The sequence below is a fragment of the Mesorhizobium sp. WSM4829 genome, assembly GCF_055811475.1.
Map to the genome: position 1 here is coordinate 1 of NZ_JBVVQJ010000044.1, position 53,258 is coordinate 53,258.

The 53,258-nt window shown below is 63.1% G+C and carries 59 protein-coding genes, 1 other RNA gene and 1 pseudogene; 23 read left to right on the plus strand and 38 right to left on the minus strand.

What is annotated here, in order from left to right; genetic code table 11:
- Positions 1 to 115 precede the first annotated feature (115 nt).
- The 6 genes from efp to AC0L17_RS29250 all read left to right on the plus strand — a co-directional run bounded on the left by efp (position 116) and on the right by AC0L17_RS29250 (position 5,239).
- Complete coding sequence (efp, locus tag AC0L17_RS29225) at positions 116 to 682, plus strand: elongation factor P (protein ID WP_023800001.1); 567 nt, start codon at positions 116 to 118, stop codon at positions 680 to 682.
- Positions 683 to 820: 138 nt separating this feature from the next.
- Entirely contained in the window at positions 821 to 1,618 is a 798-nt protein-coding gene (locus tag AC0L17_RS29230; RefSeq protein ID WP_473518324.1) for an inositol monophosphatase family protein, read from the plus strand.
- 114 nt (positions 1,619 to 1,732) lie between these two features.
- Complete coding sequence (gene trhA / locus AC0L17_RS29235) at positions 1,733 to 2,440, plus strand: PAQR family membrane homeostasis protein TrhA (RefSeq protein ID WP_473518325.1); 708 nt, start codon at positions 1,733 to 1,735, stop codon at positions 2,438 to 2,440.
- A gap of 112 nt (positions 2,441 to 2,552) precedes the next feature.
- Positions 2,553 to 3,578, plus strand: coding sequence for a MotA/TolQ/ExbB proton channel family protein (locus tag AC0L17_RS29240; protein WP_473518326.1), 1,026 nt, complete (start codon positions 2,553 to 2,555; stop codon positions 3,576 to 3,578).
- A gap of 1 nt (position 3,579) precedes the next feature.
- Positions 3,580 to 4,611, plus strand: a complete 1,032-nt coding sequence (locus AC0L17_RS29245; RefSeq protein ID WP_473518327.1) for a peptidoglycan -binding protein — start codon at positions 3,580 to 3,582, stop codon at positions 4,609 to 4,611.
- Between the two features lie 331 nt (positions 4,612 to 4,942).
- On the plus strand, positions 4,943 to 5,239 hold the full coding sequence (locus AC0L17_RS29250) for a hypothetical protein (RefSeq protein WP_473518328.1): 297 nt from the start codon (positions 4,943 to 4,945) through the stop codon (positions 5,237 to 5,239).
- A 133-nt stretch (positions 5,240 to 5,372) separates the two neighbouring features.
- On the opposite strand, the gene AC0L17_RS29255 is transcribed toward AC0L17_RS29250, so the two are convergent.
- On the minus strand, positions 5,373 to 5,726 hold the full coding sequence (locus AC0L17_RS29255; RefSeq protein WP_473518329.1) for a DUF1304 domain-containing protein: 354 nt from the start codon (positions 5,724 to 5,726) through the stop codon (positions 5,373 to 5,375).
- A 188-nt stretch (positions 5,727 to 5,914) separates the two neighbouring features.
- Between AC0L17_RS29255 and AC0L17_RS29260 the strand changes: the two genes are divergently transcribed.
- Positions 5,915 to 7,414 carry a carboxypeptidase M32 gene (locus AC0L17_RS29260; protein ID WP_473518330.1) on the plus strand — a complete coding sequence of 500 codons (1,500 nt, stop codon included), beginning with the start codon at positions 5,915 to 5,917 and terminating at the stop codon, positions 7,412 to 7,414.
- Between the two features lie 93 nt (positions 7,415 to 7,507).
- Here the strand turns inward: AC0L17_RS29260 and AC0L17_RS29265 are convergent, their stop codons facing one another.
- The gene (locus AC0L17_RS29265; protein WP_473518331.1) at positions 7,508 to 9,310 is read right to left on the minus strand and encodes an ABC transporter transmembrane domain-containing protein; all 1,803 of its coding nucleotides are present in this window, start codon (positions 9,308 to 9,310) and stop codon (positions 7,508 to 7,510) included.
- A gap of 35 nt (positions 9,311 to 9,345) precedes the next feature.
- Complete coding sequence (locus AC0L17_RS29270; RefSeq protein WP_139172593.1) at positions 9,346 to 9,534, minus strand: hypothetical protein; 189 nt, start codon at positions 9,532 to 9,534, stop codon at positions 9,346 to 9,348.
- On the opposite strand from AC0L17_RS29270, the gene rpmE reads away from it, so the two are divergent.
- The gene (gene rpmE / locus AC0L17_RS29275) at positions 9,517 to 9,738 is read left to right on the plus strand and encodes a 50S ribosomal protein L31 (RefSeq protein WP_006327661.1); all 222 of its coding nucleotides are present in this window, start codon (positions 9,517 to 9,519) and stop codon (positions 9,736 to 9,738) included. The genes AC0L17_RS29270 and rpmE overlap by 18 nt on opposite strands.
- Before the next feature lie 69 nt (positions 9,739 to 9,807).
- On the opposite strand, the gene AC0L17_RS29280 is transcribed toward rpmE, so the two are convergent.
- Positions 9,808 to 10,449 (minus strand): TetR family transcriptional regulator, encoded by a 642-nt coding sequence (locus AC0L17_RS29280; RefSeq protein WP_473518332.1) that lies wholly within the window; start codon positions 10,447 to 10,449, stop codon positions 9,808 to 9,810.
- Between the two features lie 112 nt (positions 10,450 to 10,561).
- Between AC0L17_RS29280 and AC0L17_RS29285 the strand changes: the two genes are divergently transcribed.
- Positions 10,562 to 11,395: an NAD(P)H-binding protein gene (locus tag AC0L17_RS29285; protein WP_473518333.1), complete on the plus strand. Its 834-nt coding sequence runs from the start codon at positions 10,562 to 10,564 to the stop codon at positions 11,393 to 11,395.
- Position 11,396: 1 nt separating this feature from the next.
- On the plus strand, positions 11,397 to 11,876 hold the full coding sequence (locus tag AC0L17_RS29290) for an anthrone oxygenase family protein (protein ID WP_473518334.1): 480 nt from the start codon (positions 11,397 to 11,399) through the stop codon (positions 11,874 to 11,876).
- Positions 11,877 to 11,905: 29 nt separating this feature from the next.
- Here AC0L17_RS29290 and AC0L17_RS29295 read toward each other — a convergent pair whose 3' ends face one another.
- The 3 genes from AC0L17_RS29295 to AC0L17_RS29305 all read right to left on the minus strand — a co-directional run bounded on the left by AC0L17_RS29295 (position 11,906) and on the right by AC0L17_RS29305 (position 13,636).
- Positions 11,906 to 12,232, minus strand: coding sequence for an Rdx family protein (locus AC0L17_RS29295; RefSeq protein ID WP_473518335.1), 327 nt, complete (start codon positions 12,230 to 12,232; stop codon positions 11,906 to 11,908).
- A 105-nt stretch (positions 12,233 to 12,337) separates the two neighbouring features.
- The gene (locus tag AC0L17_RS29300; protein ID WP_473518336.1) at positions 12,338 to 13,087 is read right to left on the minus strand and encodes a YebC/PmpR family DNA-binding transcriptional regulator; all 750 of its coding nucleotides are present in this window, start codon (positions 13,085 to 13,087) and stop codon (positions 12,338 to 12,340) included.
- 225 nt (positions 13,088 to 13,312) lie between these two features.
- A complete protein-coding gene (locus AC0L17_RS29305) occupies positions 13,313 to 13,636 on the minus strand; it encodes an ArsR/SmtB family transcription factor (protein ID WP_023800015.1) in 324 nt (107 codons plus the stop codon).
- A gap of 51 nt (positions 13,637 to 13,687) precedes the next feature.
- On the opposite strand from AC0L17_RS29305, the gene AC0L17_RS29310 reads away from it, so the two are divergent.
- The 3 genes from AC0L17_RS29310 to AC0L17_RS29320 are packed head-to-tail and all read left to right on the plus strand — an operon-like array spanning position 13,688 to position 15,047.
- Positions 13,688 to 14,170 carry an SRPBCC domain-containing protein gene (locus tag AC0L17_RS29310; RefSeq protein WP_473518337.1) on the plus strand — a complete coding sequence of 161 codons (483 nt, stop codon included), beginning with the start codon at positions 13,688 to 13,690 and terminating at the stop codon, positions 14,168 to 14,170.
- Positions 14,171 to 14,186: 16 nt separating this feature from the next.
- Positions 14,187 to 14,549: a VOC family protein gene (locus tag AC0L17_RS29315; RefSeq protein ID WP_473518338.1), complete on the plus strand. Its 363-nt coding sequence runs from the start codon at positions 14,187 to 14,189 to the stop codon at positions 14,547 to 14,549.
- 27 nt (positions 14,550 to 14,576) lie between these two features.
- Positions 14,577 to 15,047, plus strand: a complete 471-nt coding sequence (locus AC0L17_RS29320) for an SRPBCC family protein (RefSeq protein WP_473518339.1) — start codon at positions 14,577 to 14,579, stop codon at positions 15,045 to 15,047.
- 5 nt (positions 15,048 to 15,052) lie between these two features.
- Here AC0L17_RS29320 and AC0L17_RS29325 read toward each other — a convergent pair whose 3' ends face one another.
- From AC0L17_RS29325 to ssrS, 6 genes are all read right to left on the minus strand, one after another.
- Positions 15,053 to 15,340 carry a BrnA antitoxin family protein gene (locus tag AC0L17_RS29325; protein WP_192360018.1) on the minus strand — a complete coding sequence of 96 codons (288 nt, stop codon included), beginning with the start codon at positions 15,338 to 15,340 and terminating at the stop codon, positions 15,053 to 15,055.
- Positions 15,321 to 15,608, minus strand: a complete 288-nt coding sequence (locus AC0L17_RS29330; RefSeq protein WP_292409941.1) for a BrnT family toxin — start codon at positions 15,606 to 15,608, stop codon at positions 15,321 to 15,323. The genes AC0L17_RS29325 and AC0L17_RS29330 overlap by 20 nt, the downstream gene beginning before the upstream one ends.
- A 60-nt stretch (positions 15,609 to 15,668) precedes the next feature.
- Positions 15,669 to 16,436: a TerC family protein gene (locus AC0L17_RS29335; protein ID WP_473492175.1), complete on the minus strand. Its 768-nt coding sequence runs from the start codon at positions 16,434 to 16,436 to the stop codon at positions 15,669 to 15,671.
- A 72-nt stretch (positions 16,437 to 16,508) separates the two neighbouring features.
- A complete protein-coding gene (locus AC0L17_RS29340) occupies positions 16,509 to 17,333 on the minus strand; it encodes a TIGR00282 family metallophosphoesterase (protein WP_023800020.1) in 825 nt (274 codons plus the stop codon).
- A gap of 81 nt (positions 17,334 to 17,414) precedes the next feature.
- Positions 17,415 to 18,002: a 5-formyltetrahydrofolate cyclo-ligase gene (locus tag AC0L17_RS29345; RefSeq protein WP_023800021.1), complete on the minus strand. Its 588-nt coding sequence runs from the start codon at positions 18,000 to 18,002 to the stop codon at positions 17,415 to 17,417.
- A gap of 94 nt (positions 18,003 to 18,096) precedes the next feature.
- Positions 18,097 to 18,252: non-coding RNA, 6S RNA (gene ssrS, locus AC0L17_RS29350), on the minus strand.
- A gap of 181 nt (positions 18,253 to 18,433) precedes the next feature.
- On the opposite strand from ssrS, the gene AC0L17_RS29355 reads away from it, so the two are divergent.
- From AC0L17_RS29355 to msrB, 6 genes are all read left to right on the plus strand, one after another.
- Complete coding sequence (locus AC0L17_RS29355) at positions 18,434 to 19,273, plus strand: AAA family ATPase (protein ID WP_473518340.1); 840 nt, start codon at positions 18,434 to 18,436, stop codon at positions 19,271 to 19,273.
- 144 nt (positions 19,274 to 19,417) lie between these two features.
- The gene (locus AC0L17_RS29360) at positions 19,418 to 19,864 is read left to right on the plus strand and encodes a GNAT family N-acetyltransferase (RefSeq protein ID WP_473518341.1); all 447 of its coding nucleotides are present in this window, start codon (positions 19,418 to 19,420) and stop codon (positions 19,862 to 19,864) included.
- Between the two features lie 101 nt (positions 19,865 to 19,965).
- The gene (locus tag AC0L17_RS29365; protein ID WP_473518342.1) at positions 19,966 to 20,172 is read left to right on the plus strand and encodes a type II toxin-antitoxin system HicB family antitoxin; all 207 of its coding nucleotides are present in this window, start codon (positions 19,966 to 19,968) and stop codon (positions 20,170 to 20,172) included.
- Between the two features lie 3 nt (positions 20,173 to 20,175).
- Positions 20,176 to 21,366, plus strand: coding sequence for a vWA domain-containing protein (locus AC0L17_RS29370; RefSeq protein ID WP_473518343.1), 1,191 nt, complete (start codon positions 20,176 to 20,178; stop codon positions 21,364 to 21,366).
- The gene (locus tag AC0L17_RS29375) at positions 21,367 to 22,188 is read left to right on the plus strand and encodes an MBL fold metallo-hydrolase (protein ID WP_473518344.1); all 822 of its coding nucleotides are present in this window, start codon (positions 21,367 to 21,369) and stop codon (positions 22,186 to 22,188) included.
- A 108-nt stretch (positions 22,189 to 22,296) separates the two neighbouring features.
- Complete coding sequence (gene msrB / locus AC0L17_RS29380; protein ID WP_473513321.1) at positions 22,297 to 22,701, plus strand: peptide-methionine (R)-S-oxide reductase MsrB; 405 nt, start codon at positions 22,297 to 22,299, stop codon at positions 22,699 to 22,701.
- Positions 22,702 to 22,761: 60 nt separating this feature from the next.
- On the opposite strand, the gene AC0L17_RS29385 is transcribed toward msrB, so the two are convergent.
- Positions 22,762 to 23,106, minus strand: a complete 345-nt coding sequence (locus tag AC0L17_RS29385; RefSeq protein WP_027152869.1) for a hypothetical protein — start codon at positions 23,104 to 23,106, stop codon at positions 22,762 to 22,764.
- A 216-nt stretch (positions 23,107 to 23,322) separates the two neighbouring features.
- Between AC0L17_RS29385 and AC0L17_RS29390 the strand changes: the two genes are divergently transcribed.
- The gene (locus AC0L17_RS29390; RefSeq protein WP_473518345.1) at positions 23,323 to 23,832 is read left to right on the plus strand and encodes an arsenate reductase ArsC; all 510 of its coding nucleotides are present in this window, start codon (positions 23,323 to 23,325) and stop codon (positions 23,830 to 23,832) included.
- A gap of 22 nt (positions 23,833 to 23,854) precedes the next feature.
- Here AC0L17_RS29390 and AC0L17_RS29395 read toward each other — a convergent pair whose 3' ends face one another.
- The 12 genes and pseudogenes from AC0L17_RS29395 to AC0L17_RS29450 form a co-directional block, all read right to left on the minus strand.
- The gene (locus tag AC0L17_RS29395; protein WP_473518346.1) at positions 23,855 to 24,310 is read right to left on the minus strand and encodes a hypothetical protein; all 456 of its coding nucleotides are present in this window, start codon (positions 24,308 to 24,310) and stop codon (positions 23,855 to 23,857) included.
- Positions 24,311 to 24,358: 48 nt separating this feature from the next.
- The gene (locus tag AC0L17_RS29400) at positions 24,359 to 24,619 is read right to left on the minus strand and encodes a DUF2312 domain-containing protein (RefSeq protein ID WP_023800031.1); all 261 of its coding nucleotides are present in this window, start codon (positions 24,617 to 24,619) and stop codon (positions 24,359 to 24,361) included.
- A gap of 160 nt (positions 24,620 to 24,779) precedes the next feature.
- Positions 24,780 to 28,238 (minus strand): pyruvate carboxylase, encoded by a 3,459-nt coding sequence (gene pyc, locus AC0L17_RS29405; protein ID WP_473518347.1) that lies wholly within the window; start codon positions 28,236 to 28,238, stop codon positions 24,780 to 24,782.
- Between the two features lie 235 nt (positions 28,239 to 28,473).
- Positions 28,474 to 29,592: a branched-chain amino acid ABC transporter substrate-binding protein gene (locus AC0L17_RS29410; protein ID WP_287327129.1), complete on the minus strand. Its 1,119-nt coding sequence runs from the start codon at positions 29,590 to 29,592 to the stop codon at positions 28,474 to 28,476.
- A 138-nt stretch (positions 29,593 to 29,730) separates the two neighbouring features.
- Positions 29,731 to 30,078: a DUF6867 family protein gene (locus tag AC0L17_RS29415; RefSeq protein ID WP_287327130.1), complete on the minus strand. Its 348-nt coding sequence runs from the start codon at positions 30,076 to 30,078 to the stop codon at positions 29,731 to 29,733.
- A 17-nt stretch (positions 30,079 to 30,095) separates the two neighbouring features.
- Positions 30,096 to 30,824 carry an ABC transporter ATP-binding protein gene (locus tag AC0L17_RS29420; RefSeq protein WP_027152864.1) on the minus strand — a complete coding sequence of 243 codons (729 nt, stop codon included), beginning with the start codon at positions 30,822 to 30,824 and terminating at the stop codon, positions 30,096 to 30,098.
- Complete coding sequence (locus tag AC0L17_RS29425) at positions 30,824 to 31,978, minus strand: ABC transporter ATP-binding protein (RefSeq protein WP_473518348.1); 1,155 nt, start codon at positions 31,976 to 31,978, stop codon at positions 30,824 to 30,826. Before AC0L17_RS29425 ends, AC0L17_RS29420 begins: the two co-directional genes overlap by 1 nt.
- Positions 31,978 to 33,471 (minus strand): annotated as a pseudogene (livM, locus tag AC0L17_RS29430) (high-affinity branched-chain amino acid ABC transporter permease LivM); the annotation flags it as partial. The pseudogene livM and the gene AC0L17_RS29425, both read right to left, overlap by 1 nt.
- A gap of 106 nt (positions 33,472 to 33,577) precedes the next feature.
- Positions 33,578 to 34,480 (minus strand): branched-chain amino acid ABC transporter permease, encoded by a 903-nt coding sequence (locus AC0L17_RS29435; RefSeq protein ID WP_023800038.1) that lies wholly within the window; start codon positions 34,478 to 34,480, stop codon positions 33,578 to 33,580.
- Between the two features lie 336 nt (positions 34,481 to 34,816).
- Positions 34,817 to 35,818: a 4-hydroxyproline epimerase gene (locus tag AC0L17_RS29440; RefSeq protein ID WP_473518349.1), complete on the minus strand. Its 1,002-nt coding sequence runs from the start codon at positions 35,816 to 35,818 to the stop codon at positions 34,817 to 34,819.
- A gap of 12 nt (positions 35,819 to 35,830) precedes the next feature.
- Complete coding sequence (locus AC0L17_RS29445; protein ID WP_473518350.1) at positions 35,831 to 37,168, minus strand: NAD(P)/FAD-dependent oxidoreductase; 1,338 nt, start codon at positions 37,166 to 37,168, stop codon at positions 35,831 to 35,833.
- A 48-nt stretch (positions 37,169 to 37,216) separates the two neighbouring features.
- On the minus strand, positions 37,217 to 38,110 hold the full coding sequence (locus AC0L17_RS29450; protein ID WP_473518351.1) for a dihydrodipicolinate synthase family protein: 894 nt from the start codon (positions 38,108 to 38,110) through the stop codon (positions 37,217 to 37,219).
- Positions 38,111 to 38,178: 68 nt separating this feature from the next.
- Between AC0L17_RS29450 and AC0L17_RS29455 the strand changes: the two genes are divergently transcribed.
- On the plus strand, positions 38,179 to 38,871 hold the full coding sequence (locus AC0L17_RS29455; RefSeq protein WP_473518352.1) for a GntR family transcriptional regulator: 693 nt from the start codon (positions 38,179 to 38,181) through the stop codon (positions 38,869 to 38,871).
- A gap of 67 nt (positions 38,872 to 38,938) precedes the next feature.
- On the opposite strand, the gene AC0L17_RS29460 is transcribed toward AC0L17_RS29455, so the two are convergent.
- The 3 genes from AC0L17_RS29460 to AC0L17_RS29470 form a co-directional block, all read right to left on the minus strand.
- Positions 38,939 to 39,253: a hypothetical protein gene (locus AC0L17_RS29460; RefSeq protein WP_473518353.1), complete on the minus strand. Its 315-nt coding sequence runs from the start codon at positions 39,251 to 39,253 to the stop codon at positions 38,939 to 38,941.
- 286 nt (positions 39,254 to 39,539) lie between these two features.
- Positions 39,540 to 39,839, minus strand: coding sequence for a hypothetical protein (locus AC0L17_RS29465; protein WP_473513298.1), 300 nt, complete (start codon positions 39,837 to 39,839; stop codon positions 39,540 to 39,542).
- A 331-nt stretch (positions 39,840 to 40,170) separates the two neighbouring features.
- Positions 40,171 to 41,667 carry a CoA-acylating methylmalonate-semialdehyde dehydrogenase gene (locus AC0L17_RS29470; protein WP_091600217.1) on the minus strand — a complete coding sequence of 499 codons (1,497 nt, stop codon included), beginning with the start codon at positions 41,665 to 41,667 and terminating at the stop codon, positions 40,171 to 40,173.
- A gap of 377 nt (positions 41,668 to 42,044) precedes the next feature.
- Here AC0L17_RS29470 and AC0L17_RS29475 point away from each other — a divergent pair, with 377 nt between their 5' ends.
- Positions 42,045 to 42,926 (plus strand): LysR family transcriptional regulator, encoded by an 882-nt coding sequence (locus AC0L17_RS29475; RefSeq protein ID WP_473518354.1) that lies wholly within the window; start codon positions 42,045 to 42,047, stop codon positions 42,924 to 42,926.
- Between the two features lie 68 nt (positions 42,927 to 42,994).
- Here AC0L17_RS29475 and AC0L17_RS29480 read toward each other — a convergent pair whose 3' ends face one another.
- The 8 genes from AC0L17_RS29480 to rsfS form a co-directional block, all read right to left on the minus strand.
- On the minus strand, positions 42,995 to 44,278 hold the full coding sequence (locus tag AC0L17_RS29480) for a D-amino acid dehydrogenase (protein ID WP_473518355.1): 1,284 nt from the start codon (positions 44,276 to 44,278) through the stop codon (positions 42,995 to 42,997).
- Between the two features lie 150 nt (positions 44,279 to 44,428).
- The gene (alr, locus tag AC0L17_RS29485) at positions 44,429 to 45,580 is read right to left on the minus strand and encodes an alanine racemase (protein ID WP_473518356.1); all 1,152 of its coding nucleotides are present in this window, start codon (positions 45,578 to 45,580) and stop codon (positions 44,429 to 44,431) included.
- Positions 45,581 to 45,666: 86 nt separating this feature from the next.
- Entirely contained in the window at positions 45,667 to 46,188 is a 522-nt protein-coding gene (locus AC0L17_RS29490) for an RNA pyrophosphohydrolase (RefSeq protein ID WP_473518357.1), read from the minus strand.
- Positions 46,189 to 46,190: 2 nt separating this feature from the next.
- The gene (locus AC0L17_RS29495) at positions 46,191 to 47,402 is read right to left on the minus strand and encodes a divergent polysaccharide deacetylase family protein (protein ID WP_473518358.1); all 1,212 of its coding nucleotides are present in this window, start codon (positions 47,400 to 47,402) and stop codon (positions 46,191 to 46,193) included.
- A gap of 130 nt (positions 47,403 to 47,532) precedes the next feature.
- Positions 47,533 to 48,858 (minus strand): S41 family peptidase, encoded by a 1,326-nt coding sequence (locus AC0L17_RS29500; protein ID WP_473513284.1) that lies wholly within the window; start codon positions 48,856 to 48,858, stop codon positions 47,533 to 47,535.
- A 1-nt stretch (position 48,859) separates the two neighbouring features.
- Positions 48,860 to 50,281: a murein hydrolase activator EnvC family protein gene (locus tag AC0L17_RS29505; protein WP_473518359.1), complete on the minus strand. Its 1,422-nt coding sequence runs from the start codon at positions 50,279 to 50,281 to the stop codon at positions 48,860 to 48,862.
- 146 nt (positions 50,282 to 50,427) lie between these two features.
- Complete coding sequence (gene rlmH / locus AC0L17_RS29510; protein ID WP_473518360.1) at positions 50,428 to 50,910, minus strand: 23S rRNA (pseudouridine(1915)-N(3))-methyltransferase RlmH; 483 nt, start codon at positions 50,908 to 50,910, stop codon at positions 50,428 to 50,430.
- Positions 50,911 to 50,991: 81 nt separating this feature from the next.
- Complete coding sequence (rsfS, locus tag AC0L17_RS29515) at positions 50,992 to 51,369, minus strand: ribosome silencing factor (protein ID WP_023800052.1); 378 nt, start codon at positions 51,367 to 51,369, stop codon at positions 50,992 to 50,994.
- 240 nt (positions 51,370 to 51,609) lie between these two features.
- On the opposite strand from rsfS, the gene AC0L17_RS29520 reads away from it, so the two are divergent.
- Entirely contained in the window at positions 51,610 to 52,464 is an 855-nt protein-coding gene (locus tag AC0L17_RS29520) for a mechanosensitive ion channel family protein (RefSeq protein WP_473518361.1), read from the plus strand.
- A gap of 21 nt (positions 52,465 to 52,485) precedes the next feature.
- Here AC0L17_RS29520 and AC0L17_RS29525 read toward each other — a convergent pair.
- The coding region (locus tag AC0L17_RS29525) for an MFS transporter (protein WP_473518362.1) at positions 52,486 to 53,258 on the minus strand (773 nt) is incomplete at its 5' end.

Genomic DNA, 53,258 nt, shown 5'->3' on the forward strand with positions numbered 1-53,258 from the left:
CTCCCCCTCTTGCCCACTCCCCCTCTTGCCCAATCCCTTGCCTCTCCTGGCGATTTGTGGTCTTGGAGGCGCCAAATCGCTTTCGTCGCGAAATCTCATTCCGGATCACATCATCATGGCCAAGATCAATGGCAACGAAATCCGTCCCGGCAACGTCATCGAGCACGATGGCGGCCTGTGGGTGGCGGTCAGAACCAACGCTGTCAAACCAGGCAAGGGCGGCGCCTATAACCAGGTCGAGCTGAAGAACCTGATCAACGGCACCAAGCTCAATGAGCGTTTCCGCTCGGCCGAGACAGTCGAGCAGATCCGACTGGAGATGAAGGATTTCTCCTTCCTCTACGAACAGGGCGAAGCGCTGGTGTTCATGGACACCGAAAGCTACGAGCAGCTTGAATTGCAAAAGGATTTCGTCGGCGATCGCGCTGCCTTCCTGCAGGACGGCATGATGGTGACGGTCCAGCTCTATGACGAAAGGCCGATCGGCATTTCGCTGCCCGACCAGGTGACGCTGACGATCACCGAGGCCGACCCGGTGGTGAAGGGCCAGACCGCCGCCTCGTCCTATAAACCGGCGATGCTGGAAAACGGCATTCGCGTGCTGGTGCCGCCTTTCATCGGCTCGGGCGAGCGTATCATCGTCGACACCAACGAAATCACTTACGTGCGCCGCGCCGACTAAGGCATGATCCCAAAAAGTTGCAGACTTTTTTGGACAAGATCATGTCTCAAAGCAAATAGCATCATCCCAAAAAGTTGCAGACTTTTTGGATAAGATCATGCCTCAAGGCAAATAGGCGCAGCGGCAGGAAGAAGAGCAATGGCGCGTTCCGCGATCCTCAATGTCATGGTCCAGGCCGCTATGAAGGCCGGCCGCTCGCTGTCGCGGGATTTCGGCGAAGTGCAGAACCTGCAGGTCTCGATGAAGGGGCCGGGCGACTATGTCAGCCAGGCGGACCGCAAGGCAGAAGAAATCCTCTTCACCGAGCTGTCGAAGGCGCGGCCGGGCTATGCCTTCCTGATGGAGGAGCGCGGCCTGATCGAAGGCGACGACAGCCAGCACCGCTGGATCGTCGATCCGCTCGACGGCACCACCAATTTCCTGCACGGCATTCCGCTCTTCGCCATCTCGATCGCGCTGGAGCGCCAGGGCCAGATCGTCGCCGGTGTCGTCTACAATCCGGCGATGGACGAACTCTACACCGCCGAGCGCGGTGGCGGCGCATTCATGAACGACCGCCGGCTGCGGGTTGCCGGCCGCACCAAGCTGATCGACACGGTGATCGGCTGCGGCGTGCCGCATCTCGGCCGCGGCCAGCATGGCAATTTCCTGATCGAGCTGCGCAACGTGATGGCCGAAGTTTCGGGCGTGCGCCGCCTCGGCTCCGCCTCGCTCGATCTCGCTTATGTCGCTGCCGGCCGCATGGACGGGTTCTGGGAAACCGGCCTGTCGGCCTGGGATGTCGCCGCCGGCATCCTGCTGATCCGCGAGGCGGGCGGCTTCATCTCCGACTTCGCCGGCGGGCAGAACATGCTGGATGGCGGCTCGATCGTCGCCGGCAACGAAACCATCCAGCGTGCGCTGTTGAAGACCGTCAGGAAGCCGGTGACGCGCTAGGCTCTAGCTACGGCTAGCGGACTTGGCGCGCTGAACCGCCGCAGTCGCAAAACCGCAACGAAAGCTTGAAATGCTGTCCGGTATCCGCCCAAATAGGCGGCTGCAGGATCATTCATGACGCGTATCGGCCCGAAATCCCAGATCGGGATACCCCAGATCGAAATCCCTTTCATGGGACGCTGGCACTATTCGCGCGCCGAAATGATCGCCGACGGCATCGTCCACGCGGTAGGCATCGTGCTCGCCATCGCTGCTGGCTCGACACTGCTGGCGCTGGCTGCCTTCCATACCGGTCCGGGCGAATATATCGCCGCCGCTTTCTACGTGATTTCGCTGCTCACCGTGCTGTCGGTGTCGTTGGCCTACAATCTGTGGCCGGTGTCGTCGCCAGCCAAGTGGATATTGCGGCGCTTCGACCATGCCGCGATCTATCTGCTGATCGCCGCCACCTACACGCCTTTCCTCGCCCAGCTCGACGGCTCGCCGCTGGCCGTCTCGATGATCGTCCTGGTCTGGGTCGCGGCAGCGATCGGTATCGCCATCAAAGTGCTTCTTCCCGGCCGCTTCGACCGGCTGGCGATCGTCTTCTATCTCGCCATCGGCTGGAGCGGCGTCGTTCTTGTCGAGCCGCTCGTCGAGACATTGCCGACGACATCGATCGCGCTGATCGTCGCCGGCGGCATCGTCTATTCCTGCGGCGTCATCTTCTTCGCCTGGAAAGGCCTGCGCTTCCACAATGCGCTGTGGCACGGCTTTGTCGTCACCGGCGCCGGTTTGCATCTTGCTGCCATGGTCGACTGCCTGATCATCAAGCGGCTCTAACGCAATGGTCCGCTTGGCAATATTGCCAAGCGCCATTCAATTTGGTCACAATTGCGTTTAGAGTCGCCGTCAAACGTGAATTGGCGGCGGCGGCATCGGAAACGGGGCACGGATGGCTTTTTTCAAATCCTTCGGCATGGGCAGGCGCTCCGACGTGCTGATGTACGATCCGCACAAATTGTCGAGCCCGCAGGTCTTTCTCCTGACCATGGTCATCTTCCTGATGATCGTCGCTTTCATCGCCGCCATCCTGACCCGGCAGATCTCGACAGCCTTTGCCACCAATCCCGGGCTCAACGGCCTGATCGTCGGCGTGCTTGCGGTCGGCATCCTGCTGGCCTTCGCGCAGGTCGGCCGGCTGTTTCGCGAAGTGCGCTGGGTCAACTCTTTTCGGGCCGGCTCCGAAACCACCGAACCGGTGCTGCTGGCGCCGATGAAGGCGATGATCGGCCGCTCGCCGACGATCGCCTTCTCGACCAGCTCGATGCGCACCATGCTCGATTCGATCGCCACCCGCCTCGACGAAAGCCGCGACACCTCGCGCTATCTTGTCGGGCTCCTGGTGTTCCTCGGCCTGCTTGGCACCTTCTGGGGCCTGCTCAACACGATCGGCTCGATCCGCGAAACCATCGGCTCGCTCGATCCCGGCACCGGTGATGCCGCCGCCGTGCTCGAATCGCTGAAGGCCGGGCTTGCCGCGCCGCTGGCCGGCATGGGCACCGCCTTCTCGTCCTCGCTGTTCGGCCTGTCCGGTTCCCTGGTGCTCGGCTTCCTCGACCTGCAGGCTGGCCGCGCCCAGACACGCTTCTACACCGAACTCGAAAACTGGCTGTCCTCGGTCACCGACCTGTCCTCCGACATCGTCGTCGCCGAACCGCCCAGGGTCGAGTCCTCCGACGAGATCCGCGTCCTGTCGGAAAGACTGCGCAGCATGCAGGAGAACGGCGGCGGCGCCAATCCGCGTGTCGCCACCGCCATGGCCAACCTTGCCGACGGCATTTCGGGTCTGGTCAAGAACATGCGCTCGGAGCAGCAGATCATGCGCGACTGGGTCGAGGCCCAGTCGGACGAGCAGAAGGCGATGCGCAACACTCTGGAGAAGATTGCCGACGCCTTGAAGAAGACTGGAGTCCATTAGCATGGCTCTCGCCAGGAGCCGGCGTGCCGATCGCCGTATCGATTACTGGCCGGGCTTCGTCGACGCGCTGTCGACGTTGCTGCTCGCGATCATGTTCCTGCTTACCGTCTTCGTGCTGGCGCAGTTCCTGCTCGGCCGCGAAATCTCCGGCAAGGACACGGTGCTCAACCGCCTCAATTCGCAGATCAACGAACTGACCCAGCTTCTGGCGCTGGAGCGTTCGACAACGCAGGACAAGGAAGATTCGCTCGCCAATTTGCAGGCGTCGCTGTCGGCGTCGGAGGCGGAAAAGAGCCGGCTCGAGCAATTGCTGGCGCAAGGCGCCGGTGCCGGCGACGCCGCCAACCAGCGGGCCACGGCGCTGTCGGGCGAACTCGACAACCAGCGCCAGATCAGCCAGCAGGCGCTGAGCCAGGTTGAAATCCTCAACCAGCAGATCTCGGCGCTGCGCAGACAGATCGGAGCGCTCGAAGAAGCGCTCAACGTGTCGGAAGCGCGCGATCGCGAGTCCAACACCAAGATCGCCGATCTCGGCCGCCGCCTGAACGTCGCGTTGGCGCAACGTGTGCAGGAACTGAACCGCTACCGGTCCGACTTCTTCGGGCGCCTGCGCGAAATCCTCGCCGATCGCGAGAACATCCGCATCGTCGGCGACCGTTTCGTCTTCCAGTCAGAAGTGCTTTTCCCGACAGGCTCCGAAGTGATCAACGATGCCGGCAAGGACGAGATGAAGAAGCTCGCCGACGCCATCATCGACCTGCAGAAGGAGATCCCGCCGGAGATCAACTGGGTGCTGCGCGTCGACGGCCACACCGACGACAAGCCGCTGTTGGGCACCGGCCGCTACCGCGACAATTGGGAATTGTCGACGGCGCGCTCGACCTCGGTGGTGAAGTTCCTGATCGAGAACGGCGTGCCGGCCAACCGCCTGGTTGCCGCCGGCTTCGGCGAATTCCAGCCGCTCGACCCCGCCGACACCGAAGACGCGCGCAACAAGAACCGCCGCATCGAGCTGAAACTGACCGAGCGCTGATCGCCCCGGCTTCAGGCGGCGGCCGCACTTAGGGCGGCGATGCAGGCTGGCAAGGCCTGAAAAGATTACCTTTTTTTGATTACACTTTGCCGAGGATCGCTCCTAGCTATGTCATGGGGCCGAGAACCGCCGGCGGTGGAAGCGTCCATTGCGACCCGACGGAACCGACGGCCCACGGCCGGAAGGTGGCCCTCCCAATCGCCGCCTCCCCTGTAAAAGGCGACGCGACATCCGCTCTTTCACTCCCAAGACCCTCAGGACTGCAACGCTCGCCGCACTTCTCGTCACCGTTCCGTTTGCTGGCGCCGACGCCGGCCCGCATGAGGCAGCTTTGATCAACCAGATAGAGAGCGTGGATACCGGTATCCGAGGTGCCATGCAGGCGAACAGGATCAAGCTGGACGAAGCGCGTGGCTTGCGCACGCAGGTCGCTCGACTTGATCGGGCCGCGCAGAGGGCCGCGCGAGATGGAACGATGCCGGCCACGCAATATCATCAATTGCTGGCTGAGCTCGATCATGTCAGCCAAAGGCTGCGGGCTGCCACCGGCAGCGCCTTCCTCATCGGCAGCGGTGGCGATGGCGGGTACTATCCGAACGGCTACGGCCCAAACTATCCAAAAGGCTGAAATCATCCATTACAGCGCCGCACTTTGATCTTGCGCATGATCTGTTGATTTTGCGCAAGATCCGTTCCGCACCGAAGCCCCAGGCAGCAATCCGCACAGGGAACTTTTCCAAAAATCGAGTCCGATTTCGGGGTTATGCGCCCAACCAAACTGCGACCAGAGCAGCTGCAGCCGGCACGGTCTGGATGTAGAGGATTTTCCTGCCGACCGTCGCCGCGCCGTAGAGGCCGGCGATGGCGACGCAGAGCAGGAAAAACACCTTGATCTGGAAACCAGCAGCGCCGAGGCAAAGCCCCCAGGTCAGCCCGGCTGCGAGAAAGCCGTTGTAAAGTCCCTGGTTGGCCGCAAGCACTTTCGATGCGCTGGCGAATTCCGGCGTCAGCTTGAATGCCTTGTGGCCGCGCGGCGTGTCCCACAGCACCATCTCCAGATAGACGATGTAAAGGTGGATCAGCGCCACCAACCCGACCAGCACATTGGCGATCATGCTTCGTCTCCCCGATGCGACGCGCCGCCGCCTCGCGACATTGATCACGCACGCCACCGCTCCCGCAAGACCCATTGCAGCGTGCATCCTGGCCAGCAACCATGTGCCCATCGCCGACGGCCTTTCAGGGTTGCCAATATCAGCGCATTGGTATCTTTTCCCGCCGTTCAAATTCAGCGGAAGCCACCATGTCCTTTCAAAAACTCGACGACCTCGGCCACAAGCTTGAAGCACTGGAGCATGCGCTCGCTATTCTCGGCGCCGACGAGGCGACCCACATGGCCGTCGGCGGCGGCGAAAAGCGCGCCGAGGCGATGTCGGCGCTGGCCGGCATGCATCACGCCAGAGCGACAGCGCCGGAGATCGCCGACTGGATCGCAGCAGCCGAACAGGAAACGCTGAACGAAGAACAGCAGGCAGCGGTCAAGGAATTCCGGCGGCAATACACCAACCTGACCTGCCTGCCGGTCGAATTCGTCGAGCGCCAAACCACCGCCCGGATGCGCTCCGAGCAGCTGTGGCGCGACTTGCGTGCAAAGAACGACTGGGCCGGCTTTTTGCCGGCGCTAGAAGGCGTCGTCGCACTGGTGCGCGAGGAAGCAGCCCTTCGCGCCGACGTGCTCGGCCTTGATCCCTACGACGCGCTGATGGAGCAGTACGATCCCGGCAACCGCGCCGCCGACATCACGCCGGTCTTCGCCGAGTTGAAGACGTTCCTGCGGGATTTCGTACCGGAGGCATTGGCGGTGCAGGATGAGCGGCTGGCGAAACATCCGCTAAAACCGCTTTCGGGCAGCTATGCGATCGAAAAGCAGCGCGAGCTTGGCCTCGCCATGATGGCGGCGGTCGGCTTCGATCTCACCCACGGCTCGCTGTCGGTATCGCATCATCCGTTCTGCGGCGGCGTGCCGAGCGACGTGCGCATAACCACCCGCTACAAGACCTCCGATTTCCTGTCGGCGCTGATGGGCGTGCTGCACGAGACCGGCCACGCGCTTTACGAACAGAACCTGCCGCAGGCGTGGGCGCACTGGCCGCTCGGCAAGGCGCGCGGCATGGCTGTGCATGAAAGCCAGAGCCTGTTCGTCGAGAAGCAGATCGGCCGCAACCCCGAATTCTGGCGCTGGGCGCTGCCGGTGGTCGAAAAGCATCTCGGCGAGGCGTGGTCGATCGAAGACATCCTGCCGCACGTACACCGGGTCGAGCGCGGGCTGATCCGCGTCGACGCCGACGAGGTGACCTATCCGCTGCACGTCATCCTGCGCTACGAGCTGGAGCAGGAGCTTGTCTCGGGGCGGCTGGAGGCCGCCGACCTGCCGGAGGCCTGGGACGCCAAGATGCGCGACTATCTCGGCCTGTCGACCATCGACAACCCGGCCGACGGGCCGATGCAGGACGTGCACTGGCCGGGTGCTGCCTTCGGCTATTTTCCGTCTTATACACTGGGCGCGATGATGGCGGCGCAGCAATGGGCCGCCCTGACCAGAGACCATCCCTCCGCCGACGAAGACCTCGCCAAGGGAAATTTCGCGGCGATCAACGACTGGCGCCGGCAAAAGATCTGGTCGCAAGGCTCACGCTGGTCGACGCCCGACCTGCTCGAACGCGCCACCGGCGAGAAGCTCAACGCCACGCATTTCACCGAGCATTTGCGCAAGCGCTATGGGGAGGTGCTGAAGGGCGCCTGACATATCTTCAAGCGCATCGAACGCCGCGGCAATTTCGTCACTGCCGGCCAGCGCCGTTTGCAAAAGGCGAAGCCGTTTGGCAGCGTCGTCCTACTACTCCGCGGCGCCCCTGAAGGCGTTCGCCCCGGTTTCGAATTGCAGCTTGGCCAGCCGCGCATAGATGCCGCCCTTGGCGACGAGGCTCTGGTGGGTGCCTTCCTCGACGATGCAGCCGCCATCCATGACCAGGATCCGGTCGGCCTTCAGCACCGTCGCCAGCCGGTGGGCGATGACGATCGTCGTGCGGTCCTGCATCAGCCGCTCCAGCGCCGTCTGCACCAGCGTCTCGCTTTCGGCGTCCAGTGCCGAGGTCGCCTCGTCGAGCAGCAGGATCGGCGCATCGCGCAGTATCGCACGGGCAATCGCCACGCGCTGGCGCTGGCCGCCGGACAAGGTCACGCCGCGCTCGCCGACCTGGCTGTCATAGCCTTTTTCGAGTTTCAGGATGAACTCGTCGGCAAGTGCATCCCTGGCCGCCGCCTCGATCTCGGCCTGGCTGGCGTCCGGACGACCGAAGCCGATATTGTCGCGCGCGCTGGCCGCGAAGATGGTGACGTCCTGCGGCACGATGGCGATTCGCTCTCGGATGGCGACGGGGTCGGCCTCGCGCACATTGACGCCGTCGATCATGATCTTGCCGGTCTCGGGGTCGTAGAAGCGCAAAAGCAGCGAAAAGACGGTGCTCTTGCCAGCACCCGACGGGCCGACGATCGCCACCGTCTCGCCGGGCTTGACCTGGAAACTCAGGCCGTGGACGGCAGCGCGGTCGGGCCCGGCCGGATAGGAGAAGGACACGTCGTCGAAACTGATTGCGCCTCTGGCCGTCGCCGGCAGCAGTTTCGGATGCGCGGGGGCCTGGATCGCGGGCTTCTCGGCCAGGATCTCGGTCAGCCGTTCGGCAGCACCCGCCGCCTGGGAAAGCTCGCCCCACACTTCCGACAGCGCGCCAAGCGCGCCGGCGGCGAACACCGAATAGAGCAGGAACTGGCCGAGCGTGCCAGGCGACAGCGTGCCGTCGAGCACGTCGCGCGAACCGAACCACAGCACCGCCACCACCGAGGAAAAGATCATGAAGATGGCGAAGAAGGTGAGGAAGGAGCGGGCAAAGATCGAGGATCGCGCCGCCGCGAAAGCGGCTTCCACGGCAGCTGAAAAATGCCCGGTGACCAGCTTCTCATTGGTGAAGGCCTGCAGCGTGCGCACCGCGCCGATCTGCTCGCTGGCGTAGGCCGTGGCGTCGGCCAGCGTGTCCTGCGCCAGCCGCGATTTTCGCCGCACCGAGCGGCCGAAGGCGACCAGCGGCAGCACGATCACCGGAATGGCGGCGATGACGAGGCCCGACAGTTTCGGGCTGGTGAAGACCATCATAGCCACGGCGCCAAGCCCAAGAATGACGTTGCGCAGCGCTACCGATGCGGTGGCACCGACCGCCGACTTGACCTGCGTCGTGTCGGCGGCGAGCCGCGAGACGATCTCGCCCGACTGTGCGGTATCGAAAAAGGATGGCGACAGCGTCGTGACATGGCGGAACACGTCGCTGCGGATGTCGGCGACGACGCGCTCGCCCAGCGTGATGACGAAATAATAGCGGCTGGCCGACGCCGCGGCGAGCAAGGCAGCCATCACCACGAGCATGGCGAAATACTCGGCGATAAAAATGGAATCGGAAGCGGAAAAGCCATGGTCGATCATGCGCCGCACGGCCAGCGGCAGCGCCAGCGTCGTCGCCGCAGCAACGGTCAGCGAGACGACCGCGCCAATCACCATTTTCCGGTAGCGGGTGATGTAGGGGAACAGGCGCCGCAGCGGCTTGAGCGAGCGCCTACGCTCGTCTGCATCGCCGCTGGTGTGCGCCATGACCGTTTCCTCTGGCCGCCTTCTGGGCATGCGCCTCAATATGCGCTTACCGCGGCCTTGTGATTCAATTCCGGCTGATGTATAGGCTCGCCGACCGTTTTTAAAAGCCGTGGCTCCTCAATAGCTGCGGCTTCGAGTTTTAAAAAGGGGCGCATCGACGCAGGCTTTACGCCCGTCAGCGGCGCCAGCGAACCAGGAATAGCACAATGAAGACCGATATCCATCCCGACTACCACACCATCAAGGTCGTCATGACTGACGGCACCGAATACATGACCCGTTCGACCTGGGGCAAGGAAGGCGATACGATGAACCTCGACATCGACCCGACCACCCATCCGGCCTGGACCGGCGGCCAGCAGACCCTGCTCGACCGCGGCGGCCGCCTGTCGAAGTTCAAGAAGCGTTTCGAAGGTTTTGGGCTCTAAGCCGTAAGCCTTTTTCGGATCAGAAGGAACCCGCCCTCGTGGCGGGTTTTTTCTTGCCGGAATGCGGCTCTATTCGTCGACCAGTTCGCGCAGCGCCATGCGCTTGTAGGCGGCGACCAGGTCGTCGCCTTCCTTTCGACCGACCGAGATCGCCAGCCGCATGGTGGCCTCGCCCATCTGCCAGATGAGAAACGCCGTCGTTTCCAGCGCCGCCGGATCGGCGGTGGGCCGCAGCCGCTTCAGCACCGCGGTGAGGAATTCGGCGTTGGCCCGGCTGTCGGCGAGTTCGAGTTCGCGCAGCGCCTTGTCGGCCTGTGTGCCCGACCAGATGTCGCGCATCACCGGCTCGGCCAGGAATAGCCCGTAATAGATATCCACCAGCTCGGAAAATGCCCGCCCCAGCCCTTCGGCGTCGCTAACCGGTGCAAGCGCTGCCGCGATGCAGGCCTGGCTTTCGGCGGTGTGGCGCTCGGCCAGCGCCCAGATGATCGCTCGCTTGTCCGGGAAGAACTGGTAGAGCGAGCCGATCGACACGCCGGCCCGTTCCGCCACCTCGCCCATGCGCATGGCATCGCTGCCTTGCTCGGCGATCAGCGCAGAGGCGGCGGCCAGCATCCGCTCGACCCGCTCGCGGCTGCGTTGCTGGCTGGGCGCCCGGCGCGGCGATGCGATCTGGCCATCCTGTGAACCCGCTACGCTCGAGCCTTCCATCACTGTCTCCTGGCGAATGATCAACAAACTGGCTTGACTCACAAAATACGAGGGTTTATCACGTTTTGCAAATGTGAGGATTACTCATATTTGTGAGCAAAGGAAAATCGCCATGATCGATACAGCAGCAAAACCGATTTTGATCCTCGGCGGCACCGGCAAAACCGGCCGTCGTCTCGCGGACAGGCTGACGGCGCAGGGCCTGCCGGTACGGATCGGCTCGCGCTCGGGCACCCCGCCCTTCGACTGGGAAGACAATACGACCTGGGAACCCGCGCTCGATGGTGTCGGTGCCGCCTACATCAGCTACTATCCCGATCTTGCGGTGCCCGGCGCGGCCGAAGCAGTCGGCGCCTTCGCCAACCTTGCCGTGGCAAGCGGTGTGCGCCGGCTGGTGCTGCTGTCGGGGCGCGGCGAGATCGAAGCGCAACGTGCCGAAGAGATGCTGAAAGCCTCAGGTGCCGACTGGACGATCCTGCGCTGCGCCTGGTTTTCCCAGAATTTCAGCGAGAGTTTTTTGCTCGATCCGCTGCTGGCCGGTGAGGTGGCTTTGCCGGTCGGCACTGTCGGAGAACCGTTCGTCGATGCCGACGACATTGCCGATGCCGCCGTGACGGTGCTTACCCGGCAAGGCCATGTCGGCCAGCTTTACGAGCTGACCGGGCCGCGTCTGCTGAGCTTCGCCGACGCGGTCGCCGAGATCGGCAAGGCGGCCGGCCGCGACATCCGCTTTGTCAGGATTTCGCATGCCGAGTTCACCGCCGCAGTAGCCGGATACGAGTTGCCTGCCGAGTTCGCCTGGCTGCTCAACGAGCTGTTCACCGAAGTGCTCGACGGTCGCAACGAGGCGCTGACCGACGGCGTCGAGCGCGTGCTCGGCCGCGCCCCAAAGGACTTTTCCGCCTATGCAACCGAAACCGCTGGTACGGGCATATGGAGTGACTGACATGATCATGAAACTGCTTCCCAGCCTCACCTTCATCGCCGCGCTCGGCTCGGGCGTCGTCGCTGGTGTCTTCTTCGCCTTCTCCAGCTTCGTCATGCCGGGCCTCGCCCGCATGCCTGCCGCGGGCGGTATCGCCGCCATGAATTCGATCAACGTCACTGCGGTGACGCCGCTGTTCATGACCGCGCTTTTCGGCACCGGGCTGATCTGCCTCGTCCTCGTCGTCGGCGCTGTCATCGGCTGGGGCCAACCGGGCTCGTTGTGGCTTCTCGCCGGCGCCCTGACCTACCTCGTCGGCAACCTGATCGTGACGATGATCTTCAACGTGCCGCTCAACAACGCACTGGCCGCCGTCGATCCGGCAAGCGCCAACGGCGCCGCCGTTTGGGCCACCTATCTCAGGGACTGGGTGATGTGGGACCACGTCCGTACCATCACCGCCATCGTCGCGCTGGCCTGCTTCATCGTGGCGTGGCGGTGAACGAGGGCAGAAAGTTAAAAGACCTTGCGTCAGGCAGGGTCTTTTGACGGGGTATCTTTTGACTTGTCGCTCTTGCGGTCGGCATGGCCGAGATCGCGGTCCGGATCGATCACGTCGCGAACCAGTTGCTTAAGCCCTGCGGCATCGGGAAAGCCGCCGTCGCGCTTGCGGTCCCAGACCAGTGTCTCGTTGCAGGAAATGGTGAAGATGCCGCCGGTGCCGGGCACCAGCGTGACCTCGCCCAGATCCGTTGCGAAGGTCGACAGCAGCTCCTGCGCCATCCAGCCGGCCCGCAGCAGCCAGTGGCACTGCGCGCAATAGGTGATGCGGACCTGGGGCAACGGCTTTTCGGTCATGTCAGATTGAGTTCCGCTCATATCTCAGATTAAGCTCCGCTCATATCTCGGACTGAGCTGTGCTCATGCCGGACTGAACTCCGCTCATGTCTGGTTGAGCTGTGCTCATGCCGCGCTGAGCTTCGCCATGGTCTCGTCGTCGACCTCGAAATTGGCGTAGACGCTCTGCACGTCGTCATCGTCCTCGAGCGTGGCGACCAACTTCATCAGCGACTGTGCCCGCTCCTCGTCGACCGCAATGTTGGTCTGCGGCTTCCAGATCGGCTTCACTGATTCAGCCTCGCCGAGCGCGCCTTCCAGCGCCTTCGACACCTCACCAAGATACTCGAAGGCGCAATAGATCGTGTGGCCTTCCTCGTCCGACTGGACGTCGTCGGCCCCGGCCTCGATCGCCGCGTCCATGACCTTCTCCGCGCTGCCAACCGATGCCGGATAGAAGATTTCGCCGACACGGTCCCACATGAACGACACCGAGCCGGTTTCCCCCATCGCCCCGCCGGCCTTGGTGAAGGCGGCACGCACATTCGACGCCGAGCGGTTGCGGTTGTCGGTCAGCGCCTCGACGATGAGCGCAACGCCGCCTGGCCCGTAGCCTTCGTAACGCACAGCTTCGTAAGTCTCGGCGTCGCCCATCGACGCCTTGTTGATGGCGCGCTGGATGTTGTCTTTCGGCATCGACACCGCCTTGGCGTTCTGCACGGCAAGACGCAGGCGCGGGTTCATCGACGGGTCCGGCGTGCCGCTCTTGGCGGCGACGGTTATTTCGCGCGCCAGCTTGGAAAACATTTTCGACCGCACCGCGTCCTGGCGGCCCTTGCGGTGCATGATGTTCTTGAACTGTGAATGGCCAGCCATGGCACCCCTGTCGTCTTCTTGGCAGAGCATCCTGCAGCGAGGTAGTCACCTCGCCTTTGCCAAAATGCTCGAAGTCAAAATTTCAGAACGTCCCTGCTGCGTCCGGATGGACGTACGGCGCTCTATCTCGGAATGGCCGGCTTATAGATAAATCGGCTCAATTCGTCCAGCCGCGCCGTAAGGATGGTGCGGCAAGGTAACCGCCAGCTGCTTTCCTGCGAACGCTCACTCCTCCAGATCGGATCTCAGCCGGTCGAGAATGCTGATCGCATGCGTGGCGTACTGGCTGATCCAGCGGTCGTGGATCTGCTTGATCGGCAGCGCATTGAGATGGTTCCAGCGCTCGCGCCCCTCGCGCCGCGCCACCACCAGGTCGGCTTCCTCCAGCACTTTCAGATGCAGCATGACGGTGCAGCGGTCCATGTCGGGAAAGGCATCGCACAGCATGCCGGTGGTCCGCGGCGCGTCCTTTAGCTCGTCGAGCAGCGCGCGCCGGCGCGGATGCGCCAGCGCCTTGAAAACATTGTCATCCTGCGCCTTGCTTGACATGTTATATTTTTATAACATAATATCGATCCGATCAAGGAAGGAGCTGTGGATATGTCTCTTGGATTCAGAGTTTCGGGCCGCATCGGCAAACCGGTTGCCGAAGTCTTCGATGCGGTCGTCAATCCGAACAAGCTCAGCAGCTATTTCACCACCATCGGCGGCGCCAGTGCCCCGTTGGTGGCCGGCGCCAGGGTCGTCTGGTGGGGCAAGGTCCCGGTCGAGGTCGACGAGGTGGAGAAAGACAACCGCATCGTGCTGCGCTGGGACGCCACCGACGCCGACGGCAAGCCGGCCTACAAGACGCGCATCGAGATGAATTTCGAGCCGCTGGACGATGGCGGCACCTTCGTCACCATCGCCGAGGCCGGCTGGCACGAGGACGCGGTCGGCCTGAAGAAGTCCTACCTCAATTGCGAGGGCTGGTCGCAGATGCTGGCCTGCATGAAGGCCTATGTCGAATACGGCATCAATTTGCGCGACGGCTATTATCGCAGCGAGATGAAGGGCGAGCCCGCCAATGAAGACAATATCTGAGAAGACGGAGGAAAGAATGGCTGCGAAGATCACCGGCGGCATCAACATCGCCATGAAAGTGCCGCCCCACCAACACCAGGCGACGATCGCCTTCTACCGCGATGTCGTCGGCCTAAAACCGTTCACGGCCAAGGCGCCGGCTGTTGGATTCGAACTTGGTCCCAATCGCCTGTGGATCGACGAAGCGCCGATGCTGAGCCAGGCCGAGATCTGGCTGGAACTGTTCACCGATGATTTTCCGGCCGCCGCCGATCATCTCGCCAAGGCCGGTGTTGTGCGCTGCGACGCCATCGAGGCGCTCGGCGAAGGTTTTCGTGGCGGCTGGATCACCAATCCGGCCAACATCATTCACCTGGTGCGCGAACCCAACGCCTGGTGACTGAGACCGGTTCGGAAGGAGGACGAAATGGACATCCGTGAGACACCGACCGCCGAAGCCGGCATGCTGATCCGGCGGCCGGTCGCAGAAGTGTTCGAAGCCATCGTCGATCCAGCGATCACGACGAAATTCTGGTTCACCCACGGCAGCGGCAGGTTGGACAGCGGCAAGGAAGTTCGCTGGGAGTGGCGGATGTATGGCGTTTCGACGCCGGTCACGGTCAGCGAGTTCGTCACGAACGAAAAGATCGTCATGCAATGGAGCGATCCGCCGACCACGGTGGTCTGGACTTTTACCGAGATGCCCGGCGGCGCGACCTTTGTCGAGGTTCGCAATTTCGGTTTTGCCGGCAGCCCCGATGAGCAGGTCAAGCAGGCGATCGGCTCGACCGAGGGCTTCGCGCTGGTGCTCGCCGGCGCCAAGGCCTGGTTGGAGCAAGGCTTGACGCTTGGCCTGATCAGCGACCGTCATCCGAAGGGCGTGCCGACCCTTAGCTGAAGCGCTCAGGACCGCCGCTTTTCCTGCTCCGTCACATGACGACGGAGCACGCGGTTGATCTCGGTTTGATAACCGCCACCCTCGACGTGCTCCTTGAACCAGGACAGCACATCAGCGTCGAGCCGAATGGTCACCGGTTGCTTGAGCGGCCGATAAAGATGCCCGCGGCGAGCGTGAACCCAGTTCTCGGTCGGGGCTTCCGGAATGTCGGAAGTATCGATTTCGTCGTCAGGCAAATCAGCCAGCTTGGCAAGCTGGTCGCGCTGATCCTGGCTAAGCTCCTTCCTGCTCATAGCGCCTCCTTTCATGCGGCGTCGCTTTTCGGGCGCCGATAATCCGAACCCGTTCTTCATCTTCGAGATCAGGGTATGTGTGCACAACGAGCAAAACCACCAGCATCTCGATCATCCCAATCGCATGCCATCGTTGCTCCCCATCTTCGAACCGGTCAGGCACGATGAGATGAAGCGGATCGTCGAAGACGCCTTTTGCGAGATCGAATGCGACACCGTGCTTGGCAAGATTGCGCCTGGCCTTTTCAGCATCCCACTCGAACTGCAAGGCCGCACCATCATTTACAATATTGTACGTACAATTCCGTAAGAGTCAAGCGTCGATGACTCAGTGCCCCGCGCCGGCCTTTGCTTTTCTTCGACGTCGCGCCAGCATGTTGAGGCCCTCGACAAGAGCGGAAAAGCCCATGGCGGCGTAGATGTAGCCCTTCGGCACATGGAAGCCCATGCCGTCGGCGATCAGCGTCATGCCGATCATCAGCAGGAAGCTCAGCGCCAGCATGACGATGCTGGGATTCTTAGCGATGAAGTTGGCGAGCGGCCCGGCCGCCAGCATCATCACGCTGACTGCCACGATCACGGCGATGTACATGATGGCGATCTCGTCGGTCATGCCGACCGCGGTGATGATCGAATCGATCGAAAAGACGAGGTCGAGCAGCAGGATCTGGAAGACGGCGCCGCCCAGCGAAAGCTGCAGCGTTTCGCCGATCATCGTGTCCTGATGGTCCTCGAGATCGACCGTGTGGTGGATTTCCTTGGTCGCTTTCCAGACGAGGAACAGGCCGCCGGCGATCAGGATCAGATCGCGCCAGGAGAAACCATGGCCGAAAGCGGTGAACACCGGCGCCGTCAACTGGACGATGATCGAGATGGTGGCAAGCAGCACCAGCCGCATGATCAGCGCCGCCGAAATACCGATTCGCCGGGCGCGGGCCCTCTGCGCCTCCGGCAATTTGTTGGTCAGGATCGAGATGAAGATCAGATTGTCGATGCCGAGCACCACCTCCAGCACGATCAGCGTCAGCAACGCGACCCATGCAGTCGGATCGGAGACAAAGGCGAAATGTGGCGCCAGGAATTCGATGAGCTGCATGGAGGTCGTCCCCTCTTACGATCTGAAGCAGGCGTGGCCGGCAATTAGGTACTACAATCGCTTACATCAATGTCATGACCAGAACGAGGGCGCGGTTTCTTCGAGCCGCGGCCCGCGGCGAAACGGCGCAATCCGCTCGGTCAGGCCGCTGCGATCCGAAATGTCGACGCCGACGCCGCACAATGTCGCCGGGCCGCTCGCCGCCTCGAAGCGCCCTTTCGGCACCTTCGACAGAAACCGGTTGAGCGGCTCCTCCTTGTCCATGCCGAGCGAAGAATCATAGTCGCCGCACATGCCGGCGTCTGAGATATAGCCGGTGCCGCCGTTGAGGATATGGTGGTCGCCGGTCGGCTGATGCGTGTGGGTGCCGACAACCAGGCTGGCGCGGCCGTCGACGAAGTGCGCAAAGCACATTTTTTCAGAGGTCGCCTCGGCATGGAAATCGATGACCACCGCATCGGCCTGTTCGCCAAGCGGGCAGGCGGCAAGCTCGCGCTCGCCGGCCTGAAATGGATCGTCGAGTTCAGGATGCATGAACACCCGGCCCATGATGTTGGCGACCAGAACGCGCGCGCCGTTCCTGGCGATGTAGACGCCCGAGCCCCGCCCCGGCGTGCCCTTGGGGAAATTGGACGGACGCAGGAAGCGTTCCTCGCGCGGCGCGAAAGCCAGCGCATCGCGCTGGTCCCAGACATGATTGCCGGTGGTGACGACGTCGGCGCCCGCCGAGATCGTCTCGCGAAAGATCTCTTCGGTAATGCCGAAGCCGCCGGCGGCGTTCTCGCCATTGACGATGACGAAGTCGAGTTTGAAATCCGAGATCAGGCCGGGCAGTTGTTCCCACACCGCCGTGCGTCCCGTCTTGCCGACCATATCGCCGAGGAAGAGAAGTCTCATCTAAACATGATCCCGAACCGAAGGTCAGCGAAGCAAAAAGCTGCATGACTTCCGGAAAAGACCATGCGTCCAGGAACTTATCTACAATTTCGGCGCGAACCGGCGCAACCCGCTCTCGGTGAGTATTTCGGGAATGGTCACGTCATGCGGCTCGTCCGGCACCAGCGCCACCTGCTGGCAGTCGAAAGCAATGCCGATCAGCCGCGGCGGCTGCCCCTTGTCGACCAGCCGCGCGATGGCACGGTCGTAATAGCCGGCGCCATAGCCAATGCGGTGGCCGCGCGCGTCGAAAGCCGCGAGCGGCACCAGCATCACCTGGGGATCGAGCACCTCGGCCTCCTCATGCGGCCCGACGGTGCCGAACCCCATGTCGATCATCGGCGCGCCGCGCACCAGTTCGCGAAAGACGATGGTGGTCTTGTCGAGAATCGCCGGCAGGCAAAGCCGTGCACCTTTTTCGCGCAAGGCGAACATCAACGGCCGGACGTCGACTTCCGAGCGCATCGGCCAGAAGCCGGAGACGATCTGGCCCGGCTCCATCGCAATGCTGTCCCGCGCCGTCTCGGCCATTTCGAGCGCTGCCTCCACCCGCCAGAACGGATCGAGCGCGTCGCGGCGCCCGAGTGCTTCGCGTCGCAACTGTCTTTTCAGGTCTTTCGAGGATGTCATGCGCCGACGATAGAAAAGGTCAGATTTGGATGGAGTTTTAGGAGCGACGTTTTCCACCGCATGATCCACCGAAGCGTGGATCCTTTGCGTCAAGTGACGATCCACACAACCGGTGGAGAGAGCGATCCCGGGAACCTACAAAGTAGGTGGGCGCCGTATGAGAAAACCCACGGGTCTTCCCAGGGACAGCTCCCTAGGGATCATTAAGGCCCCGGGGAAAATGTTCTCCTGCCGGGAAGCGCAGACCGTCACGCCCAATATAGGCCGATGGCAGGCCAAGCGCCAGAGAGACGGCCATGTTCGGCGGCTTTATTCGTCGCAAGGTCCTGCCTGGGAGCTGCGCGGCACATGGGTTCACCGCGCCCTCGCCGCTGCGCCTTGCATGGGCTGGGCTGTCTCCTTACGGTTGCCATGAAAACCGAGGAGCAAAAATGCGTTTCGAAGGCACGGCGGCCTATGTCGCCGACAAGGATCTGATGGTGGCGGTCAATGCGGCGATCGCGCTGGAGCGGCCATTGCTGGTCAAGGGCGAGCCCGGCACCGGCAAGACCGAACTGGCCAGGCAAGTGGCGGCCGCGCTCGGCCTCGAGCTGATCGAATGGCATGTCAAGTCGACGACAAGGGCGCAGCAGGGCCTCTACGAGTATGACGCCGTGTCGCGGCTGCGCGACAGCCAACTCGGCGACGAGCGCTTCAACGACATCAGCAATTATATCAAGCGTGGCAAGCTGTGGGATGCCTTCGCGACGACCAAGAAGGTCGTGCTTCTGATCGATGAGATCGACAAGGCTGACATCGAGTTCCCCAACGATTTGCTGCAGGAACTCGATCGAATGGAGTTCTTCGTCTACGAGACCGGCGAGACGATCCGCGCCGCTGTGCGCCCGATCGTCATCATCACCTCCAACAACGAGAAGGAACTACCGGACGCTTTCCTGCGCCGCTGCTTCTTCCACTATATCCGCTTTCCCGACGTCGAGACGCTGCATCGGATCGTCGACGTGCACTATCCCGGCATCAAGCAGAACCTGGTGCGCGCCGCACTCACCCAGTTCTACGAAATCCGCGACGTGCGGGGCCTGAAGAAGAAGCCGTCGACCTCCGAGGCACTGGACTGGATCCGCCTGCTCGTGACCGACGATATCGCGCCCGAGGATTTGCGCGGCGACCCGAAAAACGCACTGCCCAAGCTGCACGGCGCGCTGTTGAAGAACGAACAGGACGTGCATCTGTTCGAGCGACTGGCCTTTATGGCGAGAAGGCAGGGGTGAGGAGCGGTCGGCCAAAGGCCGACGAACGCCCGAAGCCATAGCGCAGGGCCGGGCATGCGGCGGACAGCGCTTTCCCGTTGCTGGACCGTTGCCGCCGGCCGGGCACCGGGGCAGCCTTGGCCCGAAGCTTCGGAAGGAAATGAAATGACCGAGATCACCGTCCGCCCACTCGCACAATCCGACCATGCCGACTGGCAGCGTCTGTGGACTGCTTACCTCGGCTTCTACGAAACCAAGCTGCCGGAAGACGTCTACGCCGTCACCTGGAAGCGCCTGTTCACGGCGGGTGAGTTCGAACCAAAAGGGTTCATCGCCACGTTCGGCGGCAAGGCGGTCGGCCTGACGCACTATCTCTACCATCGCTCCTGCTGGTCCGAAAAAAACAACTGCTATCTGCAGGACCTGTTCGCCGACCCGGATGTGCGCGGCAAAGGCGTCGGCGCCGCCCTGATCGAGGCGGTCAAGCAGGAAGCCGGCAAGATCGGCGTCAAGAACGTCTACTGGATGACGCACGAGACCAACACCACCGCGCGCAAGCTCTACGACCACGTGGCGCGCAGGACCGGCTTCATCGAATATGATCTGATGTGATGAACGATCGATCACCCGGCTTGCCAGATGGATTTGAGGAGGAATGATGATGCACTATGTCGGAATTCTGGATAGCACCGATGACGTCTGGGGGGGTGCGGATGCCCGATCTTCCCGGCTGCCACGGCGGCGGCGCGAGCCCCGAGGAAGCAATTGCCGACGCGACGTCCGCCACCCGCGAATGGATCGAAGCACGTATTGCAAAGCACTTACCCATACCCAACCCAAGGACGGTAGCCGATTTGCTGCGATCCGGCGAAATCGACAGGCCCGGGCGTGAATCCGTCATGATCGTGAGGCACAGATAGCAATTGTTCATCCCTTTCTTCCTCGAACTGAAGGCTGCGCGGGTTCCGGTCTCGCTCCGGGAATATCTGTCGCTGCTGGAAGGGCTGGAGGCGGGGCTGGTCGACTATGACGTCGAGGGTTTTTACTATCTCGCCCGCTCGGCATTGGTGAAGGACGAGCGCCACATCGATCGTTTCGACCAGGTCTTTTCGCACGTCTTTAGGGGTGTCGAAGCGCTGGCTGGCGAAAACCCGGTCGACGTCGAAAACATCCCGGAGGAATGGCTGCGGCGGCTTGCCGAAAAGCACCTGACCGATGAGGAGAAAAAGCTGGTCGAGGCGCTGGGCGGTTTCGAAAAGCTGATGGAAACGCTGAAAAAGCGGCTGGAGGAGCAGAAGGGCCGCCATCAGGGCGGGTCGAAATGGATCGGCACCGGCGGCACCTCACCCTTCGGCGCCTATGGCTACAATCCCGAGGGCGTTCGCCTCGGCCAGCATGAGAGCCGCAACCGCCGTGCGGTGAAAGTCTGGGACAAGCGTGAATTCAGGAATTTCGACGATGCCGTCGAGCTCGGCACCCGCAACATCAAGATCGCGCTGAAGCGATTGCGCCGCTGGGTGCGCGAAGGCGCCGAGGAGGAGTTCGACCTGCCCGGCACCATCCACGCCACGGCCGAGCACGGCTATCTCGACGTGCAGACACGGCCCGAGCGGCGCAACGCCGTGAAGCTGCTGATGTTCTTCGATGTCGGCGGCTCGATGGACGATCACATCAGAAGCGTCGAGGAGCTGTTTTCGGCCGCCCGCGCCGAATTCCGCCAGCTCGAATATTTTTACTTCCACAACTGCCTCTACGAAGGTGTGTGGAAGGACAATCGCCGCCGCCATTCGGAGGTGATTCCGACCTTCGATCTCCTCCACAAATACGGTCCGGACTACAAGGTGATCGTCGTCGGCGATGCCTCGATGAGCCCCTATGAGATCGCGCATCCCGGCGGCTCGGTCGAGCACTGGAATCCGGAGGCCGGCGTCGTCTGGCTCAGCCGTCTGCTGCAGCAATGGCCGAACGCGGTATGGCTCAACCCCGAAAGCGAAAAGCACTGGGGTTTTACCCATTCGATCGCCATGATCCGCGACATCTTCGGCGGCCGCATGTTTCCGCTGACGCTGGCCGGGCTCGAGGCCGCGACGAAGCAGCTTTCAAGGAAGCACTGAATGGATTCACGCAAAACAGGACGGCCGACCTGTTTCCTCTGCCTGCAATGTGGCGTCCAGTTCGCGGCGGCAGCCGCGCCGCCGGACCATTGCCCGATCTGCGAGGACGAGCGGCAATATGCGCGCTGGGAGGGCCAGGCCTGGATCACGCCGCAAGAGCTCGCCGCCGGGCATCGGATCGTGATGAAGGACGACGCCGGCGTGCTCGCCTTCGGCATCGAGCCGCGCTTCGCCATCGGTCAGCGGGCGCTGCTGGCACAGACGCCGCACGGCAATGTGCTGTGGGACTGCATCTCGATGGTCAGCGACGAGGCGGTGGCCGAAATCAACCGACGAGGCGGCCTGGCCGCGATCGCCATTTCGCACTGCCATTATTATTCGGCGATGGTCGAGTGGAGCGAGGCGTTTGGCGGCGTGCCAATCTATCTGCATGCCGATGACCGCAAGTGGATCATGCGGCCGCATTCGGCTGTTGTCAGTTGGCAGGGTGAGACGCGCGCCCTGAACCCGTCGCTGACACTTATCCGTTGCGGCGGTCACTTTGCCGGTGGCCAGGTGCTGCACTGGAAGCGCGACGGCGGCAACGCCATCCTGGCCGGCGACATCTTGCAGGTGACGCCAACCCGCCGCCATGTCAGCTTCATGTACAGCTACCCGAACTACATCCCGCTCAATGCGCCGAAGGTGCTCCGCATCGCGTCGGCACTGGAGCCTTTCGCGTTCGACCATATCTATGGCGCATGGTGGAATCAGAACGTCATCGGCGATGCAAAGACGGCATTTGCAAGATCTGTTGCGCGCTATCTGGCAGCGATCGCCTGAGGAATTCTTCGCGGCAGGATTGGAAATACGGGCAAACGCCGTAACAAATGCCTATTTTAGGCGAACTTGGGAAAGCAGCCCAATAGCAGCATGAGCTAAGAGGCAAAAATGGATGGTCACACCTACCCTGTTACCCGCACCGATGCCGAATGGCGCGCCCGGCTGACGCCGGAGCAATATGCGGTGATGCGCAACCACGGCACCGAGCGGCCGGGCAGTTGCGCCCTGCTCCACGAGAAGCGCGCCGGCACATTTTCCTGCGCCGGCTGCGACCAGCCCTTGTTCGAATCCAAGCTGAAGTTCGAGAGCGGTACCGGCTGGCCAAGTTTCAACGATCCGGTGCCCGGTTCGGTCGAGACGACCGTCGACCGCAGCTACGGCATGGTTCGCACCGAATGCCACTGCGCCCGCTGCGGCAGCCATCTCGGCCACGTCTTCGAGGACGGCCCGCCGCCGACCGGCCTGCGCTATTGCATCAACGGGGTCGCGCTGAAATTCGAGCCGGCTGCCTGACTGGAATCCAGACGTTGTCAAACAACGGCTTCCGCCGGCCTTTGCCGGCAGCACTGTCCGTCAGATCACAACCACCAGGATCAGCCACAGCACAGCCCCCAGCGTCATCAGCGAAGCCTTGACGCCGCCGGTTTTCTCGGCGGTCCGCCACACCGCAAAAGTCAGGAAGAAATTGTACGGCACCGGTGCGAAATGCACCGCCAGAACGAGAGCGAGCGGCAGCTTCAGCCCGAGCAGGATCAGCGCCAGCACCGACACGGCGATGTTGATCGCCGTGCCGACAAGGACAAGATCGCGCCAGAACAGCCGGTCTAGCGGCGCCGTGCCTTGCCAGCGCGAGCGGAAGAAACCCGCCGCACGGCCTGCCTTGCCGTCTTCGCCTTCGAAAGTCTCTGGCGCACTCATCGATGCGGCTTTCCCTCATTCGACAGCCGCAGAGATTTCCAAAGCAGCAAGCCTGTCAACGCAAATCGATCATCGCCACGCAAGCGAATGATTTGACAAATTGTCATCAAACGGTCGTGAAACCTTTCTACGTCGCCCTTGTCGGCGTTTCGGCAAAGACACCTTGCCGGACTCTGCCGCCCCATCATCCAGTCGCCTGCCAAGGGAGGTCTTGAGATGAGCGATAATGTCTACAACGTGCTGTTTCTTTGCAACGCCAATTCGGCGCGATCGATCATGGCGGAAGCCATTCTCAGCCGGATCGGTGGCGGCAGGTTCAAGGCGTTTTCCGCCGGTTCGCAACCGAAGGGCGAGGTCAATCCCTACGCACTGCAGCTGCTCGAAAGCCTCGGCTACGATACGAGCTTCGCCCGTTCGAAAGGCTGGGACGAGTTTGCCGAGCCCGACGCGCCGGAAATGAATTTCATCTTCACGCTTTGCGACAGCACCGCGAATGAACCCTGTCCGATCTGGCCGGGTCATCCGATGACCGCGCTCTGGTCGATACCGGACCCAGCCAAGGCAGACGGCACCGAAGCCGAACTGCATCTTGCCTTTGCCGATGCCTATCGCATGCTCAACAACCGCATCTCGCTGTTCACCAATCTGCGGATGGATGCGCTCGACCATCTGGCGCTGCAACAGCATCTCGATCGGATTGGCCGCGACACGGCGAAGCCGAACTAACTCAAGCCACTGCGACGCGAATTCACGAACCGGCTTCGCCACCCTCGCCCAGCACCTCGGCAACGGCGCGCTCGAAACGCGATGCTTCCGTCACCAGCCAGTCGGCCATGGCCGGCCAATTGTCCTCGGCAAAACAGTTCACGCGCCACAGCGAATTGATGCCAAGGCCCTCGCAACTCTGTTCCGGCCTGAGCTTCAACCTGTTTTCGATCGCCGGCTGGAACGGCTTCAACCGCGACCAGGCTTGCGTGGCACCGAACTTCTCGTTGCGGCCGAAGAAAACGCCGACATGGTTCTGCGCCGGCGCGACATACATGGAAAGGACCAAGGCGAAGTCGGGCAGCCCGCGCTGCCAGAACCAGGGTCCCCGCCGCGCCATCAGAGGCCTTTCTTCCGGATGCCGTTCCGCGAACAGCATCCAGAAGCCGCGTTGGCGGAACTCAGAGGCGCGGCGGCCGCCAAAGTCGAATTCGCTCATGGTTCGACCCGTTGCGGGCGCAACCGGCGCCCAGGGCTGTTACCAGCCTTACACCATGCCGAGTGCGGCTTTGTAGAGATCGAGGATGGTTTCCTCCTCTTGCCGCTCAGCCTGATCCTTCTTGCGCAGCCGGATGATCGACCGCATCGCCTTGGTGTCGAAGCCGGTGCCCTTGGCCTCGGCGAACACTTCCTTGATGTCGTCGGCGATCGTCTTCTTCTCTTCCTCGAGCCGCTCGATGCGCTCGATGAAGGCTCGCAGCTGGCCGGCGGCAACAGTCTGGCTGGTCTCGGTGATGTCGTCGGCCATTTTTTCTCCGCGTCGTTTTCCATGCCGCGACTCACGAACCGTCGCGGCGAATTTGCAGCGGTTCGATGCCCGACCGGAGCCGACCGGTCAAGCTGTTATCGATGCGGCATGAAGGGCTGCCGCCAGACACAGACTACTCTGCCCGGGCAACATTTCTGTCTCATCCGAAGGCGATCAGCAGATCCTTGGCGTCGATCTGATCGCCGGCCTTGACCAGCACTTCGGCTATCGTGCCGTCGCGCTCGGCATGCAATGCCGTCTCCATCTTCATCGCCTCGATGGACAAAAGCACGTCGCCGGCCTTGACCGCTTGGCCGGCGGCAACGGCGAGCGCCGAGACGACGCCCGGCATCGGTGCGCCGACATGCGCCTCGTTGCCGGGCTCGGCCTTGCGCCGCGCCTTGGCGGCGGAAGCGCCGTGCGCCCGATCCGGCACTTTGACCCGGCGCGGCTGGCCGTTGAGCTCGAAGAACACGGTGACCATGCCCTTCTCGTCGACATCGCCGATGGCCAGGCAGCGCACCACCAGCGTCTTGCCCTTCTCGATGTCGACAAAGATCTCGTCCTCCGGCTTCATGCCGTAGAAATAGGTCGGCGTCGGCAGCACGCTCACCGGCCCATAGGTTTCCTGCGCTGCGGTAAAGTCGGAGAAGACCTTCGGGTACATCAGCCACGAGGCGAATTCGAATTCGCTGAGCTTGCGCTCGAGCTTGTCTTCGATCTCCTTGCGGCTGGCCTTGAGATTGGCTGCTTTCAGCAGCGAACCGGGCCGCACGGTGATCGGTTTGTCGCCTTTCAGCACCTTCTTCTGCAGTGCCTCCGGCCAGCCGCCCGGCGACTGGCCGAGGTCGCCGCGCAGCATCGACAAGACCGAGTCGGGGAAGGCGATATCCCTGGCCGGATTTTCGACATCGGCAACCGTCAGGTCCTGGCTCACCATCATCAGCGCCATGTCGCCGACGACCTTGGACGACGGCGTCACCTTTACGATGTCACCGAACATCAGATTGACGTCGTGATAGGTCTGCGCCACTTCGTGCCAGCGCGTCTCCAGCCCGAGCGAGCGCGCCTGCTCCTTGAGGTTGGTGAACTGCCCACCCGGCATTTCGTGCAGGTAGACTTCCGAGGCCGGCCCCTTCAGGTCGCTTTCGAAGGCAGCATACTGGTTGCGCACCGCCTCCCAGTAGAACGAGATGTTCCTGATCCATTGCGGGTCGAGGCCCGGATCCCGCTCGGTGCCCTTCAGCGCCTCGACGACCGAGCCCAGGCAAGGCTGCGAGGTGTTGCCGGACAGGGCATCCATCGCCGCGTCGATGGCGTCGACACCGCTGTCCACCGCCGCCAGCACCGTCGCCGCCGACAGGCCTGACGTGTCGTGCGTGTGAAAGTGGATCGGCAGGTCGGTCGCCTCGCGCAGCGCCTTGAACAGTGCGCGGGCGGCATTCGGCTTCAAGAGCCCGGCCATGTCCTTGACCGCGACGATATGGGCGCCGGCCGCCTGCAACTCCCTGGCCAGCGCGACGTAGTATTTGAGGTCGTACTTGGCTCGGGCCGGGTCGAGTATGTCGCCGGTGTAGCAGATCGCTGCTTCGATCAGCTTGCCTTCGGCGCCGACCGCGTCCATGGCGACGCGCATGTTGTCGACCCAGTTCAAACAGTCGAAGACGCGGAACAGGTCGACGCCGCCGCTTGCTGCCTGTTTGACGAAATGCTGGACGACATTGTCGGGATAATTGGTGTAGCCGACGCCGTTGGCGCCGCGCAAAAGCATCTGCAGCAACAGATTGGGCGCTGCCTCGCGCACCAGCGACAGCCGCTCCCACGGGTCCTCGGTGAGAAAGCGCATGGCGACGTCGAAGGTCGCCCCGCCCCAGCATTCGAGCGACAAAAGCTGCGGCAGCGCGCGTGCATAGGTGCCGGCAATGCCGGCGATGTCATAGGTGCGCACGCGCGTCGCCAGCAGGGATTGGTGTCCGTCGCGCATCGTCGTGTCGGTGACCAGCACTTCTTTGCATGCGCGCATCCAGGCCGCGAATTTCTCCGGCCCAAGCGCGTCGAGCTTCTGCTTGCTGCCATCGGGCACGTTGCCGTTGAGGTAGGGCACCATGGGTGCCGCCGCATCGGCCTTAGGCTGCGGCCGGCCACGGGTTTCAGGATGGCCGTTGACGCTGACATCGGCCAGGTAGTTGAGCAGCTTGGTCGCGCGATCCTGCCGCTTCACGCTCGCGAACAGTTCCGGTGTCGTATCGATGAACTTGGTCGTATAGGAATTTTCGGCGAAACTTGGGTGATTGATGATCGCCTCGAGGAAGGTGAGGTTGGTCGCCACCCCGCGAATACGGAACTCGCGCAGCGCCCGGTTCATGCGGGCGATGGTCTCGGCCGGCGTCGGCGCCCAGGCCGTCACCTTCTCCAGCAGCGGATCGTAAAAGCGGGTGATGACCGCGCCGGAATAGGCGGTGCCGCCATCGAGGCGGATGCCGAAACCGGTGGCGCCGCGATAGGCGGTGATGCGGCCATAGTCGGGGATGAAATTATGCTCGGGATCTTCCGTGGTGATGCGGCACTGCAGCGCGTGGCCGTTGAGCCTGATATCCTTCTGCGCCGGCACGCCCGATTCCCCCGTGCCGATGGCAAAGCCATCGAGGATATGAATCTGCGCCTTGACAATGTCGATGCCGGTCACCTGCTCGGTGACGGTGTGCTCGACCTGGATGCGCGGATTGACTTCGATGAAGTAGAATCTGCCGGTGTCGGCATCCTGCAGGAACTCGACCGTGCCGGCGCCGACATAGCTCGTCTCGCGCGCGATCTTCAGCGCGTAGCCGCAAAGCTCTTCGCGCTGCGACATTTCGAGATACGGCGCCGGCGCGCGCTCGACCACCTTCTGGTTGCGGCGCTGGATCGAGCAATCGCGCTCGAACAGGTGCACGGCATTGCCGTGTGTGTCGCCCAGCACCTGGACCTCGACATGGCGGGCGCGCTCGATCAGCTTTTCGAGATAGACCTCGTCCTTGCCGAAAGCGGCTTTCGCTTCGCGCTTGCCCTCCGTCACCTCGCGGGCGAGATCGACTTCCGAGCGGATGGCGCGCATGCCGCGGCCGCCGCCGCCCCACGACGCCTTCAGCATCACCGGATAGCCGATCGTCCTGGCGAGCGCCTTCACCGTCCCGATGTCGTCCGGCAAGGGATCGGTGGCGGGGATTACCGGCACGCCGACCTCGATCGCCAGGTTGCGTGCGGCGACCTTGTTGCCGAGCCTGCGCATCGTATCCGGCTTGGGTCCGATGAAAATAATGCCGGCCTTGGCGCAGGCTTCGGCGAATTCAGGGCTTTCCGACAACAGCCCATAGCCCGGATGGATGGCATCGGCGCCCGAAAGCCTGGCGACGCGGATCACTTCCTCTATCGACAGATAGCTTTCGATCGGCCCCATATCCCTGTTCAGATGCGGCCCGCGCCCGACCTGATAGCTTTCATCCGCCTTGAAGCGGTGCAGCGAGTATTTGTCCTCCTCGGCCCAGATCGCCACGGTTTTGAGGCCGAGTTCGTTGGCCGCGCGGAAGACGCGGATGGCGATTTCGGACCGGTTGGCGACAAGGATCTTCGTGATTGCCAAGGACAAGGCTCCGGACGCTGACGGAAGGGGAACTGCGCCATGATTAACGCGAAAATGCTGCAGCGCAAACAAAATCGGGCGACGGCCATTAAACCGATTTAAATCCCGCTCATTGGGTAGAGCGCCGCGCGTTCCCTCGAATGCGCAAAGGTGCCCCGAGGAAAGGTAAAACGGCACACATAAAAATGCCCGGCGCGAGGCGCCGGGCATTCCGAAATTGTCGTCGTCGGCAGGCTTACATCTTCTGGACGTAGGTGTATTTGCCGTCGTCGCCCTTCTTCCATTCGTACATGACGTAACCAGGCAGTGTCGGATCGCCCTTCTCGTCGTAGGAAAGATCGCCCAGCACGGTCTTGAACGGGCCATTGGCCTTGAGAGCCTTGGCAACTTCCATCGGATCGTTCGACTTGGCGGCTGTGGCTGCTCCCACGATCGCCTGCATGGCGGCGTAGGAATAAAGCGTGTAGGCCTCCGGCTCGAAGCCCTGCGCACGGAACTTCTCGACCAGTTCCTTGTTCGCCGGGATCAGACGCGGATCCGGGCCGAACGTGTTCAGCGTGCCCTCAACCGCGTCACCGGCGATTGAGGCCAGTTCGTTCGACACGATGCCGTCGCCGGAAACCAGCGTGGCTTCGAGGCCCTGGTCAGCCACCTGGCGGATGATCAGTCCGGCTTCGGTGTGCAGACCACCCCAATAGATGATGGAAACGCCGGCTTGTTTCATCTTGGCGATCAACGCCGAGAAGTCCTTGTCGCCGATATTGACGCCTTCATACATGACTTCCGTCACGCCGGCAGCGTTCATCGCCTTCTTGGTCTCGTCGGCAAGGCCCTGACCATAGGTCGTCTTGTCGTGGACGACCGCGATCTTGGCATCCTTGAAGTTCTCCGCGAGATAGGCGCCGGCGATGCTGCCCTGCTGGTCGTCGCGTCCGCAGGTACGGAACGTGTTCCACAGGCCGCGCTCGGTGAACTGCGGGTTGGTCGCGGCCGGCGTGATCTCGAGGATACCGTTCTCCGCGTAGACTTCCGATGCCGGGATCGAAACGCCCGAGTTGAAGTGGCCGACCACGAACTTGACGCCGTCGCCGACGAACTTGTTGGCGACCGAAATGCCCTGCTTCGGATCGGAGACGTCGTCGCCGACCGTGAGCTTGACCTGCTCGCCGTTGATGCCGCCGGCCGCATTGATGTCGGCGACAGCCTGTTCGGCGCCCTTCTGCAACTGCGCGCCGAAGGCGGCATTCGGGCCGGTGATCGGACCGGCAACGCCGATCAGGACGTCAGCCCACGCGCTTCCGCTGAACGCGACGAGCGCGGTCAGGGCGACGGCGGACAAAAGTGATTTTCTCATGTAAAACGCTCCCATTTACAGGTGGGCGTGGATGATGCTTTCATGCGATGCCCACCTTTACTCGCAGAAAGCGTACTTTGCCGATTTTCAGGCACTTGTCACGCCGATTCATCCGCGAAAAGGCGTTAATGATGAACGTCAACCTTTTGGTTTCCAACTCAAAAGCGATGCTCTTTCGTAGAGCCAGCTATACTGTGTCACCATCTGGTTGGTGCGCGTGTATTGATAGCCGATGAAGCCCAATATCATCAGGACGATGGTGTCGACGATGTAGTAGTGCAGCGAAAACATCGTGCCGCCGAACAGCGCGTGATGGATGAACCTTACGGCGATGCCGAGGCCGAGCATATAGGCGAACAGCTGGAGAAAACTGCGCCATGTCTGGGCGCAGGCCTTGCCCGTCATCCATGCCGCCCAGCCGCCAAGCAGGCAGGTGACGAAGAAGAACTGCCAGACCGAGGGTTCCTCGTAGAGAATGCCCTGCATGATGAAGACTCCTGAACTCAGTGATGGCCGCCTTCGAGATAGGCGGCGCGCACGTCCGGATCGGCGAGCAGCTCCTTGCCGGTGCCGCTCATCGTCACGTTGCCGTTGACCATGACATAGCCGCGCGTGGCGAGCTTCAGCGCGCCGAAGGCGTTCTGCTCGACCAGGAACACGGTCAGCCCCTGCGTGCGGTTCAACTCGCGGATGGCGTCGAAGATCTGCTTGACGATCAGCGGCGCCAGGCCCAGCGACGGCTCGTCGAGCAAGAGCAGTTTCGGCCGCGCCATCAGCGCACGTCCGATCGAAAGCATCTGCTGCTCGCCGCCCGACAGCGTGCCGCCGCGCTGGGCAATGCGTTCCTTCAGGCGTGGAAACAGCGTGAACACCTTCTCGACGTCCTCGTCGTAGTGCTTGAGGTCGTCGAGGCTGGCGCCCATCTGCAGGTTTTCCATCACCGTCATGCGCGGGAAGATGCGCCGGCCCTCCGGCGACTGGGCGATGCGCATGCGCGCGATCTCATGGGTCGGCAACTGGGTGATGTCGGTGCCGGCGAAGGTGATGGTGCCCGCCCGCGCCCGTGGTGCACCAAAAATGGTCATCATCAGCGTCGACTTGCCGGCGCCATTGGCGCCGATCAGCGCCACGATCTCGCCCTGCTTGACGGTGACATCGACGCCGTTCAGCGCCCTGATGTTGCCGTAATAGGTCTGGACGCCCTTGATGTCGAGCAGCGTTGTGCCGGCCATCATTCATCCCCTCCGCCCCGGTTGGAGTCGCCCGGTGTCTTTGGCTTTGCCGGAGCCTTGGCGGCCGGCTTTGTCGCGGAAGGTTTCTCCGTCGGTTTGGCTTCGGCCGGCGATGCGGGCCTTGCCGCCGCGCCCGACCTTGCATCGACCTGCCCGGCTTTCGACGCGCCCTTCGACACCGTGACGCGTTCGCCCTCACTGTGTCCGACCGTTTCGGTCACCGGTCCGGCGAAATACGAGGACGACGAGCCCGGACCGTGCGTCGAATCCGGGCCGGTGTCGAGTTGCTCGATGACGTCTTCGTCGCCGACCTCGATCAGCACCGTCTCGACGTCCTCGTCTTCGACCCCAAGATAGGCGGCGATGACACGCGGGTCGGTGCGCACCGCATGCGGACTGCCGTCCGAGATCTTGCGCCCGTATTCGAGCACCACGACATGGTCGGAAATCTGCATGACCACCGCCATGTCGTGCTCGATCAGCAGGATCGAGGTGCCGGTGTTGTCCTTGATGTCCATAAGGAGCGCGTTGAGCGCCATTGATTCCTTCGGATTGAGCCCTGCCGCCGGTTCGTCGAGGCAGAGCAGTTCCGGACCCGTGCACATGGCCCGCGCGATCTCCAGGCGCCGCTGCGCGCCGTAGGGCAAGTCGCCGGCCGGATCGTCGGCTCGATCGACGAGGTCGGCCTTTTCCAGCCAGTGCTTGGCGAGATCGATCGACTCGGCCGACGCCGTCCGGTAGCCGCTGAAGCCAAACAGGCCGAGGACAGTGTAGCCGGACGCCTTCATCAGTTTGTTGTGCTGCGCCACCAGCAGGTTCTCCAGCAGCGTCATGCCGGAAAACAGGCGGATGTTCTGGAAGGTGCGCGCCACCTTGGCTCGCGCCGGAATCTCATGGTTCGGCAGCCGTTCGAGCAGATAGCTCGAGCCGTCGCGCCGGTTGAGCGTGAGCATGCCCTCAGACGGCTTGTAGAAGCCGGTGATGCAGTTGAACACGGTTGTCTTGCCGGCGCCGTTCGGCCCGATCAGCGCGGTGATCTCGCCGCGCCTGGCCTGGAAGGACAGGTCGCCGATGGCGACCAGACCGCCGAACTTCATCGACAGATGTTCGACCTGCAGGATGGCATCGTTCACGGATGGGTTCGCATCGCTCATCAGCCGTGGCCCTCCTTGGTGAAGGAGCCGGATACAGCCCTGCTCTCCTTGAGAAAGGCTGTCGGTTCACGACTGCCGACGAAGCCGCGCGGCTTCCACAGCATGACGATGACCATGGCCATGCCGAACAGCAGCATGCGGTAGAGTTCCGGCGTGAAGTCGGGACCGAAGACCTGCTTCAGGAAATCGAGTTCGCGCAGCACCTCGGTGCCACCGATCATCACCATGGCGGCGACGGCGATGCCGACCAGCGAACCCATGCCGCCGAGCACGACGATGGCGAGGATGATGGCCGATTCCAGGAAGATGAAGGATTCGGGGCTGACGAAACCTTGCCGCGCGGCGAAGAACGAGCCGGCGAAGCCGCCGAACATGGCGCCGGTGGCAAAGGCGGTGAGCTTGGTGGTGGTGGTGTTGATGCCGAGCGAGCGGCAGGCGATCTCGTCCTCGCGCAGCGCTTCCCAGGCGCGGCCGACGGGCATGCGCCTAAGCCTTATGGTGACGAAGGCGGTGAGCAGGCAGAGGCCGAGAATCAGGTAGTAGAGGAAGATCTTGTAATAGGCGCTCGACGTGGCGATGTCCAAGACCTTGGCGATATAGTTCGGATCCGAGACGTTGAACGACATCAGTCCGAAAAACGTGACCTTGGGAATGCCGGAGATACCGGCCGAGCCGTTGGTAACCTCACGCCAATTGATCAGCACGAGACGAATGATCTCGCCGAAGGCCAGCGTCACGATCGCCAGGTAGTCGCCGCGCAGGCGCAGCACCGGAAAGCCGAGCAGCACCCCCCAGAAGGCGGCCATGGCGCCGGCGGCAGGCAGCAGGATCCAGAACGACAGGCCGTATTGCGTGCCGAGCAGCGCATAGGCATAGGCGCCGACGGCATAGAAGGCGACATAACCAAGGTCGAGCAGGCCGGCGAGGCCAACGACAATGTTCAGCCCCCAGGCCAGCATGACATAGATCAGGATCTGAATGCCGTAATTGTCGACCCATTTCAGAGAACCCTGGAACCCGGCGGCCACCGATCCTCCATACACAGCAAGCACCAGCACAACGATGATTGGGTAGAGCGCCAGTGCGGTTATGCCCAATGCCGAGAAATGGGCATGGATGAAGGTTCGGAAATAAAACATCACCGAGGCGAGGGCGTAGATGGTCGCCAGCGCTCTCAGGAACCGTGCATAACCGGCCAGACCGGGGCCCAGCAATCCGTCAAGGGAGCCGGCAAGGAAAACCAGCACGGCCACTATGACGATGGCAGCGATGAAATACGGCAAGCGGAAGAACCGCGCCGCCATGCTCTGCGGCAGCAGGCCGGTGGCGACGTCGACGATCTTCTGATTTGCCAGGAAAGGCTGTCCGTAGGCGACATAGAGAAAACGGCCGGCCATGGTCAGCACGACCACGACTGCAAGAAGCCACCAGCGCTGTACAAGGATCAGCTCGTTGGAGATGTTCTGGTCGGTCCTCAGGCCGATGAACAGCACGAACAGGCCGAGCGCGATGGCGCCGGCATAAAGCGCTTCGCGGGTAGCGCGCTGCATGGGAGTGGCGACGATGTCGCGCTCCGGAGACGTGGTGACCGCCATGAACTCAGACCTTTTCGACTTCTGGCCGGCCGAGAATGCCGGAAGGCAGGAAGATCAGCACGATCGCCAGGATGGAGAAGGCCGCGACGTCCTTGTAGTCGATCGAGAAATACGCCGACCACATGCTTTCGATGAAGCCGATCATAAGCCCGCCGAGCACGGCGCCGGGCAACGAGCCGATGCCGCCGAGCACGGCCGCGGTGAACGCCTTCACGCCGGGCGTGAAACCGTCGGAGAAGGCGATGACGCCATAATACATCAGGAACAGCGTGCCGGCGACGGCGGCAAGGGCCGCACCCATGACGAAGGTGATCGAGATGGTGCGGTCGACGTCGATGCCGAGCAACGCCGCCATCTTGCGATCCTGCTCGCAAGCCCTTTGGGCTCGACCCAGCGAGGTCTTGTTGACCAGGTACCAGAACAGCGCCAGCAGCAGCGCGGTGACGATGACGATGACGATTTGCTTCAGCGACACGCTGACGCCCTCGATATTATAGACCTTGGACACCATCGGCGGGATCGGCTTGTTGCGCGGCCCCTGCGTCACCTGGACGAAGTTCGACAGCGCGATCGACATGCCGATCGCGGTGATCAGCGGCGCCAGCCGGAACGACCCGCGCAACGGCCGATAGGCTACCTTTTCGATCGTCCAGTTGTACAGGCTGGTCAACAGCATCGCGACGATCATCATGACCAGCAGCGCGATCACCACCGGCACCGAATAGAACATCGCGCCGAGGATGAGGAAAACGATGAGGGCGGCGAAGGCGCCGACCATGAAGATGTCGCCATGGGCGAAATTGATCATGCCGATGATGCCGTAGACCATCGTGTAGCCGATCGCGATCAGTCCATAGATCGATCCCAGCGTCAGCCCATTGATAAGCTGCTGGACAAAATACTGCATGCTGTCGTGGCTCCCCTGGAATGTCGCCCATGCAGACGCATTCCTTTTCGTATTTCCCCTAGTCGTAAAGTTTCGAGCCCGGATTGCAACGTCATTCTTTAATCGGCATGCGTGATTTTGAAGCACGCAATCGGATTGCCCGTTCTTCCCTTCCCGGCCTCTGGACTATCTCCGACCCTATCATTGGCCTAACGCAATGTCTTTGGCGATTCGTCGTCAAAATGCACGCTGCTTCGAAGGAATCGCCGTAAAAATAAGTTGATGAGCGGGATCGTTGCGCTGTCTGGGCAATCGATCCTTGCATTCTGTTCGATTCCCTGCGTCAGGATTCTCTCTCTATTTGACGACGAATCCGTGCGCGAACGGATCGCGATCGTCGATGAAGATCGTGTTCAATCCGGTCATGCGCGCCCAGCCGCCGATCGAGGGGATGATCGCCGGCTTGCCCGCCACCGTGACTTCCTTCTCGACCCTGCCCTTGAACAGCGAGCCGATGATCGATTCGTGGACGAATTCGTCGCCGGTCCCAAGTTTGCCCTTGGCGTGAAGCTGCGCCATCCGCGCTGAGGTGCCGGTGCCGCAAGGCGAGCGGTCGATCGCCTTGTCGCCGTAGAAGACGGCGTTGCGCGCATCAGCCTGGCTGTCGGTCGGCGCGCCCGTCCACAGTATGTGCGACAGCCGGTCGATGCCGGGATTCTCGGGATGCACGAAGGCGTATTTTTCGTTGAGCCGCTGCCGCACCACCGGGCTCCAGGCGATGAGGTCGCCGGCAGAGTGGTCGGCCATGTCGCGAAAGGTCTTCTGCGGCTCGACGATGGCGTAGAAATTGCCGCCATAGGCGACATCGACGCTGATCTCGCCGAGTTGCGGACATTCGACAGTCAGACCCTCCGCATGGAGGAAGGACGGCACGTTGGTGATGCGCACCTCCTCGACATATTCGCCGACCTGCCTGTACTCGGCGGTGACCAGGCCGGCCGGCGTGTCCAGCCTGAGCAAGCCCGGTGTCTTCGGCTTGACCAGCCCGTGCTCGATGGCCATCGTCACCGTGCCGATGGTGCCGTGACCGCACATTGGCAGGCAGCCCGAGGTTTCGATGAACAGGATGGCGATATCGCAATCGGGCCGCGTCGGCGGATAGAGGATCGAGCCGGACATCAAATCATGGCCGCGCGGCTCGAACATCAGCCCTGTTCGGATCCAGTCATATTCGGCCAGGAAATGCGCGCGCCGCTCCATCATCGTCGCGCCGTCGAGCAGCGGTCCGCCGCCGGCGACCAGCCGCACCGGATTGCCGCAAGTGTGACCGTCGATGCAAAAGAAGGAGTGGCGCGCCATTTCTAGATCCCGTCAGAAGCGGTTCGGAGAAAACGGAAACAGATCAAACACCGGATTTTGGCCGAGAATGAGATCGCGGACCAGGCGTCCGGTGGCAGCCGCCTGGGTCAGGCCGAGATGGCCGTGGCCGAAGGCATAGACTATCGTGCCGGCCCGCCTGGCGCCACCGATCACCGGCAGCGAATCCGGCAGCGATGGCCGCAATCCCATCCATTCGCGGCCGCCGGCCGGGTCAAGCCCCGGCAGGAATTTCTGTGCCTTGTCGAGCAGCGCTTTCGAGCGGGCGTAGTTGGGCGGCCGCTCAATGCCGCCGAGCTCGACCGCGCCGCCGACGCGCACGCCGGTTTCAAGCGGCGTGACGACGAAGCCGTGGCCGGAGAAGATCAGTTGCCGCTTCACGTCGAAGGCGGTCTTCGGCAGCGTCGTGTTGTAGCCGCGCTCGGTCTCGAGCGGGATGCGGTCGCCGATATGTTTCGCCAGGAGATGCGACCAGGCGCCGGCGGCGATGACGAGGCATTTTGCCTGCCGCACCGTGCCATCGGCCAGCGTCAATGTCGCGCCGTCCTGTCCCGCCCCGACGTGGTCGATCCGAGCCTTTTCGAAACGCGCGCCCTTGGTTTCGGCATAAGCCCAGATCGCTTTGCCCAATAATTTCGGATCCGTAACGGTCTTCCATCCCGGCACGAAAGTGCCCTTGACGAACCGCGGCGACAGGCCCGGCTGCAAGGCGGCGAGCGCATCGCCCTCGACTTGGCTGAAGCCGATGCCGAAGCGTTGCCTCGCCGCCCAACCGGGCAGCGACGCCTTGTATTCGGCCTCGCTCTCGTAAAGTTCGAGCGAGCCGTCCTCGCGCAGCATGTTTTCGGTGCCTGAGCGCGCCATCAGCCCGGCCCATTCGGCCTCGGCGAGCCGCATCATCCCGGCCTGCGTCGCGAGGCTGGCCGCGTAGCGGTCGCTTCGTCCGGCGCGCCAGAAGCGGACAAGCCAGGGCAGCAGCTTCGGCAGGTAGGTGGGCGGGATGCTGAGCGGGCCGAGCGGATCGGCAAGCCATTTCGGCAGATGCCTGATCATGCCCTTGTGGGCCAGCGGCAGCACATCGGAAAAGGCCAGGGCGGCGGCATTGCCGGAACTCGTTTCCTCGCAGATCCCCGTCCGATCGAAGATCGTGACGTTTCGCCCCGCCTCGGCCAGATAGGTGGCGACACAGATGCCGATGATGCCGCCGCCGATAATGGCGATGTCCTCCCCTTCTCCCCGTTCACGAGGAGAAGGTTCCCGAAGGGCGGATGAGGGGCGGCGCCCCACCTTTGCCGACTTGGAAATTCCTTGCACGTGGGCGCTGCCCCTCATCCGGCTGCCGCCATCTTCGCCCCGTAAACGGGGAAAAGAGAGCCTGCCTCAAAACCTCGGGAGCTCCGGCCGCGCCGCCAGCGCATCCCTGGCGATCTTTTCGACCGTCTTGCGGCGCTCGCCCGACAGCGGCTGGCGCGGCATGCGCACGCGGTCGTTGGTGTTGATCGCCAGGACTTCGGCGAGCTTGATGTTCTGCACCAGATAGGTCGACACGTCGAGGTCGAGCAGTGGCCGGAACCAGCGGTAGATTGTCAGCGCCTCCTCGCGGCGGCCCTGCTTCATCAATTGGTAGATCGCGACCGTTTCGCGCGGGAACGCGGTGACCAGTCCCGCCACCCAGCCGATGGCGCCGACCGACAGCGCCTCGAACGCCAGATTGTCGACGCCGGTGAACAAATCGTAGCGGTCGCCGAAGCGGTTGATGATTTCGGTCGAGCGGCGGATGTCGTCGGAGGATTCCTTGATGGCGACGAAGCGCTTGTCCTTCGCCAATTCCTCCATCTGATCGACGGTGACGTCGACGCGGTAGGCAAGCCGGTTGGAATAGATCATCACCGGCAGGTCGCCGGCCTCGGCGACGGCACGCAGTGCCGCAACCGTCTCCTCCGCATTGGTGTGATAGATCGGGCTCGGGACCACCATCAGCCCGTTGGCGCCCTCCTTGGCGGCGCGGCGCGCGATCGCCGCCGCCTCGCGGGTGCCAGGTTCGTTGACAGTCAGCAGAACCGGCTTGCTGCCGGCGATCTTCTGCGCGGTCTTCAACACGTCGATCTTCTCGTCATGCGAGAGCATCGGCCCCTCGCCGAGCGAGCCGCAGACGATGATGCCGTCGCAGCCAGCCTCCATCTGCAGCGCAAAGCAGCGTTCCATCTCGGCATGGTCGAGGCGGTCGTCCTCAGTGAATTTGGTCGTGACGGCGGGGAAAACTCCTGTCCACATAGCGGCGCTCCATCTGATATATCAGTCGTATATTTATTAAGAAACGGGCTGTCAATACGGATTTCGCTATGATATATCAAAAATATATCAGGAGCTCGCCTTTGATATTCAATGAAACAAACCCGGCATTCGAGCCAGTGGCGGCGAAAGCCTACCGCGTGCTCGAGCACATGATCGTGACGCTCGAACTGGCGCCTGCAAGCTTCATCACCGAAGGCGCGCTGATCGACAGGCTGGGGCTCGGCCGCACGCCGGTGCGCGAGGCGATCCAGCGGCTGGCGTGGGAGGGACTGCTGGATGTCCGGCCGCGTGCCGGCATCGCCATTGCCCCGCTGCATCCCGGCGACTGGTTGCGCGTTCTCGATGCACGACGTGGCGTCGAGGTGGTTCTTGCCCGCTCGGCCGCCCGCTTCGTCACCCGCGAGGCCGCCGACCTGTTTCACGACGCGGCACTGGCCATGCAGAAGGCGGTGATATCGGGCAATGTGCTGGCCTTCATTCAGGCCGACAAGGCGCTCGACGAGGCGCTGGCGCTGGCGGCCGACAATCCCTTCGCCGCGCGGCTGGCGGCCCCGTTGCAGACCCACAGCCGCCGCTTCTGGTTCCGCTACAAGGCCGATACCGGGCTTGCCGAATCGGCCGAGCACCATGTCGCGCTGATCCGCTCGATCCTCGACGGCGACGAGGACGCCGCCGCCAAGGATGCCAAGCGCCTGATGGCGCTGCTGCGCGGCCATGCCGCGGCGGCTGCCACGCGCTAGAGATCGGCATCAAGCTTCGGCAGGCTCTTTGAGTTCCGCCCACAGGCGCTGAGCATCGCTCAATTCGTCATGCGTCCTGGTCGGTCGGGATTACCACGTTTTCCCAATGTTCGCCGGCCGCGACGATGCAGCTTCTGCCGGCGACATCGGTGACGATGATCGTCCAGCTTCCGCTGTCGGCGACATAGACTTCCATAATCGCCATCTGACCGATCAGCCCGAAAGCAAACTGTCTTTCCTGGAACTGCTCGCTCAGGTGGGCGACGAGATCGCGATGTTCAACGCAGTATTGATATTGGCCGCTTGCGGCGTTGGTACCCACCGCCAATGCGCCAGCAAGAATGAGGGTTTTCAACCCAACCAACAGCGATTTGCGCGCCATAGGGCATCTCCTTTGCCATCACGTCCGGCAAAGGAAGAGCCCTCATTTTGCCGGAACGATCCAGGCCGGTCCCGACGTCATCATCATCGCGTCGTTCCTTTCCGTGTTCCGGTCTGTCATCAGCGGGGACGAATCAAAATGTTCCCACTATGTTCCATATATGGTGTCGGCAACAAAAAAGCGCAAGCAGGCGCCCGCTGGGGCGCCTGTGGATCCGTTTCATGGTCGTCACCGAGCACCGCGGCCTGCGCGGCTATGCTAAGGCGACTGCCACCCGCTAGGCGGCTCAGGTCCCTGGCAACGCCGCTGTCTTCACCGCGCTCTCCCAGCCTTCACCCACCGAAACCACGCAGCTTTGACCGCGTGTGTCGCTGGCGAGGATGGTCCAGGTGCCCTGATCGGAAACGAAGACTTCAACAATCACATTCGGATTGACGACGCCGATCGCGGTTGGATTTTCCCGGAACTTCTCGCCGAGCGCCTTGATCATGTCGGCTCGTAGCGCGCATTGTTCGGCCGCTGTTGCCGGGGCCGCGGAAAACGCGGCGGCCGCCGCGCCAAGTAGCGACACCATGAGACGTGTCATCTCACACCTCCTTGCGCCGGCCGTAGCCCCCGAAGCTGTCGCCAGCGCCGTTGGTCGATCTGCCGGATCTCCTTTGCGGCAGGATTGCAAGTTAAGGCTTCTGCTGTCCGCCTGGTTCCATCACATTAGCGTTCAGGCATACACGCCGCCGCGACCGGTCAGCAAAAAGGCCCGGTTTCTGGCCGGGCCTTTTTCGTCTTCAATCATAAAATCTGGAGCTGTTTGTCGACTGGCTAATTCATCGTCGGGATGACGAACTCGGCCCCGTCCTTCACGCCTGCCCGCGCGCCCGCAGCCGAAGGCGAGCACGCGCAGACAAGCAACCGTCCGGCTAATTCATCGTCGGAATGACGAATTCGGCGCCGTCCTTCACGCCGGACGGCCAGCGCGAGGTCACCGTCTTGGTCTTGGTGTAGAACCGGAATGCGTCCGGTCCGTGCTGGTTGAGGTCACCGAAGGAAGACGCTTTCCAGCCGCCGAACGTATAGTAGGCGATCGGCACCGGGATCGGCACGTTGATACCGACCATGCCGACCTGGACCCTCGAGGCGAAATCGCGGGCGGCATCGCCGTCGCGGGTGAAGATGGCGACGCCGTTGCCCATTTCGTGATCGTTGGCGAGCTTGATCGCGTTCTCGTAGGTCGGCGCACGCACTACCGAGAGCACCGGCCCAAAAATCTCTTCCTTGTAGATGCGCATATCGGCGGTCACGTTATCGAACAGGCAGCCGCCCATATAGTAGCCGTTCTCATAGCCCTGCATGGAAAAGCCGCGCCCGTCGACGACCAGCTTGGCGCCTTCCCTGACGCCGATGTCGACATAGCCCTTGACCCGTTCCAGCGCCTGCGCCGTCACCAGCGGGCCGAAATCGGCGGACGAATCCGTCGATGGGCCGACCTTCAGGCTTTCGACGCGCGGCACCAGCTTTTCCATCAGCCGATTGGCGGTATCGTTGCCGACCGGGACAGCCACCGAGATCGCCATGCAGCGCTCGCCGGCCGAGCCGTAGCCGGCGCCGATCAGCGCGTCGACGGTCTGGTCCATGTCGGCGTCGGGCATGATGATCATGTGGTTCTTGGCGCCGCCGAAGCACTGCACGCGCTTGCCGGCCGCGCAGCCGCGCGAATAGATGTACTGGGCGATCGGCGTCGAGCCGACGAAGCCGATGGCCTTGATATCGGGATCATCGAGGATGGCGTCGACCGCCTCCTTGTCGCCGTTGACGACGTTGAGAATGCCCGCTGGCAGGCCGGCCTCGATGAACAGTTCGGCGATGCGCATCGGCACGCCCGGGTCGCGCTCCGAAGGCTTCAGAATGAAGGCGTTGCCGCAAGCGATAGCCGGCGCGATCTTCCACAACGGGATCATCGCCGGAAAATTGAACGGCGTGATGCCGGCAACGACGCCGAGCGGCTGGCGCATCGAATAGACGTCGATGCCGGGGCCGGCGCCGTCGGTGAACTCGCCCTTCATCATGTGCGGCGCGCCGATGCAGACCTCGACCACTTCCAGGCCGCGCTGGATGTCGCCCTTGGCGTCAGCGATGGTCTTGCCGTGCTCGCGCGCCAGAATGTCGGCCAGCGCATCATATTCCCGGGCGACCAATTCAAGGAATTTCATCAGGACGCGCACGCGCCGCTGCGGATTGGTCGCCGCCCAGCCGGGCTGCGCCGCCTTGGCGTTCTCCACGGCTGCGCGCAGCTCCGCCTGCGAAGCCAGCGCCACGGTGCCGCGCACCGTGCCGTCCATCGGCTGCATGACGTCCTGCTTGCGGCCGCTGGTCCCGGCGACACGCTTGCCGCCGATGAAATGACCGTAGTCGATCATAGTTTTCTCTCCCTGTATTTGTGATGCGGCATTGTCCGCCTTTGCGCCGCCGATGGCAACGCGAGCGAACACGCAACCGTTGTGCGGTAAATAGAGTACGAGCGACGCCTGTGCATCAATTGCCGCAAATGATAGGGATGCAGGTCCCTTAGCGGCAAGGATTGAGAAATTGAGTTCCTTCGCGCCCCCCTCTGGCCTGCCGGCCATCTCCCCCGCAAGGGGGGAGATCGGCAGCTTCAGCCTTACCGCCCTTTCTGCGACGTTGGTTGGCGAAAGCCAATGCGACATCCGATCTCCCCCCTGTCGGAGGAGATGTCCGGCAGGACAGAGGGGGGTGGGCGGGAACGCGGCACTTGCTATTGATGCGGACCCTCCTCATGAACTGGGATGACGTCCGCATCTTTCTGGCGGTGGCGCGTGCCGGCCAGATCCTCGGCGCGGCCAAGCGGCTGGAGCTGAACCACGCCACAGTATCGCGCCGCGTCGCCGCGCTCGAGGATGCGCTGCGCACAAAACTCTTTCGCCGGCTGACCACCGGCAGCGAGCTGACGCCGGCGGGCGAGCGTTTCCTCGACATCGCCGAGCGCATGGAAGGCGACATGATTGCCGCCCGCGCGACCGTCGCGGGCGAAGGTGACGACGTCTCCGGCACCGTGCGCATCGGCGCGCCTGATGGTTTCGGCGTCGCCTTCCTGGCCAAACGCCTCGGCGCGCTGACGACGCTTCACCGTGAACTTACCATCCAGCTGGTGCCGGTGCCGCGTTCCTTCTCGTTGTCCAGGCGCGAAGCCGACATCGCCATCACCGTGGAGCGACCGACGGAAGGCAGGCTGGTGGCGGGAAAGCTGGTGGATTACACGCTCGGCCTGTTCGCGTCCCGCGCCTATGCCGACGCGCATGGCCTGCCGCTGACGCCGGCCGAGCTTGGCCGGCACACGCTGATCGGCTATGTGCCGGACCTCATCGTCAGCCCCTCGCTCGTCTATGCGGCCGAGTTCAGTGCAGACTGGCGCACGAGCTTCGCCATCTCCTCGGCGCTCGGCCAGGCCGAAGCGGTGCGCTCCGGCGCCGGCATCGGCATCCTGCACACTTTTGTCGCCCGCTCGATGCCGGAACTGGTGGCCGTCGACATCGTCGCGCCCATTCGCCGCGCCTACTGGCTGGTCTATCACGAATCAGTCAGGCCGCTGCGCCGCGTCCAGATCGTCGCGAGCTTCATCACCAGGGCGGTGGAACGGGAGCGGAGCCTGTTCGTCTGACGATATTTTCTCTGACGCGGCGAGGTGTGCTGGAGACTGATGCCGAGTCACGCGGCAAGTTCCTCCGCTCAAATGCGTGAAGAATCCTTCCGATCCCACCGCTGGTATCGCTCCGGTCCGAGATCGCGGACATCGATGTCCGGCACCCGGCTGGAAATGATGTCGGCCAGGACCTTGGCCGAGCCGCAGGCCATGGTCCAGCCGAGCGTGCCGTGGCCGGTGTTGAGATAGAGGTTGGAAAACTCGGTGCGGCCGATCAGCGGCGGCCCGTCCGGTGTCATCGGCCGCAACCCGCACCAGAAGGTCGCCGACCGCATGTCGCCGCTGCCTGGAAAAAGGTCGCCGAGCGAATGTTCGAGCGTGCGCCGCCGCGATTCATGCAGCGTCAGGTCGAAGCCGGAAATCTCCGCGGTGCCACCGACCCGGATGCGATCGCCGAGCCTGGTGATCGCCACCTTGTAGGTCTCGTCCATCACCGTCGACACCGGTGCTGCGGCAGCATCCTTGATCGGCACGGTGATAGAATAACCTTTGACCGGATAGACCGGGATAGGTCGTTTCAGATAGCGCATGAACTTGGCCGAATAGCTGCCCATCGCCATCACATAGGCGTCGGCGGCCTTCCATCCCTTGCTCGTATTGATGTTGGCGATCTGGTTGCGCTTGCGCACGATGCGCCTGATCGACGTGTCGTATTCGAAGGTGACGCCGCGCGCTGCGCAGAGTTCGGCCAGACGGTCAGTGAACATCTTGCAGTCACCGGTCTCGTCGCCCGGCAGCCGCAGGCCGCCGACGAACTTTTCACGGATCCCTGCCAAGCCCGGCTCGGCCGCGATGCAGCCGTCGGGATCAAGGATCTCGTAGGGAACGCCATATGTCTTCAGCACCTCGACATCGCCGGCTGTGCCATCGAGCTGCTGTTGCGTGCGAAAAAGCTGCAGCGTTCCCTTGCTGCGCTCGTCATAGGCGATGCCGGTCGCCTCGCGCAGCACTTTCAGCGTGTCGCGGCTGTATTCGGCCAAAGGCACCATGCGCGCCTTGTTGACTGCATAGCGCTCGGCCGTGCAGTTGCGCAGCATCCTGACCAGCCATACCCACATACGTGGATCGAGAGTCGGCCGCACCACCAGAGGCCCATGTTTCATCAGCAGCCATTTGATCGCCTTCAGCGGGACGCCGGGACCGGCCCAGGGCGAGGCGTAGCCTGGCGAGATCTCGCCGGCATTGGCAAAGCTGGTTTCCAGCGCCGGGCCCTTCTGGCGGTCGATCACCGTCACTTCATGGCCGGCCTCGGCCAGGTAATAAGCAGTGGTGACCCCGATGACGCCGCCGCCCAGCACGAAGATCTTCATCGCATAGCTCTCCAGAACGATGTCTTGTCAGCGGGCGCATCGTGGCTTTCTGTCTGCCGGATTTTACCGCGTCCGCCAAGTGCCCAAGCATGTCGCCCAAAAGTGGGCAGGAGGTTTTGGGACGACGACACATGCCTAAAAAAGCGCGCGCTATCCATTCACATAGCGCCGGTGAAAGCGGTGTCCGAGGCTGGTCAGGATTTCATAGCCGATGGTGCCGGCATGGCCGGCCGCCTGATCGACCGTCTGCGACGGGCCGATCAGTTCGACGAGGTCGCCCGCCTTCAGCCTGCCGGGCGGCAGGGCCGAAATGTCGAGGACGATCGAATCCATCGACACACGGCCCAGGAACGGCAAGCGCACATTTTCGAACCAGGCGGCCGACGCCGCACGTCGATGCCAGCCGTCGGCATAGCCAAGTGAGATCGTTGCGGCGATCAGCGAATCGGTGACGTGAAAAATATGGCCATAGCCGACGCCGGCTCCCCTCTCGAGGCTGCGCGTCTGGATGATTTTTGCTTGAAGCCGCACCACTGGCAGCATCGGATTTTCCACCGCTGGCGTCGGATTGATGCCGTAGAGCGCCGCACCGGGCCGGGCGAGGTCGTAGTGAAAGGACTGCCCAAGAAAGATGCCGGAGGAATTGGCGAGCGAGGCCGGCGCCTTTGGCAGCACCTTGCGCAACCGCTCGAATTCCAGCCGCTGCTGCTCGTTGGCCGGATGTTCGGGCTCGTCGGCGCGCGCGAGATGGCTCATCACCAAGGTGACGTCGATACCGTCGAAAGCCTGCGGGTCGGCAGCGACGGCGTCCACCTCGGCTGCCGCCATGCCGAGCCGCGACATGCCGCTGTCGACCTGGATTGCAGCCCTGAGCTTGCGGCCAGCCCGCTGCGCCGCCACGCGCCAGGCGGCGAGCTGGCCGGCGCTGTTGATGACCGCGCCCAGTCCCGCTGCGACGGCTTCGCTTTCGGCGCCCGGCTGAATGCCGTTCAGCACATGGATCGCCGCCCGTGCGCCGAGCGCCTGGCGCAGCAAGGCACCCTCGGCCAGATGCGCGACAAAAAAAACAGCGCAGCCTTCGGCCGCCAGCGCCGCGGCCACCTGCGGCCCGCCGAGCCCGTAGCCGTCGGCCTTGACGACACCGGCGCAGCCGACACCGCCCAACCGCGCCTTGAGCCGCCGGTAATTTTCGCGGATGGCGCTGAGATCGACGGTCAATATGGCGCCGGCCGCCGCTTCGCTGATCGGCGCGGCTTTGACGGCGGCCCTTTCAGAAAGAGATTTTTTGGAAGTGCCGTTCATGCCAATCCCGTCTGCGGATCGGCCATCAATAAGGCCACCGCGCCGACGCGGCAACCGTGGTTGGCGCGAGCGCGGCTTGCGCCAAGCTACGCAACCAGATGCCGGAATGCCGAAACCACATCCTCATAGACCTGACGCTTGAACGGAACGATCAGGTCGGGCAATTCCTCCATTGGCCGCCAAGCCCATCTGTCGAACTCGGCGGTGTGGCCGCCCGGCGGCGGATTGATCTCAATCTCGCTCAAATCGCCGTGAAAGCGGAAGGCGAACCATTTTTGCGTCTGGCCACGATACTTTCCCTTGAAGGCGACGCCGACCAGATGGGCCGGCAGGTCGTAAAATATCCAGTTCGGCGCCTCATCCAGCAACGAGACGCTGCGCATGCCGGTTTCTTCGTAGAGTTCCCGCTGTGCCGCCTGCAGCGGCTCTTCGCCCTTGTCGATGCCGCCCTGCGGCATCTGCCAGAGCTGCGTCGTGCCGGCGAATTCGCTGTCCGGCTCGGCAATGCGATGCCCGACCCAGACCAGCCCGTCTCCGTTGAGGACCATCGCTCCGACGCAGCGACGATAGGGCAGCGTCTCGGGGTCGACCGGTTTTTTCTTCGCCATGCTCAACCTTTTTCCGGATCCACCGCCACTGCCGAAATCGGCACGATCTCGATGCCGCGCTTCTTGGCCTCGATCACCCAGGACGACACGGTGTCGACCGTCAGGTCGAAGGCCGAGCCGATGCCGACGGCAAAGCCTTTCGCCCGCGCGGTTGCTTCCAGTTCGTCCAGCTTCTTCAATATGGCGCCGCGGTCGCGCACGGCGTCGATCGACGTGTCGCCGGCGGCGAACGGCACACCGTTCTTCAACGCCAGTTCGGGCGCCAGGCTGCGTGCCGACGAACCGTCGTCGACATAGGCCAGGCCGCGCCTGCCAAGCTCGGCCATCAGTGGCCCCATCGCCGCCGCATCGGCCGAAAAACGAGCGCCCATATAGTTCATGACGCCGGTGTAATTAGTCGTCCGCGACAGCGCCCAGCGCAAATTCTCCAAATTCTCGTCGGGTGTCGCCACGACCGTCAGCGTGTTGCGGCCGGGATTGACATTCGGATAATCGAACGGTTCGAGCGGCACCTGCATGACGATCTCATGGCCGCTCTGCCGCGCCGCCTGCATCCAGCGGCCGATGCTGTTGCCCTGCGGCGCGAAGCCCAGCGTCACTTCGGCCGGCAGCTTGGCGATGGCAGCCTGCGTGCCGGTCTGTGACACGGCAAGCCCGCCGATGACGATCGCCACGCGCGCACCGCGCGCGCCGGACCATGGTCGCGCATAGACATCGAACGGCCGCCTGCCGTCGCCAGCACGAACCGGCAATGGACCGGTTTCGCCAGACTCGACCAGTGCCCTGTCGGGAATATGCGCGATCCTCAGGTTCTGGCCGGTCGTCGAAGGGTCGTGGATGACGATGGCCCCGGGCGGACCGTCGCCCGCTTCGGTCTGCATGTGGATGATCTGCGGCCCGCCCGTCTTGGATCCGCTTGTCTTGGACCCGCCCGTCTTGGGTATGCTCGCCTTGGACGCTGCTTCGGCCTTCGGCGCCGGTTCAGTGACCGGCGCTGCGGGTTCGACCACGGCTGTCGCCTTCGGCGTCGAAACGGCGACTTCTTCCGGCTTTCGAAACGGCCTTTCACGCAGCGCAATCGCCCCGGAGACGCCGATCACGGCCAGCACCACGACAGTGGCCGCGACCACGCCAGCGCTGATCCTGCGGGCCGCGCGCGGCGGCCGGACGGCCTGCCCGAGTGGGCGTTCGATGTCACTACCGATGTCAGCCAAGCCGCATCCCCAGCCGCGGTCCCCGAATCAAACTGCCGAGGCCTTGCGGCCCCGGCAGCATTACATCGCTTCGATCAGGCAGCCAGACCTGTTGTCCGGCTGATCGACTTTTACTGGTTCAGCACGGCCCCTACTGGTTCAGCACAGCCTTGTCCGGATTCGGCGGGAACGCCGGATCGGTCTTCTCGCCGCGCAGCAACTGCTGGGCGAAGATGAGCTGCAGATCGTCCTTCGGCTCCGGCGGCACGTAGGCTGCCGAGCCTGAACCGGCATCGCCCTCCTCGCTGCCCTTGATGTGGCCCTTGAGGTCCGACTCGCCGCGCGTCAGGTCCCTGCCCTGCAGGTCCGGCGGCAACGGCTGGTCGACCTTGATGTCGGGCGTGATGCCCTTGCCTTGGATCGACTTGCCGGACGGCGTGTAATAGAGCGCCGTCGTCAGGCGCAGCGCGCCGTTTTCGCCGAGCGGGACGATGGTCTGCACCGAACCCTTGCCGAACGACTGCGTGCCGACGACCGTGGCACGGCGCAAATCCTGCAGCGCGCCGGCGACGATTTCGGACGCACTGGCCGAGCCGCCATTGACGAGCACGACCAGCGGCTTGCCGTCGATATCATCGCCCGGCCGCGCGTCGAAGCGGGTGACGTCCTTCGGATCGCGGCCGCGCGTCGAGACGATCTCGCCACGGTTGAGGAAGGCGTCGGACACGCTCACCGCCTGATCGAGCAGCCCGCCCGGATTGAGGCGCAGATCGAGCACGTAGCCCTTGAGCTTCTCCTTCGGCACCTGCTTCTCGATGGTATCGATGGCGCTCTCGAGATCATCATGGGTCTTTTCGGTGAAGGAGGTGATCTTGATGTAGCCGATGTCGTTCTCGACCCGGAACTTGACCGCCTTGACCTTGATGATGTCGCGCACCACCGTCAGTTCGATCGGCTTGTCGGCGCCCTGACGCAGGATGGTGAGCTTGATCGGCGTGTTGACCAGCCCGCGCATCTTCTCGACCGCATCGTTGAGGCTCAGGCCGCGAACCTCCTCGCCGTCGATCTTGGCAATATAGTCGCCGGCAAGCACGCCCGCCTTGGCAGCCGGCGTATCGTCGATCGGCGTGATCACCTTGACCAGGTCGTTCTCCATGGTGACCTCGATGCCGAGGCCGCCGAACTCGCCCTTGGTCTGCACGCGCATGTCCTGCGCCTCTTCGGCGTTCATATAGGAGGAGTGCGGGTCGAGCGAGGTAAGCATGCCGTTGATGGCGTTTTCGACCAGCGACTTGTCGTCGGGCGGCGTCACATATTGCGCCCGCACCCGCTCGAAAATATCACCGAAGATCGCCAGTTGCTTATAGGTCTCGGAGCCCGCAGCGTTCGCCGTCGAGCCGGGCGCGCCATAGACCAGGCTCATCGCTGATGCGCCCATCAGCGCACCGGCAAACAGAAGCGACAGTTTCCGCATCATCTCACGTCCTTCCAGACAAACGGTCCGCCCACCATGGGGTCGGATCGACGGGTTTTCCATCCTTGCGGAACTCAACATAGAGTTCCGGCGTGGCATTTCCATTCTTCGATGCCGAGGTGCTCGCCACCCGGGCCTCTCCCATCGCGCCGACCGGCTCTCCTGCGAGCACCGACTGGCCAGACGCGACGCTGATTCTGCTCATCCCCGCGAGAACGACATGATAGCCGTCACCTGCGTTCAGGATCAAGAGTTGACCATAAGAGCGAAAAGGTCCCGCATAAAGTACATTTCCGTCCGCCGGCGCGGTAACGATGGCTCCCGATTGTGTCGCAACCATGTCACCGAGCATCACTGCGCCGTTACCGTCGCTGGCCCCGAACCGTCGCTTGATCTTGCCGGTGACCGGCAACGCGATCTGCCCCTGAAGCGCCGAAAACGGCGCCGCGGCGGTGAGCCGGTTGGCTTCCGGCACCGGCAGGGCCGCCAGTTCCGTCTGTTCCGGGGCCTTCTGTGCCGGAGCCGTCTGCGCCGGAGCCCTCTGCGCCGGGGCCTTGTCGGCGCCCGCTGCCTTCTGCTCCGCGGCTTCCTGCTCCGCGGCTTTCTGCTCGGCTGCCTTCTGCTCGGCTGCCTTCGCCGCGTCCGCAGCCTTGCGGGCCTTGTCGGCCTCGAGCGAGGCGATCAGTTCCTTCAGGCTGCCGGCCTTGGCCGCCAGTGCCGCGGATCGCTGCTTTTCCGCCGCCAGTGCCGTTTGCGTCTCGGCTTCGAGCTTCTGCTTGGCTTCGAGCAGCATGCCGAGCCGCTTCTTTTCCGCCGTCTGCTCGGCGACTGCCGCCGTCAGCCGCGCTCGCTCCGCCTCGATCGAGGCCGTCACCCGTGACTGCTCCTTGAGTTCCGCCAGCAATATCTCGGTCTGCTGGCGCAGTTCCGGCACAACGGCGCCGAGCAGAATGGCGCTGCGCACCGACGACAGCGCGTCCTCCGGCTTGACCAGGATGGCCGGCGGCGGATTGAGCCCCATGCGCTGCAGCGCGGCCAGCACCTCGGCCAGAACGTCGCGTCTGGCAGCCAGTGAGGCACGGATTTTCTGCTCGTCGCCCTTCAGCCCTTCCAGCTTGGCACCGATGTCCTCGATGTCCTGGCCGAGCTTCTGCTCGGTCATCGCCGACTGGATCAGCGCCGCGGTGATCGAGGCATGGTCCTTCTTGACCGTCGCCATGTCGGCGGCGAGCTTGGCCAGCCGCTCCGACGACAGTGTGATCTCCTGCGATATCCGTTCGTATTCGGCGCGGCTCTGGTCCGGGTCGGGCGCCATGTCGAGCCTGCTCTGCGCCCGCGCGGCACCGAGCGACAGCATAAGCACCGCCGCTGCCAAGCCGCAGCCTGCGCGCCAAAAGCCCGTTCGCGATTTCCAACCTTCAGCCATTGAAGCCCGACTCTATGCGTGGCTTCGTTAATGAACAATCAACCATGTTCGAGAGCTCGCCGACCGAAAACAGCCTCGTGACGCATTGAGGCGAAAATCCGGGCGGCTCACGCCAATCCACCGGTTTCGGTCGAATCTGCAACGGCTCACGAGCGATGATAGGGATGGCCGGACAGGATTGTGGCCGCCCGGTAAAGCTGCTCGCCCAACATGACACGGACCAGTTGGTGCGGCCATGTCGGCGCGCCGAACGACACCATCAGGTCGGCCTGATCGCGCAGCGACTGGTCGTGACCGTCGGCGCCGCCGATGGCGATGACCAGCGCCTTGCGGCCGCTATCACGCAGCAGCCCGATGCGCCCGGCGAAATCCTCGGAGGAAAAACTCTTGCCGCGTTCGTCGAGCAGCATCAGCGCGGCACCAGGCTGCAACTGCGCCTGCAGTTTGTGGCCCTCTTCGCGGCGACGCTCGTTGGCGGTCTGGGCGCGGCCCTCCGGGATCTCGACGACCCCTGAGAATTCGAGGCCCACGGCCTGCCCGCTCCTGGCGAAGCGCTCGAAATACCGGTCGGCGAGCAGCTTCTCGGGGCCGACTTTCATCCGGCCCACGGCATGAACGGTGATTTTCATCCCTGCCTCGAAGAGCCGCTAATGCATGTCACCAAAAGTGGTCACCGGTTTTGGTAAACGACATGCATCAACCAATATGGCTCAGTGGAGGGTCTCTTCCTCGAGGTCCGGCGCCTGCCACATCTTTTCGAGATTGTAGAAGTCGCGGACTTCGGGGCGGAAGACATGGACGATGATGTCGCCCGAATCGATCAGGACCCAGTCGGCGCCGGCCAGTCCCTCGACGCGCGCCGTGCCGAGCCCGGCATCCTTGAGCGCCTTGAGGAGATGATCGGCGACAGCCGAGACATGACGGTGCGATCGGCCGGACGCGATGACCATATAGTCACCGAGGCTCGATTTTCCCTGAATGTCGATTGAGACGATGTTTTCGGCCTTGGAGTCTTCCAGACTGGCAAGGACTGTCTTGATGGCGCGGGACACGGCGTCGTTTACGCTGATCCCGGCCGGCGAAGGCACGATGTCGGCCTTCTTCCAAAGTGCTGTTCTCAGTGTATTTCCTTTCGCAGCAAGAACAACCAAATCACCCTTCAAAGCAGGTGACACCCCTTAGATAGGCAGAGTTGCGTTGCAGTTTCAAGACGGCAGCCCTACCGTAGCCAACGAAGAACCGTTCTTCCGGTTCCGCAGTTGAAGAAAAATCGGAACTCTTGCCGCCCGGCGAGGGTTACCGGCGCATTGACCAATCGGATCCCCCTCATGCCTGTCGACCCTCAGAACGCTCTCCTCACCGTGCAGTCCGGCCTTGCGCAGCTCAGCGCGCTGATCGTCTCGTACTCGTTCTCGGCCATTGGCGCCGTCATCCTGCTGGTCCTCGGCTATATCGTCGCCGGCCTTGCCCAGCGCTCGATCTACGCCGGCCTCGGCCATATCCATGGCTTCGACACGACGCTGCGCCACTTCTTCTCGCGGATCGTCCGCTACGCCATACTGATCCTCGTCGTCGTCATGGTGCTCGGCCAATTCGGCGTCCAGACGACCTCGATCATTGCCGCCATTGGCGCCATCGGCCTGGCCATCGGCCTGGCGCTGCAGGGCACGCTGCAGAACATTGCCGCCGGCATCATGCTGCTGGCGCTGCGACCATTCCGCATCGGCGAATATGTCGAGGTCGGGGTCATTTCCGGGACCATCGAGGAAATCGGGCTGTTCGCCACCACGCTGCGAACGGTCGAAGGCGTTTACGTGCTCGCTCCCAATTCGACGCTGTGGAACCAGCCCGTCCGCAATTTTACACGCAACGGCGTCCGCCGCGCCGATATCACCCTGACCATCGGCTCGTGGGACGATATCGATCTCGCTCAAAAGACCATGCTGGGCGTCGCCGCCACCGAGCGACGCGTCAGGCGGGAGCCGGCGCCGATTGCCTTTGTGGCGACCGTCGGCGACAGCAACGTCGCCATAACCTTGCGCTACTGGACCTCGGCTGCCGATTTCTTCGCGACCCAGATCGATCTCACCAAACGCGCCAAGCAGGCCTTCGACAGCGAAGGCATTTCTATACCCGCGCCACCACCGGAAGCACCGCGGCAGGAAGCCGTCACCAGACAGTGAGACGATCGATTCCCGGCATAGCTATTTATCCGCGCGGCGCTGCTCTTCGGACGGAAAGGCAAGATCGACGGGCAGCGGTGCCTGCGCGCTCATCGGCGCGAAATTGCCGGTCTCGGCGGCGGGAACAGGCGACATCGCCACGACGCGCCACAGCACGAACAGGCAAAAAACGGTGGCAATGACGATGGCCACATGGATGAAGGCCTGGGTTCCGTAGACGGCGGAAAGCCCGGTCACGATGCCGGGCACGATGAAGCCGGACAGCGACCACGCGAACAGCAGTGAACTGGACAGCGCCACCATGTCGTCCTTGCCGGCGCGGTCGGCGGCATGTGCGCTGGCCAGCGAATAGATCGATTCCGACGCGCCGGCCCAGACCACATAGATGACGACCAGCGCCGCCAGCGCACCACCATCGAAGCCCAGCGCGAACAGGCCCGCCACCATGGCAAGCGCCGAAGCGGCGACCAGCACAAAGCGCCGGTCGGTGCGGTCGGAAATCCAGCCGAGCGGGATCTGCAGGATCAATGTGCCGATCGGCATCGCCGACAGCAGCAGTGCCACATCGGCCTGGCTGTAGCCCTTGGCCGTGGCGTGGATCGGCGCAAAGCCTGAAATCGTCATCGACAGGCCGCCGACGGCAAGCATGCCGGCGACGCCGACCGGCGAAATCCGCCAGGCCCGGCCAAGCGCCACCGACGCCCCCCGGCGCGGGGGGGGGGGGGGGGGGCGCCGGCGGCCCCCCGGGGGGGGGGGGGCGCGGGGGGGGGGGGCGGGGGGGCGGGGGGGGGGGG

Excerpts from the sequence above, each read along its gene's own strand:
- efp (WP_023800001.1), top strand. The coding sequence starts at position 116 with ATGGCCAAGATCAATGGCAACGAAATCCGTCCCGGCAACGTCATCGAG.
- AC0L17_RS29230 (WP_473518324.1), top strand. The coding sequence starts at position 821 with ATGGCGCGTTCCGCGATCCTCAATGTCATGGTCCAGGCCGCTATGAAG.
- trhA (WP_473518325.1), top strand. The coding sequence starts at position 1,733 with ATGACGCGTATCGGCCCGAAATCCCAGATCGGGATACCCCAGATCGAA.
- AC0L17_RS29240 (WP_473518326.1), top strand. The coding sequence starts at position 2,553 with ATGGCTTTTTTCAAATCCTTCGGCATGGGCAGGCGCTCCGACGTGCTG.
- AC0L17_RS29245 (WP_473518327.1), top strand. The coding sequence starts at position 3,580 with ATGGCTCTCGCCAGGAGCCGGCGTGCCGATCGCCGTATCGATTACTGG.
- AC0L17_RS29255 (WP_473518329.1), bottom strand. The coding sequence starts at position 5,726 with ATGATCGCCAATGTGCTGGTCGGGTTGGTGGCGCTGATCCACCTTTAC.
- AC0L17_RS29260 (WP_473518330.1), top strand. The coding sequence starts at position 5,915 with ATGTCCTTTCAAAAACTCGACGACCTCGGCCACAAGCTTGAAGCACTG.
- AC0L17_RS29265 (WP_473518331.1), bottom strand. The coding sequence starts at position 9,310 with ATGGCGCACACCAGCGGCGATGCAGACGAGCGTAGGCGCTCGCTCAAG.
- rpmE (WP_006327661.1), top strand. The coding sequence starts at position 9,517 with ATGAAGACCGATATCCATCCCGACTACCACACCATCAAGGTCGTCATG.
- AC0L17_RS29270 (WP_139172593.1), bottom strand. The coding sequence starts at position 9,534 with ATGGATATCGGTCTTCATTGTGCTATTCCTGGTTCGCTGGCGCCGCTG.
- AC0L17_RS29280 (WP_473518332.1), bottom strand. The coding sequence starts at position 10,449 with ATGGAAGGCTCGAGCGTAGCGGGTTCACAGGATGGCCAGATCGCATCG.
- AC0L17_RS29285 (WP_473518333.1), top strand. The coding sequence starts at position 10,562 with ATGATCGATACAGCAGCAAAACCGATTTTGATCCTCGGCGGCACCGGC.
- AC0L17_RS29290 (WP_473518334.1), top strand. The coding sequence starts at position 11,397 with ATGATCATGAAACTGCTTCCCAGCCTCACCTTCATCGCCGCGCTCGGC.
- AC0L17_RS29295 (WP_473518335.1), bottom strand. The coding sequence starts at position 12,232 with ATGACCGAAAAGCCGTTGCCCCAGGTCCGCATCACCTATTGCGCGCAG.
- AC0L17_RS29300 (WP_473518336.1), bottom strand. The coding sequence starts at position 13,087 with ATGGCTGGCCATTCACAGTTCAAGAACATCATGCACCGCAAGGGCCGC.
- AC0L17_RS29305 (WP_023800015.1), bottom strand. The coding sequence starts at position 13,636 with ATGTCAAGCAAGGCGCAGGATGACAATGTTTTCAAGGCGCTGGCGCAT.
- AC0L17_RS29310 (WP_473518337.1), top strand. The coding sequence starts at position 13,688 with ATGTCTCTTGGATTCAGAGTTTCGGGCCGCATCGGCAAACCGGTTGCC.
- AC0L17_RS29315 (WP_473518338.1), top strand. The coding sequence starts at position 14,187 with ATGGCTGCGAAGATCACCGGCGGCATCAACATCGCCATGAAAGTGCCG.
- AC0L17_RS29320 (WP_473518339.1), top strand. The coding sequence starts at position 14,577 with ATGGACATCCGTGAGACACCGACCGCCGAAGCCGGCATGCTGATCCGG.
- AC0L17_RS29325 (WP_192360018.1), bottom strand. The coding sequence starts at position 15,340 with ATGAGCAGGAAGGAGCTTAGCCAGGATCAGCGCGACCAGCTTGCCAAG.
- AC0L17_RS29335 (WP_473492175.1), bottom strand. The coding sequence starts at position 16,436 with ATGCAGCTCATCGAATTCCTGGCGCCACATTTCGCCTTTGTCTCCGAT.
- AC0L17_RS29340 (WP_023800020.1), bottom strand. The coding sequence starts at position 17,333 with ATGAGACTTCTCTTCCTCGGCGATATGGTCGGCAAGACGGGACGCACG.
- AC0L17_RS29345 (WP_023800021.1), bottom strand. The coding sequence starts at position 18,002 with ATGACATCCTCGAAAGACCTGAAAAGACAGTTGCGACGCGAAGCACTC.
- AC0L17_RS29355 (WP_473518340.1), top strand. The coding sequence starts at position 18,434 with ATGCGTTTCGAAGGCACGGCGGCCTATGTCGCCGACAAGGATCTGATG.
- AC0L17_RS29360 (WP_473518341.1), top strand. The coding sequence starts at position 19,418 with ATGACCGAGATCACCGTCCGCCCACTCGCACAATCCGACCATGCCGAC.
- AC0L17_RS29365 (WP_473518342.1), top strand. The coding sequence starts at position 19,966 with ATGCCCGATCTTCCCGGCTGCCACGGCGGCGGCGCGAGCCCCGAGGAA.
- AC0L17_RS29375 (WP_473518344.1), top strand. The coding sequence starts at position 21,367 with ATGGATTCACGCAAAACAGGACGGCCGACCTGTTTCCTCTGCCTGCAA.
- msrB (WP_473513321.1), top strand. The coding sequence starts at position 22,297 with ATGGATGGTCACACCTACCCTGTTACCCGCACCGATGCCGAATGGCGC.
- AC0L17_RS29385 (WP_027152869.1), bottom strand. The coding sequence starts at position 23,106 with ATGAGTGCGCCAGAGACTTTCGAAGGCGAAGACGGCAAGGCAGGCCGT.
- AC0L17_RS29390 (WP_473518345.1), top strand. The coding sequence starts at position 23,323 with ATGAGCGATAATGTCTACAACGTGCTGTTTCTTTGCAACGCCAATTCG.
- AC0L17_RS29395 (WP_473518346.1), bottom strand. The coding sequence starts at position 24,310 with ATGAGCGAATTCGACTTTGGCGGCCGCCGCGCCTCTGAGTTCCGCCAA.
- AC0L17_RS29400 (WP_023800031.1), bottom strand. The coding sequence starts at position 24,619 with ATGGCCGACGACATCACCGAGACCAGCCAGACTGTTGCCGCCGGCCAG.
- AC0L17_RS29410 (WP_287327129.1), bottom strand. The coding sequence starts at position 29,592 with ATGAGAAAATCACTTTTGTCCGCCGTCGCCCTGACCGCGCTCGTCGCG.
- AC0L17_RS29415 (WP_287327130.1), bottom strand. The coding sequence starts at position 30,078 with ATGCAGGGCATTCTCTACGAGGAACCCTCGGTCTGGCAGTTCTTCTTC.
- AC0L17_RS29420 (WP_027152864.1), bottom strand. The coding sequence starts at position 30,824 with ATGGCCGGCACAACGCTGCTCGACATCAAGGGCGTCCAGACCTATTAC.
- AC0L17_RS29425 (WP_473518348.1), bottom strand. The coding sequence starts at position 31,978 with ATGAGCGATGCGAACCCATCCGTGAACGATGCCATCCTGCAGGTCGAA.
- AC0L17_RS29435 (WP_023800038.1), bottom strand. The coding sequence starts at position 34,480 with ATGCAGTATTTTGTCCAGCAGCTTATCAATGGGCTGACGCTGGGATCG.
- AC0L17_RS29440 (WP_473518349.1), bottom strand. The coding sequence starts at position 35,818 with ATGGCGCGCCACTCCTTCTTTTGCATCGACGGTCACACTTGCGGCAAT.
- AC0L17_RS29445 (WP_473518350.1), bottom strand. The coding sequence starts at position 37,168 with ATGAGGGGCAGCGCCCACGTGCAAGGAATTTCCAAGTCGGCAAAGGTG.
- AC0L17_RS29450 (WP_473518351.1), bottom strand. The coding sequence starts at position 38,110 with ATGTGGACAGGAGTTTTCCCCGCCGTCACGACCAAATTCACTGAGGAC.
- AC0L17_RS29455 (WP_473518352.1), top strand. The coding sequence starts at position 38,179 with ATGATATATCAAAAATATATCAGGAGCTCGCCTTTGATATTCAATGAA.
- AC0L17_RS29460 (WP_473518353.1), bottom strand. The coding sequence starts at position 39,253 with ATGGCGCGCAAATCGCTGTTGGTTGGGTTGAAAACCCTCATTCTTGCT.
- AC0L17_RS29465 (WP_473513298.1), bottom strand. The coding sequence starts at position 39,839 with ATGACACGTCTCATGGTGTCGCTACTTGGCGCGGCGGCCGCCGCGTTT.
- AC0L17_RS29470 (WP_091600217.1), bottom strand. The coding sequence starts at position 41,667 with ATGATCGACTACGGTCATTTCATCGGCGGCAAGCGTGTCGCCGGGACC.
- AC0L17_RS29475 (WP_473518354.1), top strand. The coding sequence starts at position 42,045 with ATGAACTGGGATGACGTCCGCATCTTTCTGGCGGTGGCGCGTGCCGGC.
- AC0L17_RS29480 (WP_473518355.1), bottom strand. The coding sequence starts at position 44,278 with ATGAAGATCTTCGTGCTGGGCGGCGGCGTCATCGGGGTCACCACTGCT.
- alr (WP_473518356.1), bottom strand. The coding sequence starts at position 45,580 with ATGAACGGCACTTCCAAAAAATCTCTTTCTGAAAGGGCCGCCGTCAAA.
- AC0L17_RS29490 (WP_473518357.1), bottom strand. The coding sequence starts at position 46,188 with ATGGCGAAGAAAAAACCGGTCGACCCCGAGACGCTGCCCTATCGTCGC.
- AC0L17_RS29500 (WP_473513284.1), bottom strand. The coding sequence starts at position 48,858 with ATGATGCGGAAACTGTCGCTTCTGTTTGCCGGTGCGCTGATGGGCGCA.
- AC0L17_RS29505 (WP_473518359.1), bottom strand. The coding sequence starts at position 50,281 with ATGGCTGAAGGTTGGAAATCGCGAACGGGCTTTTGGCGCGCAGGCTGC.
- rlmH (WP_473518360.1), bottom strand. The coding sequence starts at position 50,910 with ATGAAAATCACCGTTCATGCCGTGGGCCGGATGAAAGTCGGCCCCGAG.
- AC0L17_RS29520 (WP_473518361.1), top strand. The coding sequence starts at position 51,610 with ATGCCTGTCGACCCTCAGAACGCTCTCCTCACCGTGCAGTCCGGCCTT.